At 39.4% G+C, this 57,671-nt stretch carries 61 protein-coding genes (1 of these 61 running past the window's edge); 22 read left to right on the plus strand and 39 right to left on the minus strand.

Translation table 11 applies throughout. The annotated features are described in order from the left end of the window. The first annotated feature begins 276 nt into the window (after positions 1-276). The 6 genes from I7X29_RS11330 to I7X29_RS11355 all read left to right on the plus strand — a co-directional run bounded on the left by I7X29_RS11330 (position 277) and on the right by I7X29_RS11355 (position 4,844). Positions 277-744, plus strand: a complete 468-nt coding sequence (locus tag I7X29_RS11330) for a hypothetical protein (RefSeq protein ID WP_198474796.1) — start codon at positions 277-279, stop codon at positions 742-744. 19 nt (positions 745-763) lie between these two features. Then, complete coding sequence (locus I7X29_RS11335; protein WP_198474798.1) at positions 764-1,378, plus strand: hypothetical protein; 615 nt, start codon at positions 764-766, stop codon at positions 1,376-1,378. A gap of 5 nt (positions 1,379-1,383) precedes the next feature. Beyond that, entirely contained in the window at positions 1,384-2,943 is a 1,560-nt protein-coding gene (locus I7X29_RS11340) for a DUF3137 domain-containing protein (protein WP_198474800.1), read from the plus strand. 56 nt (positions 2,944-2,999) lie between these two features. Beyond that, positions 3,000-3,557, plus strand: a complete 558-nt coding sequence (locus I7X29_RS11345; RefSeq protein ID WP_088594900.1) for a LemA family protein — start codon at positions 3,000-3,002, stop codon at positions 3,555-3,557. Between the two features lie 79 nt (positions 3,558-3,636). Then, positions 3,637-4,260, plus strand: coding sequence for a hypothetical protein (locus I7X29_RS11350; RefSeq protein WP_198474802.1), 624 nt, complete (start codon positions 3,637-3,639; stop codon positions 4,258-4,260). A 2-nt stretch (positions 4,261-4,262) separates the two neighbouring features. Continuing rightward, positions 4,263-4,844: a hypothetical protein gene (locus tag I7X29_RS11355; protein WP_198474807.1), complete on the plus strand. Its 582-nt coding sequence runs from the start codon at positions 4,263-4,265 to the stop codon at positions 4,842-4,844. Positions 4,845-4,899: 55 nt separating this feature from the next. On the opposite strand, the gene I7X29_RS11360 is transcribed toward I7X29_RS11355, so the two are convergent. The 22 genes from I7X29_RS11360 to I7X29_RS11465 all read right to left on the minus strand — a co-directional run bounded on the left by I7X29_RS11360 (position 4,900) and on the right by I7X29_RS11465 (position 22,798). Continuing rightward, positions 4,900-5,895, minus strand: coding sequence for a sensor histidine kinase (locus I7X29_RS11360; protein WP_198474809.1), 996 nt, complete (start codon positions 5,893-5,895; stop codon positions 4,900-4,902). Between the two features lie 70 nt (positions 5,896-5,965). Further along, a complete protein-coding gene (locus I7X29_RS15685) occupies positions 5,966-6,187 on the minus strand; it encodes a succinylglutamate-semialdehyde dehydrogenase (RefSeq protein WP_198474956.1) in 222 nt (73 codons plus the stop codon). A 360-nt stretch (positions 6,188-6,547) separates the two neighbouring features. Further along, positions 6,548-6,895 carry a hypothetical protein gene (locus tag I7X29_RS11370; RefSeq protein WP_198474812.1) on the minus strand — a complete coding sequence of 116 codons (348 nt, stop codon included), beginning with the start codon at positions 6,893-6,895 and terminating at the stop codon, positions 6,548-6,550. 37 nt (positions 6,896-6,932) lie between these two features. Further along, entirely contained in the window at positions 6,933-8,153 is a 1,221-nt protein-coding gene (locus I7X29_RS11375; protein ID WP_095899066.1) for an ABC transporter permease, read from the minus strand. Positions 8,154-8,203: 50 nt separating this feature from the next. Next, positions 8,204-8,917, minus strand: coding sequence for an SH3 domain-containing protein (locus I7X29_RS11380; protein ID WP_198474814.1), 714 nt, complete (start codon positions 8,915-8,917; stop codon positions 8,204-8,206). 156 nt (positions 8,918-9,073) lie between these two features. Further along, positions 9,074-9,769, minus strand: coding sequence for an SH3 domain-containing protein (locus I7X29_RS11385; protein WP_198474817.1), 696 nt, complete (start codon positions 9,767-9,769; stop codon positions 9,074-9,076). 76 nt (positions 9,770-9,845) lie between these two features. Next, positions 9,846-10,022 carry a KilA-N domain-containing protein gene (locus tag I7X29_RS11390; protein ID WP_198474819.1) on the minus strand — a complete coding sequence of 59 codons (177 nt, stop codon included), beginning with the start codon at positions 10,020-10,022 and terminating at the stop codon, positions 9,846-9,848. A 26-nt stretch (positions 10,023-10,048) separates the two neighbouring features. Beyond that, positions 10,049-10,747 (minus strand): SH3 domain-containing protein, encoded by a 699-nt coding sequence (locus tag I7X29_RS11395; protein WP_198474821.1) that lies wholly within the window; start codon positions 10,745-10,747, stop codon positions 10,049-10,051. A gap of 24 nt (positions 10,748-10,771) precedes the next feature. After that, entirely contained in the window at positions 10,772-11,662 is an 891-nt protein-coding gene (locus tag I7X29_RS11400; protein WP_198474823.1) for a KilA-N domain-containing protein, read from the minus strand. Positions 11,663-11,702: 40 nt separating this feature from the next. Beyond that, positions 11,703-12,398, minus strand: a complete 696-nt coding sequence (locus tag I7X29_RS11405; RefSeq protein ID WP_002668422.1) for a hypothetical protein — start codon at positions 12,396-12,398, stop codon at positions 11,703-11,705. Positions 12,399-12,422: 24 nt separating this feature from the next. After that, positions 12,423-13,304, minus strand: coding sequence for a KilA-N domain-containing protein (locus I7X29_RS11410; protein ID WP_198474824.1), 882 nt, complete (start codon positions 13,302-13,304; stop codon positions 12,423-12,425). Positions 13,305-13,330: 26 nt separating this feature from the next. Next, a complete protein-coding gene (locus I7X29_RS11415) occupies positions 13,331-14,011 on the minus strand; it encodes an SH3 domain-containing protein (RefSeq protein WP_198474826.1) in 681 nt (226 codons plus the stop codon). A 90-nt stretch (positions 14,012-14,101) separates the two neighbouring features. Further along, positions 14,102-14,527 carry a hypothetical protein gene (locus I7X29_RS11420; protein WP_198474828.1) on the minus strand — a complete coding sequence of 142 codons (426 nt, stop codon included), beginning with the start codon at positions 14,525-14,527 and terminating at the stop codon, positions 14,102-14,104. A 160-nt stretch (positions 14,528-14,687) separates the two neighbouring features. Further along, positions 14,688-15,113, minus strand: a complete 426-nt coding sequence (locus I7X29_RS11425; protein ID WP_009746115.1) for a hypothetical protein — start codon at positions 15,111-15,113, stop codon at positions 14,688-14,690. Between the two features lie 107 nt (positions 15,114-15,220). Then, complete coding sequence (locus I7X29_RS11430) at positions 15,221-16,027, minus strand: SMI1/KNR4 family protein (RefSeq protein WP_198474830.1); 807 nt, start codon at positions 16,025-16,027, stop codon at positions 15,221-15,223. A 42-nt stretch (positions 16,028-16,069) separates the two neighbouring features. Continuing rightward, positions 16,070-16,774 carry a YARHG domain-containing protein gene (locus I7X29_RS11435; protein WP_198474832.1) on the minus strand — a complete coding sequence of 235 codons (705 nt, stop codon included), beginning with the start codon at positions 16,772-16,774 and terminating at the stop codon, positions 16,070-16,072. Between the two features lie 128 nt (positions 16,775-16,902). Beyond that, positions 16,903-17,886: an alpha/beta hydrolase gene (locus I7X29_RS11440; protein WP_198474834.1), complete on the minus strand. Its 984-nt coding sequence runs from the start codon at positions 17,884-17,886 to the stop codon at positions 16,903-16,905. A 33-nt stretch (positions 17,887-17,919) separates the two neighbouring features. Continuing rightward, positions 17,920-18,759 carry a CPBP family glutamic-type intramembrane protease gene (locus tag I7X29_RS11445; RefSeq protein WP_198474836.1) on the minus strand — a complete coding sequence of 280 codons (840 nt, stop codon included), beginning with the start codon at positions 18,757-18,759 and terminating at the stop codon, positions 17,920-17,922. A gap of 12 nt (positions 18,760-18,771) precedes the next feature. After that, the gene (locus I7X29_RS11450) at positions 18,772-19,296 is read right to left on the minus strand and encodes a TetR/AcrR family transcriptional regulator (protein WP_198474837.1); all 525 of its coding nucleotides are present in this window, start codon (positions 19,294-19,296) and stop codon (positions 18,772-18,774) included. A gap of 116 nt (positions 19,297-19,412) precedes the next feature. Continuing rightward, a complete protein-coding gene (locus I7X29_RS11455) occupies positions 19,413-20,159 on the minus strand; it encodes an ABC transporter ATP-binding protein (protein ID WP_198474839.1) in 747 nt (248 codons plus the stop codon). Next, positions 20,160-21,389: an efflux RND transporter periplasmic adaptor subunit gene (locus tag I7X29_RS11460; protein ID WP_198474841.1), complete on the minus strand. Its 1,230-nt coding sequence runs from the start codon at positions 21,387-21,389 to the stop codon at positions 20,160-20,162. Positions 21,390-21,466: 77 nt separating this feature from the next. Next, positions 21,467-22,798 carry a TolC family protein gene (locus tag I7X29_RS11465; RefSeq protein ID WP_198474843.1) on the minus strand — a complete coding sequence of 444 codons (1,332 nt, stop codon included), beginning with the start codon at positions 22,796-22,798 and terminating at the stop codon, positions 21,467-21,469. 290 nt (positions 22,799-23,088) lie between these two features. Between I7X29_RS11465 and hemC the strand changes: the two genes are divergently transcribed. Together hemC and asnS are read left to right on the plus strand one after the other, a co-directional pair. After that, positions 23,089-23,970 (plus strand): hydroxymethylbilane synthase, encoded by an 882-nt coding sequence (gene hemC / locus I7X29_RS11470; RefSeq protein ID WP_198474845.1) that lies wholly within the window; start codon positions 23,089-23,091, stop codon positions 23,968-23,970. A 21-nt stretch (positions 23,971-23,991) separates the two neighbouring features. Continuing rightward, a complete protein-coding gene (gene asnS / locus I7X29_RS11475; RefSeq protein ID WP_198474847.1) occupies positions 23,992-25,422 on the plus strand; it encodes an asparagine--tRNA ligase in 1,431 nt (476 codons plus the stop codon). A 65-nt stretch (positions 25,423-25,487) separates the two neighbouring features. Here the strand turns inward: asnS and I7X29_RS11480 are convergent, their stop codons facing one another. Both I7X29_RS11480 and I7X29_RS11485 read right to left on the minus strand, forming a co-directional pair. Then, complete coding sequence (locus I7X29_RS11480) at positions 25,488-26,069, minus strand: hypothetical protein (RefSeq protein ID WP_198474849.1); 582 nt, start codon at positions 26,067-26,069, stop codon at positions 25,488-25,490. Positions 26,070-26,220: 151 nt separating this feature from the next. Continuing rightward, a complete protein-coding gene (locus I7X29_RS11485) occupies positions 26,221-26,589 on the minus strand; it encodes a DUF1573 domain-containing protein (protein ID WP_002681708.1) in 369 nt (122 codons plus the stop codon). Between the two features lie 168 nt (positions 26,590-26,757). Here I7X29_RS11485 and I7X29_RS11490 point away from each other — a divergent pair, with 168 nt between their 5' ends. From I7X29_RS11490 to I7X29_RS11500, 3 genes are read left to right on the plus strand one after another with little or no spacing between them, the layout of a single operon-like run. Beyond that, on the plus strand, positions 26,758-27,612 hold the full coding sequence (locus tag I7X29_RS11490; RefSeq protein WP_198474851.1) for a hypothetical protein: 855 nt from the start codon (positions 26,758-26,760) through the stop codon (positions 27,610-27,612). Then, the gene (locus I7X29_RS11495) at positions 27,605-29,893 is read left to right on the plus strand and encodes a DUF5682 family protein (protein WP_198474853.1); all 2,289 of its coding nucleotides are present in this window, start codon (positions 27,605-27,607) and stop codon (positions 29,891-29,893) included. The genes I7X29_RS11490 and I7X29_RS11495 overlap by 8 nt, the downstream gene beginning before the upstream one ends. An 8-nt stretch (positions 29,894-29,901) precedes the next feature. Then, entirely contained in the window at positions 29,902-30,378 is a 477-nt protein-coding gene (locus I7X29_RS11500; protein ID WP_198466232.1) for a DinB family protein, read from the plus strand. 82 nt (positions 30,379-30,460) lie between these two features. Here I7X29_RS11500 and hisS read toward each other — a convergent pair whose 3' ends face one another. From hisS to I7X29_RS11535, 7 genes are all read right to left on the minus strand, one after another. Beyond that, positions 30,461-31,837, minus strand: a complete 1,377-nt coding sequence (gene hisS / locus I7X29_RS11505; RefSeq protein WP_198474855.1) for a histidine--tRNA ligase — start codon at positions 31,835-31,837, stop codon at positions 30,461-30,463. Positions 31,838-31,959: 122 nt separating this feature from the next. Next, positions 31,960-32,727 (minus strand): nucleoside triphosphate pyrophosphohydrolase, encoded by a 768-nt coding sequence (mazG, locus tag I7X29_RS11510; protein WP_198474857.1) that lies wholly within the window; start codon positions 32,725-32,727, stop codon positions 31,960-31,962. Beyond that, complete coding sequence (locus I7X29_RS11515; RefSeq protein ID WP_198474859.1) at positions 32,724-33,938, minus strand: ROK family transcriptional regulator; 1,215 nt, start codon at positions 33,936-33,938, stop codon at positions 32,724-32,726. The genes mazG and I7X29_RS11515 overlap by 4 nt, the downstream gene beginning before the upstream one ends. Before the next feature lie 173 nt (positions 33,939-34,111). Next, positions 34,112-35,356, minus strand: a complete 1,245-nt coding sequence (locus I7X29_RS11520; protein WP_198474861.1) for a BaiN/RdsA family NAD(P)/FAD-dependent oxidoreductase — start codon at positions 35,354-35,356, stop codon at positions 34,112-34,114. Between the two features lie 22 nt (positions 35,357-35,378). Beyond that, positions 35,379-35,813 carry a PepSY-like domain-containing protein gene (locus tag I7X29_RS11525; protein ID WP_009750875.1) on the minus strand — a complete coding sequence of 145 codons (435 nt, stop codon included), beginning with the start codon at positions 35,811-35,813 and terminating at the stop codon, positions 35,379-35,381. A gap of 77 nt (positions 35,814-35,890) precedes the next feature. Next, a complete protein-coding gene (locus I7X29_RS11530; RefSeq protein ID WP_198474863.1) occupies positions 35,891-36,319 on the minus strand; it encodes a PepSY-like domain-containing protein in 429 nt (142 codons plus the stop codon). Between the two features lie 2 nt (positions 36,320-36,321). Further along, positions 36,322-36,768 carry a PepSY-like domain-containing protein gene (locus I7X29_RS11535; RefSeq protein ID WP_198466226.1) on the minus strand — a complete coding sequence of 149 codons (447 nt, stop codon included), beginning with the start codon at positions 36,766-36,768 and terminating at the stop codon, positions 36,322-36,324. Positions 36,769-36,902: 134 nt separating this feature from the next. On the opposite strand from I7X29_RS11535, the gene I7X29_RS11540 reads away from it, so the two are divergent. Beyond that, positions 36,903-38,285: a DUF5723 family protein gene (locus I7X29_RS11540; protein WP_198474865.1), complete on the plus strand. Its 1,383-nt coding sequence runs from the start codon at positions 36,903-36,905 to the stop codon at positions 38,283-38,285. A gap of 98 nt (positions 38,286-38,383) precedes the next feature. On the opposite strand, the gene groL is transcribed toward I7X29_RS11540, so the two are convergent. From groL to I7X29_RS11580, 8 genes are all read right to left on the minus strand, one after another. Next, the gene (gene groL, locus I7X29_RS11545) at positions 38,384-40,018 is read right to left on the minus strand and encodes a chaperonin GroEL (RefSeq protein WP_088594858.1); all 1,635 of its coding nucleotides are present in this window, start codon (positions 40,016-40,018) and stop codon (positions 38,384-38,386) included. Between the two features lie 24 nt (positions 40,019-40,042). Next, positions 40,043-40,321, minus strand: a complete 279-nt coding sequence (locus I7X29_RS11550) for a co-chaperone GroES (protein WP_009418065.1) — start codon at positions 40,319-40,321, stop codon at positions 40,043-40,045. 201 nt (positions 40,322-40,522) lie between these two features. Then, a complete protein-coding gene (gene secG / locus I7X29_RS11555) occupies positions 40,523-40,906 on the minus strand; it encodes a preprotein translocase subunit SecG (protein ID WP_009750881.1) in 384 nt (127 codons plus the stop codon). Between the two features lie 5 nt (positions 40,907-40,911). Beyond that, the gene (locus tag I7X29_RS11560) at positions 40,912-41,751 is read right to left on the minus strand and encodes a hypothetical protein (RefSeq protein ID WP_198474867.1); all 840 of its coding nucleotides are present in this window, start codon (positions 41,749-41,751) and stop codon (positions 40,912-40,914) included. Between the two features lie 41 nt (positions 41,752-41,792). After that, a complete protein-coding gene (locus I7X29_RS11565; RefSeq protein WP_198474869.1) occupies positions 41,793-42,284 on the minus strand; it encodes an LptE family protein in 492 nt (163 codons plus the stop codon). Between the two features lie 70 nt (positions 42,285-42,354). Beyond that, complete coding sequence (ruvA, locus tag I7X29_RS11570) at positions 42,355-42,939, minus strand: Holliday junction branch migration protein RuvA (protein ID WP_198474871.1); 585 nt, start codon at positions 42,937-42,939, stop codon at positions 42,355-42,357. A gap of 67 nt (positions 42,940-43,006) precedes the next feature. Next, complete coding sequence (gene pbpC, locus I7X29_RS11575; protein WP_198474873.1) at positions 43,007-45,370, minus strand: penicillin-binding protein 1C; 2,364 nt, start codon at positions 45,368-45,370, stop codon at positions 43,007-43,009. Positions 45,371-45,398: 28 nt separating this feature from the next. After that, entirely contained in the window at positions 45,399-46,013 is a 615-nt protein-coding gene (locus tag I7X29_RS11580) for an alpha/beta hydrolase (RefSeq protein WP_198474874.1), read from the minus strand. A 146-nt stretch (positions 46,014-46,159) separates the two neighbouring features. On the opposite strand from I7X29_RS11580, the gene dnaE reads away from it, so the two are divergent. The 10 genes from dnaE to I7X29_RS11630 form a co-directional block, all read left to right on the plus strand. Next, complete coding sequence (gene dnaE, locus I7X29_RS11585) at positions 46,160-50,617, plus strand: DNA polymerase III subunit alpha (RefSeq protein ID WP_198474876.1); 4,458 nt, start codon at positions 46,160-46,162, stop codon at positions 50,615-50,617. 72 nt (positions 50,618-50,689) lie between these two features. After that, positions 50,690-51,793 (plus strand): glutamine-hydrolyzing carbamoyl-phosphate synthase small subunit, encoded by a 1,104-nt coding sequence (gene carA / locus I7X29_RS11590; protein ID WP_198474878.1) that lies wholly within the window; start codon positions 50,690-50,692, stop codon positions 51,791-51,793. 2 nt (positions 51,794-51,795) lie between these two features. After that, positions 51,796-52,266 (plus strand): DinB family protein, encoded by a 471-nt coding sequence (locus I7X29_RS11595; protein ID WP_198466219.1) that lies wholly within the window; start codon positions 51,796-51,798, stop codon positions 52,264-52,266. A gap of 351 nt (positions 52,267-52,617) precedes the next feature. Next, positions 52,618-53,913 carry a phosphopyruvate hydratase gene (gene eno / locus I7X29_RS11600; protein WP_198466218.1) on the plus strand — a complete coding sequence of 432 codons (1,296 nt, stop codon included), beginning with the start codon at positions 52,618-52,620 and terminating at the stop codon, positions 53,911-53,913. A gap of 88 nt (positions 53,914-54,001) precedes the next feature. Further along, on the plus strand, positions 54,002-54,760 hold the full coding sequence (locus tag I7X29_RS11605; RefSeq protein ID WP_009413371.1) for a carboxypeptidase-like regulatory domain-containing protein: 759 nt from the start codon (positions 54,002-54,004) through the stop codon (positions 54,758-54,760). Positions 54,761-54,953: 193 nt separating this feature from the next. Next, positions 54,954-55,112 carry a 50S ribosomal protein L34 gene (gene rpmH / locus I7X29_RS11610; RefSeq protein WP_002669412.1) on the plus strand — a complete coding sequence of 53 codons (159 nt, stop codon included), beginning with the start codon at positions 54,954-54,956 and terminating at the stop codon, positions 55,110-55,112. A 95-nt stretch (positions 55,113-55,207) separates the two neighbouring features. Next, positions 55,208-55,969, plus strand: a complete 762-nt coding sequence (locus tag I7X29_RS11615; RefSeq protein WP_009413370.1) for an MBL fold hydrolase — start codon at positions 55,208-55,210, stop codon at positions 55,967-55,969. 72 nt (positions 55,970-56,041) lie between these two features. After that, positions 56,042-56,533 carry a lipocalin family protein gene (locus I7X29_RS11620; RefSeq protein WP_002680690.1) on the plus strand — a complete coding sequence of 164 codons (492 nt, stop codon included), beginning with the start codon at positions 56,042-56,044 and terminating at the stop codon, positions 56,531-56,533. A gap of 19 nt (positions 56,534-56,552) precedes the next feature. Continuing rightward, positions 56,553-57,242: an OmpA family protein gene (locus I7X29_RS11625; protein ID WP_198466217.1), complete on the plus strand. Its 690-nt coding sequence runs from the start codon at positions 56,553-56,555 to the stop codon at positions 57,240-57,242. 209 nt (positions 57,243-57,451) lie between these two features. Further along, positions 57,452-57,671, plus strand: partial view of an aspartate kinase gene (locus I7X29_RS11630; RefSeq protein WP_088594841.1) — the 5' portion only. It continues 1,031 nt past the right edge of the window; the window shows 220 of its 1,251 coding nt (coding positions 1-220); its start codon is at positions 57,452-57,454; its stop codon lies off the right edge, out of view.

The following is a 57,671-nucleotide window of genomic DNA, read 5'->3' on the forward strand; positions in this document are numbered from 1 at the left end:
TAACGAATCGGCAAATTGCCGAACTTCTTCCGCACTTATTTACCCAACTTCCGCGAATATTGAAATTCTTCTTTTTGTAACTATATATCCCATACTTTTGCCTCAAGAGAAACCTCCTCTTCCTTTATAGATTTTGGAGCTAACCTTTATCTATAAACCTTGAAATAAAAGTTTAACAAAAATTTAACTTTATTTTAACAAATGGGGGGGGTAAATTCTTAACTTTGCCGCGTGAAATTTATAAACAAATAACAAAAAATTAAAAAAGTAACATCTATGGGACTCTTAGACAAGAACATCACCATTACTTTTCTCGAAGGAAAAGTATCTTTAGAAGACTTATTTGAGCTATTAAAAGAAAAGCTCGGTAACAAGTATGAGGTAAAATTTCTCAAAAAAGGTAGTGCAGCCGCTCAATTTTTTGGAACTGGTAATGCTGAAGATCGCATTTTTGTAGCCAAAAACGCTTATCACCGTACGCTCATCACCACCAAATATGCTCCGATGACCGACGATATGAGCCGTGAGGATACTTACCTCGGTTTTGACCGCAGTACTATGAAAGGTTGGCTCAAAATGCTTTACTCTCAAGGAGGCTGGATAGGGCAATGGATTATCAGAACCATATACGGTAGCAACCAAGATTTTGATACCGATATCCTCGACGCTATCAACAGCAAATACCCTGTACAACAAAAAGACCAAAACGTAGGTATTTCAGCCTTGTGGAAGAAAAACAATTAATTTTAAATATAAATATCGTATGAAAAAAATCGTATTCGTAGTAGGGACAGTAATAGCCCTTTTGATTGCCGCTTGTGGTGGTAATAGCAGCTCTAAAAAAGAGGATAAGAAAATAACTTTTTCCGATAAAGATATTATCGGTGCATTGAAAACGGCTTTAGAGAAAAGTCCTTTAGCCGATAAAGAGTTTACTAGAGTACATTTTGGGAGTGAAGGTCCTATGAACGATGTGTTTAAGGATATTTCAGTTGGTTATTTTAACCCAGGTGACAAACAATTTTTCTCTCAACATGTAGATGCCCAAGGGGTAGCGGTGGGTGAACCTCAAGCTCGTCCAAAAGACAGAGATGATGAGTTCATTTTCAAAGCAGCGGATATACCTTATGCTCGCATTGGTACTGAAATACAAGAAGCAAAGAAATTTCTAGCAGAAAACAAAGATTTTGCTGATTTTCATAACTTTACTGTTTCCGAAATCATCATTGATAAACAAAGAAGAAGCAAATTTCCCAATCATATAGTAAATACCATCTATATTGATATGAACAAAAAGGGGGAATCAGAAAGTTATTACTACAGAGTCCATCTTCTAAAAACTGAAGAAGGTGGTAAGTTTGAAGTGTCTGAAAACTAATAAAAATGAATTTAACAGAAGCCCAAGAACTCGTACTAAAGGAATGTGAACGCGAAAAGAAAATCGCACTTCGCAACCTTATTCTCGTAATTGCATTGGTGGTGATTGTAATAACTCTACTCGCTGTTTTTGCTTTGCCTTTTATCAGCAAGGCACTTAGCAGCAGTGACAGCATTCCACCTCATATCAAGTATATCCTTCCCGTTGCTATTTTGCTCTCACTCTACTACCCTATAATGCGCACCCGCACTATCTTTACCCGCGCTAAAAAAGTAGATGAATTTTTCACTCTTTTGCAACAAGGTCAGGAGGTGCGCATCAATCGCGAATTAGAGTCTTACCTCACTACCGTACCTTTAGGAAAAGTGAAGTATCAGTTAGACCCTATTACCTATTTATATGTGTCTATAGGAACGCAAAACTTTGAGTTGCCTATTGCTAAATATGCAGCCCCCGAGCTAAAACGCGTGCTCAACCAGCCGCAAAATTTAGCTACTTACAACACTGTAATGCAGGAGCTTTACAGCGATGAAACAACTTCTTCACAAGCAACAGCTCCTCAAGAAACGATTGTGCTCAAACCTGTTGAAGAGTTCCGCACTTTTGCCGAAAACGAATTTGGTGCTGAACTCGCTGCTATGGAAAAAGGGCGTACCACTACCAAAAAAATGACTTATGTGCAATTCGTCTTTGCCTTTGGAGTAATAGGTTTGATAGGTTTCTTAGTCGCTTCAGGTAGATTGAGTTTTAGCAATCCTGTGAATATCTTTATCGTAATAGGTATCATCACCGTAGGGAGTTATGTGTGGGGTATGCTCTCCAAGCGATACGCTCAAAACCAACTCTCTGGCGCCGGTGATTATACCCAAGTGAAAAAGAAAATCTTTGGCAAATTAGTGAATTATATCAGTCCGCAGTTTGCTTATTACGAAAATGCACACATAGGTATAGCCGAATTTTTAGATTCGTTGTTGTTCAAAGCGGAACGTTATACCCTTAAAGGAGGTGACCAAATTGTAGGGCATTACAACGGAATGCCTTTCCAATCGAGCAATCTCAGTGTTACATTCCGTCCTAATTTTCGCAACGAAAAAGAAGGTGATGATGTAGTTTTCTACGGGAATTACTTTGTAGCACGTTCTCCCAAAAAGTTTGAACACCCTATTGTAATCCACCCCGTAAAAGGTTTCTTTAGTGACCTTAAAGACAATGAAATAGCTACTTACCTCAACCGTGGTGGAGAAAAAATACGCTTAGAAGACCCCGAGTTTCAAAAACAGTTTGAAGTGTATTGCGACGACCAGATTACAGCGCGTTATGTGCTTACTCCAGCCTTTATGCAACGCCTTAAAAAACTGAACGAACGTCACAAAGGACAAGTGTATATCGCTATTAATAAGTACAATATTGTGATTGCTACCAACGAAGGCAACGCCCTAATGCGCACCGATAATTCGCCTACCGCGATGCTCTTCCAAAAGATAGACCTCGCTATGGTAGAAAGTGTATACCGCGAACTTATAGAACAATTGCAAATGCTTGATACAATAGAAAATAGGGGATAGTGAATAGGAAATAAAAGCTTTATACTAACCCCTGGCCCCTAAAACCTGACTGCCCTATGATAACCTATATTTTAATCGCAGTAGGAGTACTCCTATTAATTTTTGTGATTGCAGCGTTCAACAGTTTGTCTAAACGCCGCAACCAGATAGAGAATGCCATTTCGTCATTAGACGCTTTGTTTATACAGCGTTCCGATTTGATACCCAACCTCATCGCCACTACCAAAGAGTATATGGCTTATGAGCAAGACACTCTCAGGCAAATCACCGAGTTGCGCCGCCCAGTGCAACCCACACTTGCCGAGAATCCTTATTTGCAACCCGATGAAGCGAGCACAACTATCAGGAATATTATGCTACAAGCAGAAGCCTATCCCGAACTCAGAGCCAATAGTCAGTTTGTGCAACTGCAACACGCTCTCAGTGATTGCGAAGAGCAATTGGCAGCGGGGCGTCGTTACCTCAGTGCTTCCATTACTGATTACAACGACCGCATTGTAGTATTCCCTTCCAATGTAATAGCTTCCCTCTTTGGCTTCAAAAAATACGAATGGCAATACGCCACCGAAGCCCAACGACAAAATGTGGATGTTGCTGGATTATTTTCTAATTAAAAATAGCGAATAGTTTTGTTTATTTACAAATAATTACTATTTTTGCCCATTATTAGTAACAAATAAAAATTGTAATACAATGAAAAAACTTAGTATTTTAGTAGGCACTATCGCTGCCTTAGTAATGACCTCTTGTGGAGGTTCCCTTTTTGGAGATGACCTCATCAGTAAAGAAGGAATAGACAAAGCCAAAGAGATACTCACCAAAGATCCTTTTGGCGACAAAGAGTTCAATTGGGTAGAACTCAAAACTAAAGAAGCTTTGAATAGCAAATTCGATGAAGTGGCAACCAGCTACTACGATCCAGCTGTTCAAAAAGATATGAAACAAACTTACAACAGCACTTCTAAATTGGGAGACCCTGAAGCCGACCAAACAGCAAGTATTAGAGCTAATGCAGGCTTAGACAAGGATAAAGAGCGTTTCAAAGTATCCGAAATTCCTTTCGATAAACTTCTATCCGAAGCACAAGACGCTCTCAAATTTTTTAGTGGTTTAGAAGAAACTGCTGAGTATGAAGATTTCAACATAAACGAAATCTCTATGAAAAAAGAAAACGGCAAACTTAAAACCGTCTTCAAAATTGATATGACTAAAAAAGGTGAAAGTTCTTATCGCCGAGGAAGAGAACGTATCACTAACTACTACGAAGTGAGAATTTTCCGCGGTGAAAATGGTGAGTGGGATTTAGTAACTGATTAACTATGAAAAAGATATTCACTTTACTATTTGCTTTTACACTCGTGGCTTGTATGCCAGGCGATAAAGGAGCGAACCTCAACAGCCCCGAAGGACTAAAAGTAACTCAAGAACTTTTGCAAAAAAACTTTGCTAAGTACAATAATATTACAGAAGTTTCGTTTGGAACTAACCGAGGTGTGATAGATATCATCACAGTGAGGTTCAATAAAGGTGAAAAAGACTTCTATGCAAATTATGTTACCTATAACGACCAAGTAAATGAAAGTGAAACAGGCTTGTCTTCTAAGCAAGGTCGCACTATTAGTTTGAGCGAGGTCAATTTATCAATAGTGCCTAATTTGATAAAGAAAGCTGAAAGCCTTATTCTTGAAAAAGATAATAAGTTCAATACTTTCCGTATGGATAAGTTGAATTATGAAGTTCAAGAAGATGGTACAGTAGAAGTTTCTTTTGTAATAGATGCTATACACCCCGCTACTTCCTACTACGGAGAACGCAAAGGTGATAAAGGGCATCTCAGTTTTGAATTTAAAGCCGATGCTAAAGGCGAAAATGTAAGAGCCACTAAAGGTTTGACAATTTAGTATCTAAAAAAGCTCATAAAAAAGCGACTCACCTTCACGCTGAGTCGCTTTTTTGTTAATTGTCAATTGTTAATTGAGCGATGTATTTCCCATCTCTTTCTTCAACGGTGTACTGGTGTTTTTCGGGGTAAAGCAATCTGAGTCGTTTCTTCAAATTATCAATGCCAATCCCTGAATTATACAAACTTTCATTCGTAGGGATAATCGTGTTCTCACTTCTAAATAGTACCTTATTCTCTTCCACTCTCAAACTGAACGACAATTCTGTTGCCTCAGTTGCCGATACGCCGTGTTTAAAAGCGTTTTCTACCAAGCTGATGAACAGCAAAGGCGCTATGGTGAATGGGGGTAGTTGCTTCGGAAAATCTACCCGTACCGTAGTTTTATCAGTCAGGCGCAATTGCATTAAGCTGATGTACTGTTGCAAGAAATCCACTTCCTCAGCAAGGCTAATTTGCTTTTGGTCGCTGTTTTGCATAAAGTGACGCATCAGTTTGCTAAGGCTGTGTACACTCTGTTGTGCCTTTTGAGGGTCAAAAGCAATAAGCGAATAGATATTGTTGAGCGCATTGAAAAAGAAATGCGGTTGAAGTTGGTATCTCAATTGAGTAAGGTCGGCTTGTAGCTTCTGAGCTTTTACTTCTTTTTGAGCGATTTCTAAAGAAAAGTTGCGCTGTGCATAACGTATTGCCATTGCAAAGACTACCGGCAAGAGGTTCGATAGGAAATCAAAATAGACAAAAGCGTGGAAAGGAGGCATTTTGTGTTTCCCCTTAAGAAGTTCAAAGTACAAAAACAGCTCATATTTGCTGTATGAAATACATAAAATGAGTGCCACTGCCACCAATATAAAAAGTATATATCGTTTTTTAAACCACAGTTTATCAATAAGCCAATAGAAACTGATGTAAAACAAAAACATCAAAAAGGGCAATGATATAAGCGAACGATAAAGCGCCTCCTCAAAGCGTTGGTTGCCTTCGGAGATAAAAATAAGGGCAGGCAAAATGCAAACCACTACCCAAGACGCTATGTGTGTTAAAAATTTCATTTAATTTAGGTAAGAGATAAGAGGTAAGAATCTTCCTCATCTTCAGGAATGTATAGGGTTGCTTGCAATTTCATATTCCTACTATTTTTAAATAACTTTTGGCAAAACTCTTGATAATTTCAGGGGAATAGTCTCCTCCTTTGGCATAAGAGATACCCATAACTTCTAAAGCTATGGCTTGACAGTGTTCCTCATTAATACTGATAGCTTTGCTATCTAATATTTCTCTAATAACAACCATACTTTTTCGCAAGTCCTCTGTTGTAGCACAAGGAGGTAAAGTTATTTTCATCAGAAATGGTACTTCACTGTGTCCTGTTGCTCTATAGGCTTCTTTCCAAAATGTATGGCAACATTCACATCTATAAAGGGTAACCCATTGTGTAGGATAAAAAGCTATCTCTTTATAAGCTATTTTACCTTGAAAGTTTTTGATTGATTCCCCCTCTACAATATCTGTTAACTGGTTACAAATACATTGTTTCATTGTATAATTTCAAAATTCTTATAATCCATTAATTTCATTTAGATTGAGGATAATATTATTGTGTTCTGATAGGTATTTTTGAAAACTGTCTTTTCAATAAACTCCAACCGAAAAGGGTATTTATCCTCTATATTGAAAGGAATAAAATGTACTTGTTTTTCCATATCAAAACGCTACTTCCATAAATTCATTTGTGTTTTCTTCCATTTGAAAAATAGAAGCAATAATATAACATTTTTGCTGTTCTCCTCTGAAAACAAAGATTTGGTCTTCATTAAAAGGAATATTCGCTTTGTTACACTCTTCTAAAATATCCATATCCTCATCAGCTATATACGAAGTAAGTGCCTCTGCTCGAAAAAACTGATGAAATTTTATAAGTTTTACATCAGCGAAATAAAGGTCTATGTTATTAGAAAAAAACGCGTTCTTACAGCTTCTTATTAACAACATAGAATGACTAATGGAATACTTCCAAAGCCTAAATTGTCTATTTTGTAAACTTATTTTCATCTGTTTTTATTATTTCTAATTGCCTATGCGGCTCGCACTATTCGTATCTGAGGGCGCTAATAGGTTCTAACTCGGCTGCTTTGCGGGCAGGATACCAACCGAAGAACACCCCTGTAATGGTACATACTAAGAAGGATATTACGATAGAATACAAGGTGATACTCACTGGCCAGCCTATGAACAGCGATACGCCTACAGTAGCTAATAAGCCAATAATTACCCCTAATACCCCCCCAGTAATGCTAATAAGCACCGACTCGATGAGGAACTGCGCCAAAATATCCTTACCCTTAGCCCCAATAGCCATACGCAAACCTATTTCCTTAGTGCGCTCTTTTACTGATACGTACATAATGTTCATAATGCCTATACCGCCCACGATGAGCGAAATGCTGGCAATAGCTACCAATAAAATAGTGAGCATCTCGCTGGTAGAGCTAAATGTACTGATGAGTTCTTGTTGCGAAAACACATTGAAATCATTCTCTTGTGTAGCCGAAAGATTATGCGTGCGCTCCAAAATCTTCTTTACTTGGTTTACTGCATTCTCCGACTGACTTTCATCTATTACAGAAGCCACAATACTCTGCAAGAACGTTTGCGCCAAAATACGCTTTTGTACTGTAGTATAAGGAGCGATAATCACATCGTCTTGGTCTTGACCAAAGTTGCTCTCACCTTTTTTGGTAAGTACGCCGATCACTTTAAAAGGGATATTCTTAAAGCGTATGGTTTGCCCAATAGGGTTTTCGCCATTAGTGAAGAGGTTCTTAGCCACTGTTTGCCCTATAACGGCTACTTTGGCAAAATTGGTAATCTCATCTTCACCAAACATACTCCCCTCAGCCACACTCCATTCGCGTATGGGCAAATATTCGGTATTCACTCCGTAGATAGAGGTAGGCCAGTTGTTGCCCCCTGCTATACTTTGTCCGTTGCCACTCACTACGGGCGACACATATTTTAGTAGAGTACCTTCTTTTTTAAGGGCTTCGTAATCCGTCATTTTGAGTGATTGCATATCGCTCATACTCATACGCACGCCGCCCATCATACCTGCCCCTGGACGGATATTGAGCATATTAGTACCCATTTTAGAGATATTCTCCTTGATGCTCTTTTTAGAGCCCTCGCCAATGGCAAGCATTGTTATCACTGAGCCCACCCCAATGATGATGCCTAGCATTGTAAGCATAGCCCTTGTTTTGTTAAGCAAAAGGGCGCGCCACGCTATTTTAAAAAGATTTTGTATATTCATAGTGTTAATTAGCAAATTAGAAAATTAGCAGATTGGCAAATTCTGTGAGACTAGAAAGGTTCTCCGATGATACGGGTTTTATACTCGCCTTTTACTATTTGCCAACACACTTCGTAAACATAGGCACCATCACCATTGTGTGCAATGATATAAAGGATATCGTCTTCCTTATCATAATATACCGTATTATTATACGGATATACCCATACTTCGTACAAATCATCATAGGCACTTTTAGGGATAGATACGTTTTTGCCGTTGATAGTTACAATGATACTCTTGTAGTGGTTTTCAGGTATAAAGTCCGCACCTTGAGCTCTCTTACCATCAATGATTAACTCCTCATAACCTCCCTGGTCTTTCTTAGTAATCTTGTGTTTAGTTTTATCAAATAGCTGTCTAGTAAGAGTAACGCTAATGCCCTTTTCAGCAATGGTGATACTATTCTCAGTTTCTTTCTTTTTACCTTTGCCAATAGAAGGAAATTCGTATATCTTCTTCAGGCGACTTTTATGCACATAGCCTTTATCTACAGCAATCCAATTAAAAAATATCTCTTCACCAGTTTCATCATCTGTAGTATCAAATAAAGTATATACAAGCGTGTTGTTAGGCAAAGTGCCTACAATTTTGCTTTTTACGTTTTCTTTAGCGCGAATGTTTACATAGCCGTCTTTGTCTTTTACTACCGCATAATCTCCAAAAGGACCTTGTGCAAAGGCGTTGGTCGTAAGGACGAAGAATAAAATAAGTAAGTGTTTCATATTCAATAGATAATTTATAATGAGTTTTTTTATCAAGTTATTTGTTACTTTCTATACTTATATAAGTATCGTTTGAAAGTTTTTTAATAGATTTCAGATGTACTCTCTACCCAATTTAAAATGCTAATAGTAAATGTTGGCAATCCTACTTCTTTTTTAAAGTGGTTCTCCCACTATACGGGTTTTATACTCACCTTTTACTATTTGCCAACACACTTTATAAGCATTGGCACCATCACCATTGTATGCAATGATATAAAGGATATCGTCTTCCTTATCATAATAAGCAAAATTATTATCCGTATAAAGCCCTATCTCATACAAATCATCATAAGCACTTTTAGGGATAGGTACGTTTTTGCCATTGATAGTTACAGTAATATTCTTGTAATGGTCTTGAGGTAGTGAATCGTCTCCTCCATATATTTCTTTACCATCAATGATTAATTGATCATAACCTCCCAGGTCTTTCTTAGTAATCTTGTGCTTGGTTTTATCAAATGGCTGTTTGATAAGGGTTACGCTGATGCCTTTACCAGTAATGGTGATACTATTACCCTGCTCTTTAGCCCTGCCAATAGATGGAAAGTCTTGTACCTTCTTTAGGCGACTTTTATGTACATAGCCTTTATCTACAGCAATCCAATTAGGAGGAGTAGGTTCATCTTCCCAAAAATAAACATTCATAAGGGTATTAGCAGGTAGCGTACCTACAATTTTGCTTTTTACATTTTCTTTGGCGCGAATGTTTACATAGCCGTCTTTATCTTTTACTACGGCATAATCTCCAAAAGGACCTTGGGCAAAGGCGTTGGTCGTGAGGAGGAAGAATAAAATAAGTAAGTGTTTCATATTCAATTGATAATGAGTTTTTTTATCAAGTTATTTGTTGCTTTCTATACTTATATAAGTATCGTTTGAAAGTTTTTTAATAGATTTCAGATGTACTTCTATTTCTTATCCAGTTTTTTATTATATCAGCAGCTCTTGCTTCATCATTTTTACTTTTAGCCATATCTGTTAATGAAATATAGTCCTGATTGTCTATTGTAGCTAAAGATATTTCAACATCTTGTACTTTAAGTTTATTATTTGTTGGTGTCATATATTTGGTAATTTTTAGTTACATCATTAAAGTGGTAGTCCTATAATACGGGTTTTATACTCTCCTTTTACTATTTGCCAGCACACTTCGTAAGCAAGATACCCATCGCCATTGTGTGCAATGATATAAAGTACATCATCTTCCTTATCATAATACGCAAAATTGTTAGTGTCCCAAATGCCAATCTCATACAAATCATCATAGGCACTTTTAGGGATAGGTACGTTTTTGCCGTTGATAGTTACAGTAATACTCTTGTAATGGTCTTTAGGTAGGAACTCATCATTATCTCGTCCATATATTTTCTTTCCATCAATGATATATTCACTATACTCTTTGTGTTTTTTCTTGGTAATCTTGTGTTTAGTTTTATCAAATGGCTGTTTGGTAAGGGTTACGCTAATGCCTTTACCAGCAATGGTGATACTATTGCCTTGCTCTTTACCTTTGCCAATAGAAGGAAATTCGCTTATCATCTTTAGGCGACTTTTATGTACATAACCACTATCTATATGTACCCAATTAGAAGGATTAAATTCCTCATCAAGAAATTCATATACAAGTGTGTTGTTAGGCAATGTACCTACAATTTTGCTTTTTACGTTTTCTTTGGCGCGAATGTTTACATAACCGTCTTTGTCCTTTACTACGGCATAATCTCCAAAAGGACCTTGCGCAAAGGCGTTGGTCGTAAGGAGAAAGAATAAAATAAGTAAGTGTTTCATATTTAATAGATAATTGATAATGAGCTATTTGTTAAGTTGTTTATTGCTTTCCATACTTATATAAGTATCGTTTGAAAGTTTTTTAATAGATTTCAGATAATCTACTTTGTCTAAAACAGCACGTTGTTCTTTGATGGTTTCTACTAAAATTTTAAAACGTTCTTCTTTGGTAATATTGTGTTTAATCAGAGAAGCATTAAGACTCTCTATATTGCTGAGTATAGCTAATTCATTAATACTGGCGATGTCCCTTATATTTTCACCCTTTAATGCTCTTTCAGGATTAGCTGTTTTCCATTGTTTAGCCGTACAGCCAAACATAGCGAGATTTAGCAAATCGGCTTCATCGGCATATACAAAGGCATCTTTTAGGTCAGAAAGAGTAGGAAGTATATAGTTTTTAACAGCATCTGTATGGATATGATAGTTAGCCTTGCTTAAAATCCTTTTCACATTCCATTCCAAATTGTATTGATTGCTCTCTAACTCTTTGAGACGTTGATATTCTTTTATCAGATATAGTTTAAAAACAGGACTTATAGCTGCTCCAAATTCAAAAGCAATATCTTTATGGGCATAAGTTCCTCCGTATTTTCCTTTTCGTGATAAAATTCCAATAGCATTTGTACTCTCTACCCAATTTGAAACGCTAATAGTAAATGTTGGCAATCCTGCTTCTTTTTTAAAGTGGTCGAATTCGACCACTTTAAAATTAGGGTTATAAAGTATTTCCCAAGTACCTAAAAATTCTAATGTACTTCTATTTCTTATCCAGTTTTTTATTATATCAGCAGCTCTTGCTTCATCATTTTTACTTTTAGCCATATCTGTTAATGAAATATAGTCCTGATTGTCTATTGTAGCTAAAGATATTTCAACATCTTGTACTTTAAGTTTATTATTTGTTGGTGTCATATATTTGGTAATTTTTAGTTACATCATTAAAGTGGTTGTCCTATAGTTGTTCTCCGATGATACGGGTTATGTACTCGCCTTTTACTATTTGCCAGCACACTTGGTAAGCTAAACCAGCTTCGCCATTAACTGCATAAATATAAAGTGCTTCAGCTTCCTCATCGTAATATATAAATCTGTTTAAATATCTGTCATATAAAATTCCATGCAAATCATCATAAGCACTTTTAGGGATAGGTACGTTCTTACCTTTCATAGTTACAGTAATACTTTTGTAATGGTCTTGAGTTAGTGAACCGGATTCTCCATATATTATTTCTTTACCATCAATGATTAATTGTTCATAACTTCCCTGGCCTTTCTTAGTAATCTTGTGCTTGGTTTTGTCGAACTTCTGTTTGGTAATGGTTACTTTTACGTCCTTATCATCAAAGACGAGACTATTGCCTTGCACTTTTCCTTCTATAGCACGAAAGTCAAATATTTTTTTCAAGCGACTTTGATGCACATACCCTTTATCAACTTCAATCCAGTTAGTAGGGTTAAATTCTTTATCAAAGAAACCATACACAAGTGTATTGTTAGGCAAAGTGCCTACAATTTTGCTTTTTACGTTTTCTTTAGCACGAATGTTTACATAGCCGTCTTTATCTTTTACTACGGCATAATCTCCAAGAGGAGTTTGCGCAAAGGCATTGGTCGTAAGGAGGAAAAATAAAATAAGTAAGTGTTTCATATTTAATAGATAATTGATAATGAGCTATTTGTTAAGTTGTTTATTGCTTTCCATACTTATATAAGTATCGTTTGAAAGTTTTTTAATAGATTTCAGATAATCTACTTTGTCTAAAACAGCACGTTGTTCTTTAATGGTTTCTACTAAAATTTTAAAACGTTCTTCTTTAACAACATTGTTTTTAATCAGAGAAGCATTAAGACTCTCTATATTGCTGAGTATAGCTAATTCATTAATACTGGCGATGTCCCTTATATTTTCGCCTTTTAATGCTCTTTCAGGATTAGCTGCTTTCCATTGTTTAGCCGTACAGCCAAACATAGCGAGATTTAGCAAATCGGCTTCATCGGCATATACAAAGGCTTCTTTTAGGTCAGAAAGAGTAGGAAGTATATAGTTTTTAACAGCATCGGTATGGATATGATAGTTAGCCTTGCTTAAAATCCTTTTCACATTCCATTCCAAATTGTACTGATTGCTCTCTAACTCTTTTAGACGTTGATATTCTTTTACTATGTATAGCTGAAAAATAGGGCTAATCCACATAGCAAAATGAAAAGCAATATCTTTATGTGCATAAGTACCTCCATATTTTCCAGCCTTTGAAACAATACCTATAGCATTAGTCCTCTCAATCCATCGTTTAACCGACATATAGAAGCGATTAACCCCTGCTTCATTTTTAATTCCCCCGAATTCGGGGGAATTAAAATTAGGATTGCTTAACTCCTCCCAAACACCTAAATACTCAATCGTATTCTTATTGGTAAGCCATTTCTCTATCAAACGACTTCCCTCTTCCTGATTTATAGTCATATCAGTTAAACTTATATAATCAGCTTCATTAATCACTCTGATATTTATTTCAACATTTTGTACTTTAAGTTTATTATTTGTTGGTGTCATATATTTGGTAATTTTTAGTTACATCATTAAAGTGGTTCTCCGATGATTCGGGTTTTGTACTCGCCTTTTACTATTTGCCAGCATACTTCGTAAGAAAAAGCGCCACTACCATTATGGGCAATGATATAGAGGATATCATCTTCCTTATCATAATACGCAAAATTATTATCCGTATAAAGCCCTATCTCATACAAATCATCATAGGCACTTTTAGGAATAGGCACGTCTTTGCCATTGATCGTGACCGTGATACTCTTGTAATGGTCTTCAGGCAAGAACTCATCATTATCTAGTCCATATATTTTCTTTCCGTCAATGATAAGCTCATTATACTCTTTGTGCCTTTTCTTGGTAATCTTATGTTTGGTTTTGTCAAATGGCTGTTTGGTAAAGGTTATGCTAATACCTTTTCCTGCAATAGTAAGGCTATTACCCTGCTCTTTAGCCTTGCCAATAGATGGGAAGTCTTGTACCTTCTTTAGGCGACTTTTATGTATATAGCCTTTATCTACAGCAATCCAATTCCAAAAATAAACATTCACAAGGGTATTAGCAGGTAGCGTACCTACAATTTTGCTTTTTACGCTTTCTTTAGCGCGAATGTTTACATAGCCGTCTTTGTCTTTTACTACGGCATAATCTCCAAAAGGACCTTGTGCAAAGGTGTTGGTCGTAAGGAGGAAGAATAAAATAAGTAAGTGTTTCATAAAATTTCTAATTATTCTCTACAATACAAAAATCTACACCACAAAGGAGTATTGTGGTTGTCGGTAATAAGGTCTATTAAATTCATATCACTAACTTTTTAAAATCTCCCGTAAAGTATTAAAAACTTTCAAAGAAAAATCATTTTCATCAATAGCTTCTGGAAGCACTAAGTAGTAATAATATACCTTTGAAAAAATACAATAAAAATCATTGTAAAAACTATCATAAGGCTTCTGCTCAAACTCAAAGTATTTTGCCCCACAGTTTAGATTAGTTTCCTTTAGTTCCAAACAAAAACAACCTTCTCCATTGATAAGAGTGTTATAACCTTTCTCGTCGTGTAGAATAAGCATCTTTTTATTCTTCCAAAAGAAATAACCTCTGTGGTCATATTCTTCTTGATTGAAATATTCCCATTGATACCCTATATTTTTAGCAAAATCCAACATTTTTTGTACAACTATCTCTATTGGTTTGTCCGAATAAAAGGGGTAAAACGCTCCTGTAAATTCCATAAAACTACCATTTTAAAAATTTATTGAGTTATATTTTATTTGTTATAAATGTTACCTAAAGTAATTTTACATTAATTATCTGTGTTTTACAATTTAGAAATCACTAATTTCCAAATCTTAGTTTTGCAATTCTGAATTGTGCGAACAGTGTTCGCACTTTTTAAATTGGTACAATATCATTATTTATTTTCCAAGGAAAATAACTGTCATAACTTAAAAGATGTAATTCAAAACTGTCTGCTACTATATGATATTTAATTTCTTTATTAACTCCTTCGGCAGAAAAAATAAATAAGTTTCCAACCCCATTATGATTGTCAAGGAATCTGTTTTTATAGTTCTCATTCATTTCGTCTTGAGATATAAATACTATTGGATTTTCTGAGGTTACCTCTAATTCCCACATAATAGGCATATCTATATAACAGATTTTTTTCAATATGATTTCTACTTGTTTGCCCAAAGAAACATCCATAGTGCCAAATAGTATTATTTCCTCTTCGTTAAAATCTACCATATAAATATCAAGCCAAAGGAATCTTTTAAGAATTATATTTGCCTCTGTTATCTTGTCTGTCTTAATCATTTCTCAAATGTATTGTAATAAACCTGAATTAGGATGCAATTTTTACTTTTCTACTCCTCCTCTGCTGCCCAATCATAAAAACCACTTTCTCACAATTGGGCTTCATACTACTGAATAGTTTGTTCATCGTACTTTTCTCTTTGGATAAACTTTCCTATTTCAAAATAGATGTCTATTGGGTTCAGTCCATAAAGTTGAGCGATGAGAGTTGCTAAGTTCATACCAGAATAATGCTTGTGAAGCACATAAATCATCAGTCTAAAATCTGTTTCCTCTATTTTTGGAAAAGCCTTTTTGATAAATTGAAGTGATTTCTCAAACCACACTTTTTCAGGGGCTACTACCTTATTCAGCCAGTCGGTATACCACATCTCAAAGGTGAGTTTTTTTCCTTTTTCATTAAATTCAGGCGACAGTCCGCCATAATCCTGACGGCTATCAAGCCATATAGTTCCTTTTTCTTTACCATTCACCACCAAAAGATAAGAAGCACCGTGCCCTATATGGCATATTTGCAAGCAACCACTGATGTGCTTTGTATCCATATAGGCTTCCAGTTGCTCTTGGGTAGGGCGTTCACCTCCGTCCCAATCGATACTATTAAGCCATTCCTCTTCATTCCAACGCTCGGTGTAAGGGAAAGGCGTAGAGAGGTCTATAGTCCGGTCTCTCCACATCAAATCTTCCGTTGCTTCTTTAAGGAAACGCAATCCGTAATCGGGACCCACACAGCCATTGGCGATTTGGGTAATAAAAGTGCGATAATCTGCAGGGAGAGTGATATGATTTTCTGCCTCTATTTTGGCTACCTTGGCTTCTTCCAATACGGGGTTCATATATATACCGCCAAATGGTTTTAGCTGAGGAAGTTCTAAGATGATTTGTATTTTCTTTTTGATTTCTTCTATATTCATACTATGCTGAATTGTGCGAATAGTGTTTGCAGTTTTTTCTCTTTATCCTGCTATTACAGACTCTATAAATACCAATTTTTGATTTTTCCATTTGAATCTCCAATAAGTAGCACTTTCTATAACTTCGTATTCACCAATATCGTATACTTCTTTGATTTTATCTTCAGATACTTTTTCAGAATAGCCATCTTCAAACCACACAATCTCTACCTCATTGCCTTTTATAGATATAGAATATTTGTTACTCCCCTTAAAATTATCAACCTTTACACTGTAATACCCCTGATTTTTAATCCAATGAATATCATCTATATCTATTTTAGCAATGGTTTTACTAAAATGTTCATTATAGTTGCCTTTTGGAATAGGACTATTTCCTCTCTGTACTTCTGCTTTTAAACTTCGCAATGCTTCTATGAGTTTTTCTCTATCAGCTTTTAGTATTGCTGTGCGTTCTTGAAATAGCTTTACATTTTGTTCTTCCACTGCGTTGAGTTTCACCTTACTATTGTCACTCATAGGCTTATACCACGGTTTTTCATTAAAGTAATTGCTTATTTCATAGTCTTTAAACTTATAGCCTTTGCGAGCGTAGAGGTCGTTGGTGAGGAAGCGCAATTCATCTATGCTCAATTTGCTGATTTGTTGTTCCTTAATCACTTGGGTGGCACAAGTGGCGCAATCTTTTAGCTGTGCTGTAGCGTTTAGTGAGAACAACGCTATTGATAAGAAGTATAAGTGTTTCATTGTAAAGTAATTTTTCGCAAATATACTGATTTTTTTCAACTTAGCTAAAGTTTTAAAGATGAGTTGCGAGAAATGAGTTGAAGGCTATATATCAAAGACATTAGCTTGAGACTTGTTTTTTATACATTTTATTGAAGATGCTCACTAAAAAACGCCTCCAATTTATCAAACGGAATTACTCCAGCTTGATTGTCGTAAAAATCAGTATGGCGGGCATTAGGGATAATTAGCAGTTCTTTTTTCTTACTTCCGACCAACTTATAGGCATCTTCGCTCATATAGCGAGAATGGGCTTTTTCTCCCGCAATCATAAGGGTTGGTACCTCAATTTCGTTGGCATACGACAGTAGTGGAAAATTCATAAATGAAAGCAGCGTAGTAGCTGTCCAAACGTGATTAGAAACTGAACGCTCGTGAAACCCTCGTGGCGTTTTGTAAAACTCAATATAATCATTCAAGAATTCAGGTACTTTATCCGATGGGGTATCGGGCATAGGGTAACCTGGAGTAGGGGTTCCTGCCTCGGCATCTTTCCAACGGATAGCATTGAGTGAACGCTTCATTTCCAAACGCATTTCGGGTGTATTGGCATCAAAATAACCTTTGCTAAAAACACGTGACATATCGTACATTACCATCGTTGCCACTGCCTTAATACGTGTATCGATAGCCGTAGCATTCAGTGCAAAACCACCCCAACCACAAATACCTATAATTCCTATTTTTTCTCTATCGACAAAGGGTTGAATTCCTAAGCAGTCTACCGCTGCCGAAAAGTCTTCGGTATTGATATCGGGCGATGCTACATTGCGAGGTTCTCCACCACTTTCTCCCGTATAGGAAGGGTCGAAAGCTAAAGTTACAAAGCCTCTTTCAGCCATTGTTTGGGCGTAAAAGCCCGAAGCCTGTTCTTTTACAGCTCCAAAACCACCGCAAACAGCAAGGGCAGCAAGTTTTTTATCTTCGCTGTTTTTCGGGAAATACAAGTCGCCAATAAGGGTGATACCATAGCGGTTTTTGAATGACACTTTTTTGTGTTCAACTTTATCGCTTTTAGGGAAAATCTTATCCCAAGAAGCAACATTTACAGGGTTTTCAGTGTTTGAACTCATATTATTGAAATTTTAGTTTATACGATTTATTCATTATGAATGAAGACACTCTTTACTTTTGCGTATTCTTCTTAAATACAAGCCTATAACCAAGTATATCAATGTTGGAATAAGACCAAAAAGAGGGGATACTAAAAGTGTTTTATCGGGTGAAATAACAGTAAATCCTTCTGAAATGAGAGGGTTAAGAGTGTCTTTCATTGAGTGCATCAAAACTACCAATAAAAGTGAACGCGAGAGAAAGAAAATTTCGGTGTACATTATTGTCCAAACAGCAATAACCACAAAACTCACAAAAACAAATAACACTTTGCTATAAGGGAAAAAGGTTGCCTGATAAGCATCGTCTAAGAATATGAGATTGTATGGCAGGTGCCATATTTGGCAGACGAATGCCACCACTAAATAAATCAACCATTCATTTTTGGTGAGTTGTTCCATTTTTACAGTGAGATAACCTCGAAAAGCCGTCTCTTCTAAAATATTTTTGATAAAAATGGGTAAGAAAGCAGTAGCAAAAACAGGGAGATAGGTAGCAACACTGAACTTGCTCACATCTACCCAACCTAATAGCTTGCCAACAAACACTGTTATACCAACAACCACGGGATAGACTGCAATAGCAAAGATATACCAGCGAGTGTTTTGCTTGAAATGAGGTTTTAAAGGGAAATCTTTCCAACCATCGCCACCGAAAAGGTGGAGCAAAATCATACACACAATAGGAGTAACAATAAAAATCCCTGATCCCAAAGACTCTAAATTAGAAGGCTCACCAAGTAATTGGTTTACCCCAATGCCTATCCATCCGCAAGAGATGGCTACCAAGCTAAATAGGATTACATTCCGTAGTGTTTTTTTATTGGTTCTCATATTAAGGCAGGTTTATTTTAAAATTTCTAAAATTTTATCTTCGTCGTAAACAAGCATACCCACTGCGACCAATGAGGCAATACCGTGTGCCAACATCCAACCTTTAGCAATGTCATTTTTCAGCTCTTCATCGGATAGATTTTTGCATTCCTTGCTATTTTTCATTATTTCAACCACTCGCTCACTTTCAGGAAAAATGTCAGTAAGTTTTACATTGGTAACATTATCCATATAAAAAGCCTTGAATAGGGCGGGCTCGGTGTGTGCCATCCGCACGTATCCAAGTCCTAAATCCAAAAGAGTATTGCCTGTTTTTGAGTAACTGAGTACTACACTTTGCAGGAAGGGCAGTGCCTTTTTGCAGATTTCGGCTTTAAGGTCATCCATATTTTTATAGCACCAATAGATGGGCTGAGTGGAGCAACCTATTTGCTTAGCAATATTTCGGGCAGAAAGCACAGCGAAACCCTCTTTTCGCACCATCTCAAAAGCAGTTTCTATAATTATTTCTTGGGTTATTGTTGTTGATTTCGGCATAAAACTTTGTTATAACATCTGTAATATAACATCTGTTATTTTTTGCAAAAGTAGTACAAATTTTCAAACCTGCAAATTTTTAATCAAAAAAGATTTATCCTATACGGCTTGCACCGTCATTCGTCATTCGTATTTCGTAATTGTGCCAACTGTTCTTTGGCGTTTAGCCTATCGGTTACTTCTTTATCACTGATGATATGTCCGTCTTTCAGTACAACTGTGCGTTTGCTGAATTGGGCAATATCGTCTTCGTGGGTTACGAAGCCTATAGTGCTACCTTGGTCGTTCAGGCGTTGAAAAAGCTCCATTACTTCGTAGGAAGTTTTGGTATCGAGGTTACCGGTAGCCTCATCGGCGAGAAGGATTACGGGGTGGTTTACAAGGGAGCGCGCAATGGCTACCCGTTGCTGTTGTCCACCCGATAGTTCACTGGGTAAGTGGTTCAATCGGCTTTCCAAACCTACGCTGATGAGAGCTTCAATAGCGCGCTCACGGCGTTCTTTGGCTGATACTTTAGGGTTGTACATCAGTGGGAGTTCCACATTCTCAATGGCTGAGGTACGGGCTAATAGGTTATACGACTGAAAGATAAAACCTATTTTCGTGTTGCGTATATGTGCTAAATCGTTCTTGCTCATATCTTTCACCGAGATGCCGTCCAAAATGTAATCGCCTGACGACGGACGGTCTAAACAACCTAATATGTTCAATAAGGTTGATTTACCCGACCCACTGGGTCCCATAATGGTTACGAACTCGCCTTCTCTGATGGTCAGGTTAATGCCTTTGAGAGCGTGTACCGTCTCATTCCCCATCTGGAAGTTGCGCTTCATATCGCGTATATCTATAATGGCTTTTTTCATTTATTTAGCTTTTGAATTGTTTCTATTAGGGCGTTTTGGCATAAATGGACTGCTGCTATCGCTGTTCTTACTGTCGCCTCCAGCCACTTGCGGGCGGTCGCCTTGCAGGTTAGTGGCTACTTTCTCACCAACGTTGAGTCCACTCACTACTTGTACGTTGATACCATCATTACTGCCTATGGTTATGGCTTTTTGGGCAAGACTACCATCGGTGTTCACTACCCATACGTATTTTTGTTTGCCCTTGCCGTGTTGTACTTTAGGAACTTCAGCTGTAATACCTTTTTGAGCGTAATATTGTAGTAACACATCGGTATCAGGAGTGAAGTTGATAGCTTTGGCAGGGACAATAGTTACGCCTTTCAGTTCATTAGTATAAATAGCAATGGTCGCGGTAAGTCCTGGTTTGAGCTTTTCATCCGGGTTTTCAGCCTCTACTATCACCGTATAAGTTACCACGTTTGATGAGGTGGTAGGCGATAAGCGCACTTGGGTAACACGTCCCACAAATTCTTCTTGAGGGTAAGCATCCACGGTGAAACTCACGCGTTGCCCCACTTTCACTTGTCCTATATCGGCTTCATCTACATTCACCTCCACCTGCATACGCTTGATGTCTTTAGCTATTTTAAAGAGCGTAGGCGCACTCATCGAGGCAGCTACAGTTTGCCCTTCTTCAACCTCTTTGCTGAGGATAATCCCGTCAATAGGTGAATAGATATTAGCATAGCCTAAGTTCGTTTTCGCCTGATTGAGGGTCGTAAGGCGTTGTGCTACATTGGTCTTCGCATTGTTAAACTGATACAATGCTTGCTCGTAATCCGATTTGCTAATCACTTGGGCATTGTACATTTTTTGCTGACGCTCGTAATTCTGACGGTAATAATTCAGCTCATTGAGTGCTGAATTGTAGTTAGCCGTCGCATTGATAACGTTCTCTTGTAGATTGGTCTTGTCGAGTTCTGCTAATAGCTGTCCTTTCTTTACTTGGCTGTTGTAATCCACATAGATTTTGCTCACCAACCCCGATACTTGGGTACCTACTTCCACCTCGTCTACTGGTTGCACACTACCTGTAGCGGTTACTTCGGTAGTAACATCACCTTGCGTAACTTCATCGGTTTGTAGGAGAATAAGGGCAGGTTTTTCTTTCATAAAGAAGTGATATACCCCAAAAGCCACTACCGCTAATAGCGCAATAATAATGATTTTTTTGATGTGTTTTTTCATTGTATCTAGTCGTTAGTTATTAGTTGTTATTCATTAGATAATATTCTATAGATTATTTTTCAGAAAGATGACCGTCTCTACATTCCCCCTCCTTGGGAGGGGGTTAGGGGGAGGACTCCCATATAAAACTTCAGCAACTGTACATAGAGTGCCGACATATATTTGTTTTGCAAATACGTTTGTTCGGCAGTGAGGTAGGCGTTTTGGCTCACGAGAAGTTCAGTATTAGTAAGTCCGCCGAACTCGTGTTTCTTCACTGCCAAATCGTAAGCTAATTTAGCATTATCACGAGCCGTACGCGAAGCCGCCTGTTGTGCTTGGTGTGTGGTGGCATTCTGCCAAGCGGTTTCTATCTTAGCATAAAGGTCTTTTTCAGCTTGTTGCTCTTCTAAAACGGACTGCTGCTGAGTGAGCTTTGCTAACTTCACATTATTCTTGTTTTTGTTTTGCGAAAAGATAGGAATATTCAGCGATGCCCCTATCGTCTGACCAAAATTGCTGTCTAACTGAGTAGCATAACCCAAACTATTGAGGTTAGAATATCCGGTATTTACTCCTGCTTGCAAGCTAACAGAGGGCAACACGCCTGCTTTGGCTATTTTGATGTCTTTTTCCGCTATCTTTTGTTGCGATTGATAGATTTTCAGGTTAGGAAGCGCCTGTTTAGCTTGTGCAAACACCTCGTCTTTGTTAGGGATAATCGCTACATAGTCATCTTCTTGCAGGTCGAGGGCAATAGCAAAATCGCTATTGGGGGGGAGCTCCAACAGTTGTTTGAGCGTTAGCACACGGTTGGCATATTGATTCTCTGCCTGAATGATAGCGTATTCATTGTTGGCGTGACGCGTTTCTATTTCTGCCAAACTGAGTTTAGCTATCGATCCATTGGCGAACTTAGTTTGTGCTTGCTTGAGTTCTTCAGCCGAGGAGAGCGCTGTGTTTTTGGCTACTGCAATCCCTTCATAGCTGTAAAGCGCTTGCAAGTAGGCTTCCAGCACACTCAGGGTGATGTTGTTCTTCGCTTCTTGCACATAGAGTTCGTTCTGCTCAAGCAACAGCTTGCTGCGGTCTATTTGTAGATTCTGTTTATTCCCTTGATAGAGAGGCACAGAGGCTGATATCCCAAAGTTGTTGGAGAACGTACGGCGCGATACCCGTTCGTTAGAAATTTGGTTGATTGCCGACCCGTTGTTGAGGTTTGCTGATGCCGACCCGCTCACAGTAGGCAAGCGGTTATCCTTTGCCTGATTGAGGTTGATTTCAGCCGTTTGCTGGTTGAGTTCTGTTTTCTTTACAGAGATGTTGTGCTGTACCGCATAGTTGATACAATCAGTTAGCGACCATTGTTTGGATTGTGCTATAGTCCATAAAGGGGATAGCAAGAGAGATATGTATAAAATTCTTTTCATAGTCTTTAGTTTTTTAGATGAAAGAAGAAGGTGAAAAAGATATTAGGATAGTACGATGAAAATTATCACCCTCTTCTTTACAATTTAATAACCATTTTTTATCATTTAGCTGATGCAAAGGTAGCTTGTAAAGGTAGGGTAAAACAAACTTTATCGACGAAAAGGTTAATTTTATCGACGAAAAGGAAAAATCTCTCTATCTTGAAAAAATCTCTTATGTAATTTGCTAATTATCAAATTGGCTAATTGACAAATTATTGCTACCTTTGCCCCCGATAAAGAAATATGTAATGAAAACAATTCGTATAGGTACGCGTGATAGTGACTTGGCTCTTTGGCAAGCTAAAACCGTACAACACCAATTAGAAGTTTTAGGATACTCCACTGAAATAATTAGTACTAAGTCTCACGGCGATATAGAACTCAGCAAACCACTCTACGAAATGGGAGTTACAGGTATCTTCACAAAAGCCTTGGATATTGCCCTGCTCAACGGTGAGATAGATATAGCAGTACATAGTATGAAGGATGTGCCTACCGCTTTACCCAGCGGGATTGTAGTAGGAGCAGTACTCAAGCGCGGGAACCCTCACGATGTGTTGGTCTACAAAGGTGATCTTTCGTTTTTAGATGCCGAAATAGCAACCATCGCTACCAGCAGTTTGCGACGCAAAGCACAATGGTTGTACCGCTATCCACATCACAATATAGAAAACTTGCGCGGCAATGTGAATACTCGTTTGCAAAAACTCTCCGATAATTCTTGGAATGGGGCTATCTTTGCAGCAGCAGGCTTGGAACGCATTAATAAACTACCTGAAAATCACTTGCTACTCAATTGGATGTTACCTGCACCTGCACAAGGGGCTATAATGGTAGTTGTGCACGAAGACAATATGCCATTACAAAATATACTCTTGCACATTCACGATGATGAAACCTATGTGGCAACACTCTTAGAACGCGCTTTTCTCCGCGCTTTAGAAGGTGGCTGTACAGCACCTATCGGGGCTTTTGCTCAGTTTGACGGAAAAGGAAAATTGCTTTTCAAAGGCGGTTTGTGGAGTGAAGATGGCAAAAAGGCTTCGGTGATAGAAGAAACGCTCACTCAAATAGATGAATATACAGGCGAACAACTTGCTGAAAAAGTAAAATCCAAATTTGAAAATTGACAAATCGACAAATTAATTATTATGTTATATATTAAACAATTATTACAAAACGGAAAAAGCATACACGAGGAAATTACCCTCAAAGGTTGGGTGCGCACCTTTCGCAGCAACCGATTTATAGCCCTCAACGATGGCTCTACTATCGATAACCTCCAAGTAGTAGTAGATTTTGAAAATACAAACCCCGATATACTCAAACGCATTACCACAGGGGCAGCTATTGAAGTAAAAGGGAAATTAGTAGAAAGTCAAGGTAAAGGTCAGTCGGTAGAGTTACAAGCTACCGAGGTAGTGATTTTAGGTGATAGCAACCCCGAAGAATATCCTATCCAGCCTAAAAAACACTCATTGGAATTCTTGCGCGAAAATGCTCACTTGCGTGTGCGCTCTAATACTTTTAGTGCTGTGATGCGCGTGCGTTCTACTTTGGCATTTGCTATACATAAATACTTTCAGGACAACGGCTTTTTCTATGTGAATACACCTATTATCACCGGTAGTGATGCCGAAGGTGCTGGAGAGATGTTCCGTGTAACTACTTTGGATGCTAAAAATCCACCACTTACCGAAAATGGTGAAGTAGATTATAAAAAAGATTTCTTTGGACGTGAAACAAACCTCACAGTGTCTGGTCAGTTAGAAGGTGAAACCTTTGCAATGGCACTCGGCAAGATTTATACTTTTGGTCCTACTTTCCGTGCCGAAAATTCTAATACTTCACGTCACTTAGCTGAATTCTGGATGATAGAACCCGAAATGGCGTTCTACGATCTTATCGACAATATGAATTTAGCTGAAGATTTCATCAAATACGTGCTCAAATATACTTTAGAAGTGCGTCGTGACGACCTTGAGTTTCTCGATAAACGTTTCTTAGAAGAAGAAAAAACTAAACCGCAAAACGAGCGCAGTTCTATGTCGCTTATTGAAAAACTCGAGTTTGTAATTCACAATGAGTTTAAACGTGTGAGCTATACTGAAGCAATTGATATTCTCAAAAATAGCAATTACAACAAAAAGAAGAAATTCCAATATCCTGTAAACGAATGGGGGGTAGATTTGCAAAGCGAACACGAGCGTTACTTAGTAGAAAAACACTTCGAGTGCCCCGTAATTCTCTACGATTATCCAGCAAATATCAAAGCGTTCTATATGCGATTGAATGAAGATGGTAAAACAGTACGCGCTATGGATATCCTCTTCCCTGGTATTGGTGAAATTGTTGGAGGTTCGCAACGTGAAGAGCGTTACGATGTGCTCAAACAAAAAATCGCCGACCTCAATATGGATGAGCAAACGCTCTGGTGGTATCTCGACCTTCGCAAATTTGGTACAGCTGTACACAGTGGTTTTGGTCTTGGTTTTGAACGTTTGGTACTCTTTGCTACAGGAATGACTAACATTCGCGATGTGATTCCTTACCCACGTACTCCACAAAGCGCCGAGTTTTAAGAAATGATTATAATAAAAAAGAGGGTTATCGCTGCGATAACCCTCTTTTTTTAGTAAAAAATATCTTACATAGAGTATTTGTTTACTTTTTCTTTAGCTTTGATAAGATCAAGACCAAGACTGTTGATTTTTTGCTGTTTGTCAAGCAATTTACCTTTTAGCTTAGCTTCGTCTTGAGGAGAAAGAGTACCTTTAGCTTTCTTCATATCAAATTTAGATTGCTCTTTCGCTAAATCAGTTTTAGCTTTTGCTATTTTAGTTTCTACTTTAGCAACTTCACTGTTAGCTTTGTTCAAATTTTCTTTTTTCTTTTGAGCTTCTTTTTCTGCCTTAGCTTTAGCTTTTTCAGCTTTTTCTTGTTCTCTTTTAGCTTTTTCTTGAGCTTTTTTAGCTTCTTTTTCAGCTTTTTCTTTTTCTTTAGCAGATTTTTCTTCAGCTTTTAGCGCTTTTTCTTGTTCTTTTTGTAATTTTTGTTGTGCTTTAAGCTGTTCTTTTTGAGTTTTAAGGTCTGCTTCAGAAGTTGTTTGCTCAACATTGGTTACTACTGGAATAGTAGTATCGGTCATAGTGCCCATTTCGTCTACTTGGGCTAAAGATACCTGAGCTACTAAAAGCCCAGCAAATAAAGTGATTGTACGTAATTTCATATTTGATAATATTATTTAGTTTTACAGTGCAAAAGTAAATAAAAAATATTTACAATTGTCTTTTTTACAAAAGTTTAACACAAAAAAAGTCGCCTACTAATGAGGAGTGGCAGGCGACTTAGGGAGTAATTAAAATATAAATAGTTATGGATTATTGAACATTTCCTCTGATACGCAAACCTTTTACAGGCTCTTTTTTAGCGTTAGAAGTTACAGTAATCGTTTTGCTGATTGGGCCAACACGATTAGTGTCGTATTTTACTTCAATTTTCCCTTTAGCTCCAGGTGCTACAGGTTGATTTGTCCAAGATGGAACAGTGCAACCGCAAGAAGAAGCTACGTTAGTAATTACGAGCGGTGCTTTACCAGTGTTAGTAAATTCGAACACACGCACGCCGTCGGCACCTTGTTTGATGTTACCGTAGTCAATTTCTTCAGATTTGAAAGAAATCTCAGCGTCTTGGGCATAAGCCATTACACCAAAAAATGCTAAAAATACAAATGTTAAAAACTTTTTCATAGTATAAAAATTAAAATAAATAAGTTTGTTTTACGAATAAAATAGTTACAATAACCGTGCCAAAACACTATCTTCTAAATCCTATTACCTAAATTATATCTCCTAAATCCTTATTTGCATAATAATAAATTAATTTGTACCTTTGCACAACTAAAAACTAAAAAACTGATGAAATATCTAATAACTTCTATGCTATTGGTAGCTACAGCTACTCTCTTTGCTCAACAGCAAACCCCCACCGATTGGGAACTCTCAGGGCTCAAAGCTAAGGTGAAAACGATGCGAAGTATTCCTTATTTAGTAACTGCTCAAGGGAAATCTTTTGCCAAATCTGCTATCGATGCCGATTTGGATACGGTAAACAAAATCGCTAACCTCGAAAACCTTCAAAAAGATTTTAACCCTAAAGGTTTCCTCTCCCAAACTCGTTTCTTCTTCAAGAACGGTGATCTTTATAGCCGTATGGACTACTACTATAATCCTCAAGGTCAATTGTTTGAAACTCGCTACAACTCCGATAAAACCCTTTATGTCTACAACCCTCAAGGCTACCTCATCAAAGATGCTACCTACTCTCCTGGGGGCTTCCTCAAATCGCATTACACCTATCAGGTAAATGCTGAAGGGCAAATACTCAAAGAAGAAACTTATCGCGCTAATCAGTTAGAATCTGTCGTTACATATACTTATAATAAACAAGGTGATCCTCTGGAAATGCGCTATAGCGATGCGCAAGGTAACTTGTTGCAAATAGTAAAGAATAAGTTTAACAAACAACACCAACTCTTGAGCAATCGCGTGTATGATAAAGATAATAACTTAGTGAGTACCACTACAAAAAAATACAACGCCAAAGGTGATTGTGTGAAACTACAAGCAGAAACCAAACTGCCTAAAAAACAGAAAAATGTAGCAACTTATGAGTATAAATACGATACTCAAGGTAATTGGATTGCCAAAACGACCTTCATCAATGGCGACCCCCGACAAATTATAGAACGTACCTTCACTTATTATGAATAATCTTCACTTCTTCGGTGTACGACACTTGTCGCCATCAGCTGCCTATCACCTCTTGGATTTCTTAGAAAAAAATAAACCTAAATGTATCCTTATCGAAGGTCCAGCTGATGCTACCCCTCTGATGCCTCAAATCGCTCAGAAAGGGGTAAAACCTCCCATTGCGATGTTGGGCTATACCACCGAGCTACCTATAGAAACGGTGCTTTATCCTTTTGCTACTTATTCTCCTGAGTACCAAGCGATATGCTGGGGCGTAAAAAAGAAAGTCACCCTTAGGTTTATCGACTTGCCTACCGAAAATATGCTCAAGCTCCGCCAAGAACAACCCTCCGACGAGGAAGGCGAAAAAGCACGTGAGTTCTATAAGTATCACAATACACTCTACAAACAACTCGCCGAACAGGTTGACGAAACCGATTACGAAAACTATTGGGAACGCCATTACGAACACAATCTCAATACCGATACTTTCGCCCCCGCTTTGGCATTGCAGTCGGGCGAAATGCGCCAAATGGTAGTAGATAAAGAATACGAAGAAGCACCGTTTGACTTTTCGTATAATCTTATTCGCGAGGCGTATATGAAACGCGAAATTGCCAAAGCTTGCACCGAGTTCAAACCCGAAGAAATAGTAGTGATCGTTGGAGCTTACCATTTGTTAGGTATCCAAAATAACCTACCTCCAATGACCGACGACGAGCTTAAAAAACTCCCCAAAGCTACTGCTCAACTTACTCTAATGCCTTATTCCTACCTCCGCCTCAGCAGCCGTACGGGTTACGGAGCAGGCAATATGGCGCCTTACTACTTTGAACTGATGTGGCGCGCGATGCAAACCAATACAATGGATAAACTCGCGGCAACCTACCTTACCAAGGTAGCCAAAATACTCCGCAATCAAGGACAAAATGCCTCTTCTGCCAGCGTAATTGAAGCCGTGCGACTCGCCAATGTGCTCTCCGCGATGAAAGGCGGTACTTATCCCGTACTCGAAGACCTCCACGATGCAGTTGTAACTTGCTTTGGTGGCGGTGGACTCTCTTCGGTAGCCGAAGCTATCAACAAAGTAGATATAGGTACAGCTATTGGGGCATTGCCTGAAGGGGTAAGCCAAACGCCCGTGCAGGAGGATATGAATCAGGAGCTGAAACGCTTGAAACTCACCAACTACAAATCGGCAGTAGCACAAGACCTCTCTCTTGACCTCCGCGAAAACCTCAAAGTAAAAACCAAAGAAGCTGCTTTCATCGACCTAAACCGCTCTACTTTCCTCCACCGTTTAGAAGTTTTAGGCATTCACTTTGCCACTCAGCAACGCGTACAGCAAGACAAAGCCTCGTGGGCTGAAAAATGGGTCTTGCAATGGAGTCCTGAAGTGGAAATAGAAATCGTTGAAGCTAACCTCAAAGGTGAAACGCTTGAAATTGCCGCTGCCTTTATACTCAAAGAACAACTGAGCGAAGCAACCGACCTTTCGGTAGTAGCCAAAATCATCAGGCAGGCTTGCGAATGTCAGCTTACGCATATTTTTAGCAATGCACTCAGCACTTTGCAAAGCCTTTTGGTAGATAGTAATAATTTTGCCGAAACTGCTTTTGCTGCTCACGAACTCTCAATGCTCATTCAGTATGGCGATTTGCGTCAGTTTAACCTCGAACCGCTGAAACCTATCTTGCAACAACTCTTTTTGCGCGCTTCTCTATTATTGATAGATGCTTCATCTTGTGATGATAAAGCCTCTAAACCAATCGTAGAAGCGATAAATACAATGGAGTTCATCTCCGAACAACAATACGAGCTTGTAGATACCGAAACGTGGCAAAAAGAACTTACTCACCTTGCGTGGCGCGACGATGTAAATACCAAATTATCAGGGGTAGCCTTTGCAATATTGTTAGAACACAATTTAGCAACTGAAGAAGAATGCGCACGTGAGGTATCACGCCGCCTTTCAGCAGGTGTTCCCGCCGATTTAGGTGCTTCGTGGTTTGAAGGATTTTCTGGAAGAAATAGATACGCATTGTTATCGCGTACGATTATATGGCAAGAATTAGATAATTATGTACGCCAATTAGACGAAGAACAGTTTATGCGCTCAGTAGTGTTCTTGCGACGTGCTTTCGCCGATTTTGAGCCTAACCAAAAGAATAGTATAGCTGAATTATTAGGAGACCTTTGGGGTACTGGAAAAGAAGCAACAGCCGAACTTTTGCAAGAAGTGCTTACGGAAGAAGAAAATACCAAATTAGACGAACTTAACGACTTTGATTTTGATTTTTAAATAAATATATGAAAGAAGTATTTACCTTATACCGAAAATTGCGTGAGCGACAACTCAAATTGCTCAATAGCTTTACCCCCGAAGAATTGGCAATCATTCCTGCGGGCTTTAAAAATAATATCTTGTGGAATCTCGCTCACTGCGTAGTTACCCAGCAAAATTATTGTTATGCCAATAGCGACCTGCCTACTTATCTCACCCCTGAATTTGTAGAGCGTTATCGCAAAGGCACCATCCCCGATGGGCATATCCCTACTGCTGCCGAGATAGAGGAACTACAGCAACTCCTCATCCGCACTGTAGATTTACTCGAAACGGATTATCACAAAGGAATTTTTAAGCATTATAACCATTATGTAACAGGTATAGAGTATGAACTCAATACCATTGAAGAAGCTATTTACTTCAATATTTCGCACGAAGGGGTACATTTGGGAAGCGTATTAGCTCTAAAATGCGCTATCAACGCAATAAAAAAACAATAAATACTTTGTCAAAGTCCTTAAAGCCTACCGAGCTACGGTCTTTGACAAAGTCTATAAAATTTTCTAATTGTTTGTCGTACTACTACTGAAATAAAGCATTGCTTACTTCATTGAGGCTACATTCTTTTTGAGTGCCCTCTAACATATTTTTCAGTACAAAAGTACCTTTAGCGAGTTCGCTTTCGCCTATAATCACCACATAAGGAATATTACGCTTGTTAGCATACTCCATCTGTTTCTTTATCTTGGCGGCATCGGGGTAGAGCTCTGCAGTTTTGCCAAGTTGACGCAATGCTTTGAGTAGTTTCATACTCTGTAGCGCTTCAGCATCGCCAAAGTTGATACAAAGCACCTCTACAGTACTGTTGAGCGATTCAGGGAAAAGATTCAGATCTTCCATCACCAACCCGATGCGGTCTAACCCGAAAGAAATACCTATCCCACTGATACCTTTGAGTCCAAAAATACTAGTGAGGTCGTCGTAGCGTCCACCGCCACCTATAGAACCCATTTGTACGCCTGCAGGAGCTCCAATCTCAAAGATAGCTCCCGTGTAGTAATTGAGCCCGCGAGCGAGGGTAACATCGAGGTCTAAGATAGCTGTTTGTAAACCGAGTTGGGCTATTTGTTGGGCTATAAACTCTAATTCTTCTACACCTTTCATACCTGTTTCCGAGCTTTTGAGAATCTCTTTTAGGGCAGATAGTTTTTTGGTAACTGTTCCTTTGAGAGTGAAGATAGGTTGCAATTTTGCAATAGCTTCCTCACTAATACCTCTTTCTTTCATTTCTTTGATCACACCCTCTTCGCCTATTTTATCAAGTTTGTCGAGAGCAACCGTAAAATCGGTGAGTTTATCGCTTTCACCTATCATTTCGGCAAAGCCACTAAGGATTTTTCGGTTGTTCATTTTGATAGTTACCCCTTTGAGATTGAGGGCTGTGAATACAGTGTCGTAGAGTTGTACGAACTCCACTTCCTGCCACAAACTGGTGCTACCTACCACATCGGCATCACATTGGTAGAACTCTCTAAAACGTCCTTTTTGTGGACGGTCAGCACGCCATACAGGTTGTATTTGATAGCGTTTGAAAGGGAAAGTTAGTTCGCTTTGGTGTTGTACTACATAGCGAGCAAAAGGAACTGTAAGATCATAGCGAAGGGCTTTTTCGGAGAGTTGAGGAGTGAGTTTTTGAGGGTTTTTAGCTTCCCAATCTTCTTGTTTTACTCCTTGTGTAAAGTCACCTGAATTGAGTATCTTGAAGATAAGACGGTCACCTTCTTCGCCATATTTGCCCATTAGGGTATTGTAGTTTTCAAAACTTGGGGTTTCTATAGGTTGAAAACCAAAGGTGTTGAAAGCATTTTTTATAGTGTTGATAATGAAGTTGCGTTTAGCTACTTCGGTAGGTGAAAAGTCGCGAGTACCTTTTGGTATACTTGGTTTTTGTATTGCCATTGTTTTTTAGGTGTTTTTTATATTAAAATATATGCATCTATACATTCCTATATGACCAGATTGGATTTTGTTTTGAACTCTTTGTCTAAGGTGTCTAAATCTGTGGTCATAGTTTTGTTGTTTTATAGGTTTTTAGCTTCTTGCCAATAGGTCTCCATTTCTTGTAAGGTCATATCTTTGAGCGATTTGCCTTGTGCCGTAGCTTTTTCTTCTAAGTACTGAAAACGTGCAATAAACTTGCGATTGGTGCGCTCTAAGGCATCTTCGGGGTTTACCTTTAAAAAACGGGCATAGTTGATGAGACTAAACAGCACATCGCCAAACTCACTTTCTATATTGCTTTGCTTTTGAGCTTTTACTTCGGCGTGTAGCTCATCTATTTCTTCTTTTATCTTTGCAAAAACATCATCGATATTATCCCAATCAAAACCTACACCAGCAGCTTTATCTTGTATGCGAGTGGCTTTTACTAAGGCAGGCAGACTCTTGGGAACACCACCCAAAACACTCTTGTTGCCTTCTTTGAGTTTTATTTTTTCCCAATTGCGCTTTACATCCTCCTCGTTGTTTACTTGCACATCGCCGTAGATGTGGGGGTGTCGCTCAATGAGTTTTTCGCATACGCCATTAGCTACATCGGCGATGTTGAAACTGTTGGTTTCACTGCCTATTTTGGCATAGAAAACGATATGCAAGAGCAAGTCGCCTAATTCTTTTTTTACTTCTTGGAGGTCGTTGCTAAGGATAGCATCGCCTAATTCGTAAGTTTCCTCAATAGTGAGATGGCGCAAACTCTGCATTGTTTGCTTTTTGTCCCACGGACATTTAGCGCGTAGGTCGTCCATTATGTTGAGGAGTCGCTCTAAAGCTACTAATCGTTCGTCTTTCATATCAATCCGATGAATTTACTTCGGGCGAGGAGGCTGGCGCCTAAAAGTCCTGCTTTTTCACCCAATTTAGATACTTTAATAGTGGAATCTTGACTTACTAAGTTTAATGAATATTTTCTAATGGCACTTCGCAAGGGTAGCATTAGGTAGTCGCCGGCGTAGGCGAGTGTTCCTCCAATAACAACCAATTCGGGGTTGAAAAGGTTGATGAGCCCCGCGATATGTTTGCCTAAAGAGTTTCCTATTTCTTCAATCAGCTCAATGGCGAGCATATCTTCTTGTAGAGCAACCTCTATGATGTCGTTCAAACTTACGGGTGCTTTGGGGTCGTATCCGTTTTTTTGAGTAAGCAAAGAGGAGTGTCCGCTGTGCAGTTTTTCCAAGAACTTGCGGTGTAAGGCTAAGCCAGAAGCTTCTGTTTCTAAACAACCTTTTTTGCCACAATGGCAGAGTATTTCGTTGCCAAAGGCTGGAATATGTCCAAACTCTCCTGAAAATCCTGACTTTCCATAGTATAGCTGTCCGCCTACGATAATGCCGAGCCCTAAGCCCCAACTAACGTTTACATACAAGATGTTTTTCTCGCCGTTTACACATCCTTTGATATATTCACCGTAAGTCATTGCACGAGAATCATTATCGATAGAAACATTGATATTCAGTTCGTTCTCAAACATTTCGGTAAGAGGGCGTTCATCGAAATAGAAACTGCTATAACTATGCCCCGTGAGGGTGTTTACACGTCCGGAAATATTGATACCCATACTGAGGATTTTGTGTTTGGGTACTTTTGATTTGTGAATAAATTGATTGATGATTTCACAGAGTCTTTGAAATCGTTCTTGAGGCTGAGATTCGGTGAAAGGAATAGAGAGTTCTTCACTGATGAGTTCACCTTTGAAGTCGGTGACACCTATATTTACGTGAGAATGGCATATATCTATCCCGATGAAGTAGCCAGAGCTTTGGTTGAGCCCATAGATATTGGGACGACGCCCTCCAGAGGTTTCTATTTTACCAAAATCCATTACGATGCCGTCGTCAATGAGTTCACCTACCATTTTGGTAACGGTGGGCACGCTGAGATCTAATTCTTTGCCAAGGTCGGCAAGAGTGTTGTCGCCATTGTTGATGTAGTAGCAAATGATATCCTTTTTAAGGGAAGCACTGCGAATGCCTGCTTTTATATCATCTAAAAATTTAAGTCCCATAATTTGCTATTTTATTATATATTAATTACGATGGCAAAGTTAAGGATATTTTTTTGAATTGAAGCAAGAATTAGAGATTATTTTTTTGTGTTGAGAATTGATTATAAGTTAATTTTACTTTGCAAAAGTCTTTAAACTTTGATAAAGTTTGTGATACAAAGATGATTTTGAGTCTATTTACTGTTTTTTACTACAAAATTTTCAGCGATGATATAGCCTCCCGTCCAAGCGTTTTGAAAGTTGAAGCCTCCTGTAATAGCATCGATATCGAGTACTTCGCCAGCTAAGTAGAGATGAGGGTGCAGCTTGCTCTCATAGGTTTTGAAGTTGATTTCGGAGAGTTTTACCCCTCCAGCTGTTACAAATTCTTCTTTGAAAGTAGCTTTACCTTCTATAGGAAAACGGCATTGGGTAAGTATTTTGGCAAGATGGCGCAGTTGAGATTTGTTGAGCTCTGCCCATAGTTGTGCAGGAGCAATACCAGCGCTATCTAAAAGGGAATTCCACAAGCGTTTAGGGAGTTCAAACAATGTGAAATTTTGCATCGTTTTGCGTCCGTTTTGTTGTTTGCAATCTTGTAAAAAGAGAAGCGTTTCGTCGTAAGTAAGTGTTTCGCTGTTGTGAGCAGTGAAGTTCACTTCCATCAGGCATTGGTAGTTACATTCTGCTAATATGCGAGCTCCCCAAGCTGAGGCGCGCAACACCGCAGGGCCACTAAAACCATTGTGTGTGAAGAGTAGTGGAGCGGTTTCGGTGATTTTGAGCGATTTACCTCCTTGGCTAAACAAGCGTACTGTAGCATTTACTGCAATTCCTGAGAGCTCTTTTGCCCATTGGGTAGAAGTGTTAAAAGTGAAAAGTGAGGGAACAGGGGGGATAATAGTATGCCCTAAAGAAGCTAACAGTTGCCATATTTTAGGGTTGCTGCCCGTACTAATTACCAAATTACGAGCCTTATAGGTTGAGTTAGATGTAGTGATTTCCCAACTTTCGGAAGTAGGGGAAAGGGCTTGTACGTTCTGTTGAGTGAAGACTTGAATGTGGTGTTTTTTGATTGCGTTGAGAAAGCAGTTTACAACGCTTTCCGAAGAATTAGATGCGGGAAATACACGACCGTCGGGTTCTGTTTTGAGAGAAACACCGTGTGCTTCAAACCATTCCATAGTATCACCGCACATAAAGCGGTGAAACGGACTAAGGAGTTCCTTACTACCTCGCGGATAGTTTTTTACGAGTTCTTGAGGGGTAAAAATAGCATTGGTGAGATTGCAACGCCCCCCACCCGAAATTTGCACTTTGTGGAGCACATTTTTACTTTTTTCGAGGATAGCAATTTTAAAATCAGGACGGTTTTCGGCGGTATTAATAGCGGTGAAGAAGCCTGCAGCTCCTCCACCGATAATGATTAGGTCATACATTCAATTAACAATTAATGGGAGATTATTTTACTCCAATAAAATTGAATTTATCGTCGAATTTGAGTTCTTGATCGTCAGTAAGTTCGGCTTCGTATCTCTTTTTGGTGAGATTGCGGGATACTTCTTTGATAGATTCAAAAGGGAAGGTGGCGCGTACGTGAGCCAATATTTTTTCGGGTACTACGTGATCAGGTACTTTGCCGTGACGCGCTTTGAGTTCTTTCCAATCGCCGTTGCCATTGAACTCTATTTCAAGTCCGTCGCGGAAGATAACAGTGTACTCCTCGTCGTTGTAATCAGTATCTTTCCAAACAGAAGCGATATGGTCTACCAGAAAATGTTCACGCACGAAGTTGATAGCATCGGCAGGAAGGTCATTAAAAGTTACTTTAGAGTCTTGAGCAGATGCAGCGCTAAAGCTAAGTGTAGCAGCGATGAGTAATAAAAAACGTTTCATTTGAGTTGTCTATTTTTTAAGAGTTTAACTGTTTAGTTTTAAGAAAGTCAATAGGGATTGAACAATCAATAGAGAAATTATCTTGCTTTAACAAAATTGAAATTTTCGTCAAAATTAAGTTCTTTTTTATTAGAAAGTTCAGTTTTGTACCCTTTTTTATCGAGATTACGCGATACTTTTCTGACAGACACAAGAGGGTAATTAGCTTGTATATAGCCTAATACTTTTTCAGGAACTAAGAATACTGAAAATTTTTCATTGTTTATTTTAGCTTCTTTCCATTCGCCGTTGTTATTAAACTCGATTTCAGTTCCATCATTAAAAATAACAGTGTATATGTTGTCATTGGTATTTTTCCATACTGAAGTAATATCATTAGCTAAGGAGCGATTATCTATATAGTTGATAGCTTCAGACGGAAGATCGTTAAAAGTTATTTTTTTGTTTTGAGCAGAGGCTGCACTAAAAGTAAGTGTAGCAACGATGAGTAATAAAAAGTATTTCATATTTAGTCGTCAATTTTTAAGAAATTACCATTTAAGTTAAAGAGAAGTTCTACGTTGTTAGTAAGGTCGATTTCGTATTTGGTACGTCCTTTTTTGATTTCTTTAATCATTGCTTTAGGGAACTTTTTGTGTACGTATTTAGCTATTTTAGCAGGAACGATTTTAGGTGATACTTGTCCGTTACGGGCTTTTACTTCTTTCCAGTTGCCATCAGCGTGAAATTCTACTTCAGTGCCGTCGGCAAAAAGTACAGTATATTCTTCTACTTTACCTTTTTCAGTATCTTGCCATACCGAAACGATATCGTTAGCAGAAAAATATTGATTTACAAAAGTTTGTGCGTTGGCAGGCAAGGCGCTGGCAGGCACAAGTCCTTCGTCCTGAGCAGTAGCTATTCCAAAAACTAATAATGAAAAAGCTATTGTTGATAGTGTTTTAAGTGTATTCATCTTTTTAGAATTAAAATGTTTATGGCGACAAAAGTAGATAAAAATATTAAGAGAGCAAAATGAATTACATTTTTTATTTTTTATTTGATAAAAAGTTGTACATTTGCACGCAAATTTATAATGTTTTTTACACAATGAAAAAAGTAATTTTATCAGCTTTGTTTTTAACAACAATGGCAATGGAAGCTCAGCAATCGTTTGCAGGGCTTAGAGAGAGTTATTACTCTGGAGTGATACAAACCACAGCAAATCCTGCTTATATGATTAGCAGCAAGCGCCCTTGGGATGCTAGTTTGTTTTTGGTAAATTTTGGTTTGGCGAATAATGCTATCAAAATGAATACCGACATTACTAAAAGTTTTAATGACTTTACACGTAATGATGCAAATAATCCTTTGCTTAGAGAGCGTATTGATGCTAAAGTAAATGTAGATGTGATGGGGCCTTCACTTTACGTGAAAATCAACGACCAACACACTGTGGGAGTTTTTTCTCGTGTACGTGCATTAGGTAACGTGAGAAACTTTGATGCTAAACTCTTGCAGTCAATTTTTACTGATGCTGAAAAATTAGACCTAGATCAGTCTTATCAGTTAAATTTGAACAACCAAGAAATAGCAGCGCATATTTTTTCAGAAATAGGATTTTCTTGGGCAGGTGAGCTCTATTTTGATGGGCATAATGCTATCAAAGCAGGAGCAAGTTTAAAAATAATACAAGGCTCAGGTAATGTGTATGCAGGTTTTAGAAACTTTGAAGGGGCTACGGCTTCACTTACAGTGGATAGATCTACTAAAAGTACCATACTTAATATCCAGTCTCACAATGGGGTAGTAGAAATACTTAATGGAGGAACAAGTTTAGTAGATACTGATAATATCAATGCGAGCGATTTGTACTTTAAGTCTAAAGCGTCTACTGTAGGATTTGATTTAGGGGCTACTTATGAGTATAAAAAGGATGGATGTCCTCGTTGTCATAACAATTCTCACGATTTGAGAGTAGGGGTTTCTATAATGGATATTGGAAGATTGCAATATACACCTACTAAAGATTCACAACGTTATCGTATGCCAGCTTCTGGTGTAGCTAGCCTCACAATGGATGACTTATCAGAAGAAAAACTAAAAAATACCTTTGGAGATAACGCTGCAGTTACCGAGAAGATAAAAGTATCTTTACCTACTTCTTTGAACTTGAGTGTAGATTACCGTATAGCGCAACCTTTCTTTGTGAATTTAGCTACCCGTTTCAATCTTACTAATAAAAGCAATGCTTATACAGCGGCTTATGCTAATGAAGTTTCGCTTACACCACGTGTAGAAACAGAGTACTTAGGGGCTTATTTACCTCTTTCGTATAACCAAATTTCAAAAACAAATATCGGTCTTGCTTTGCGTTTAGGTCCTTTTGTAATAGGTTCTAACACTATATTGAGTAATCTTACTAAATCAGCTAAAGATTTGAATTTCTTCTTTGGAGTGAGATTTGGACACAGAGCTTATCAAAGTATTTAATCATTTGATATGAATTATAAAATCGGGGAGAGTTTCACAAGAAACTCTCCCCGATTTTCGTGTTAATAAAATATGATAATAATGCTATGAATTTATAATTACATCATTCCTGGCATTCCGCCGCCCATTGGAGGCATAGCCATTGCTTTATCGTCTTTGATATCAACTAAAGCGCATTCGGTAGTGAGAATCATACCAGCTACTGAGGCAGCGTTTTCAAGGGCAACACGAGTTACCTTTTTAGGGTCGATGATACCAGCTTTGAACATATCGGTATAAGTACCTGTTTTGGCATTGTATCCGTAAGCATCTCTTGAAGCATCGAGTACGCGAGCTACGATTACAGAACCTTCAACACCAGCGTTTTCTACGATAGTGCGCAAAGGAGCTTCCAATGCTTTGAGGATGATTTTAATACCAGTTTCTTCATCGGCGTTAGCAGGTTTAAGTTTTGCTAAAGCGTTTTTAGCACGGAGAAGAGCAATACCACCCCCTGCTACGATACCTTCTTCAACAGCGGCACGAGTAGCGTGAAGCGCATCGTCTACGCGGTCTTTTTTCTCTTTCATTTCTACTTCTGAAGCAGCACCTATATATAATACAGCTACTCCGCCAGAAAGTTTAGCCAAACGTTCTTGTAGTTTTTCGCGATCGTAATCGGAAGTAGTATTTTCGATTTGTGCTTTGATTTGTGCTGCACGTGCTTTGATATCTTCAGATTTACCTGCACCATTTACAATGGTAGTGTTATCTTTGTCGATGCTTACTCTTTCGGCAGTACCAAGCATATCAATAGTAGCATTTTCGAGAGTAAATCCTCTTTCTTCAGCGATTACAGTACCCCCCGTAAGGATAGCGATATCTTCGAGCATAGCTTTGCGACGGTCGCCAAAACCAGGAGCTTTTACAGCAGCGATGCGAAGAGTACCGCGCAATTTGTTCACTACTAAGGTAGCCAAAGCTTCCCCATCGATATCTTCAGCGATAATCAAAAGTGGTTTGCCAGATTGTGCTACAGGCTCTAATACAGGAAGCAAATCCTTCATAGTGGAGATTTTCTTGTCATACAACAAGATGTAAGGGCGATCGAGTTCAGCTACCATCTTTTCAGAATCGGTAACGAAGTAAGGAGAGAGGTAACCGCGATCAAACTGCATACCTTCTACTACGTCTACATAAGTATCAGTACCTTTAGCTTCTTCTACGGTGATAACCCCTTCTTTACCAACTTTCTCGAATGCTTGAGCGATAAGTTCTCCGATAGTATCATCGTTGTTAGCTGAGATAGAAGCTACTTGTCTAATTTTTTCAGAAGAAGAACCTACTTCTTTAGCTTGTTTAGCCAAGTGTTCTACGATTTTTACAACAGCTTTGTCGATACCGCGTTTCAAATCCATTGGGTTAGCGCCAGAAGCTACGTTTTTGAGTCCTTCTTTTACGATGGCTTGAGCCAAAACAGTAGCGGTAGTAGTACCATCACCAGCGAGGTCGTTAGTTTTAGAAGCTACTTCTTTTACCATTTGAGCGCCCATATTTTCGAGAGCGTCTTCTAATTCAATTTCTTTAGCAACGCTCACCCCATCTTTAGTTACTTGAGGAGAACCGAATGATTTGCTAATAATTACGTTACGTCCTTTAGGACCTAAGGTTACTTTTACTGCATTAGCTAATGCATCAACGCCGCGTTTAAGACCTTCGCGAGCGTCTATATCAAATTTAATGTCTTTTGCCATTTTTTTTAATTTTTAATGTTTAGATTAGATAACTGCTAATACGTCGTTTTCACGCATAATGAGGTAGTCTTTACCTTCTAATTTGAGTTCAGTACCAGCATATTTGCCATAGAGTACAGTATCGCCTATTTTTAGGGTAACAGGGTTATCTTTAGTACCTGCACCTACGGCTACAACGGTACCTTTTTGAGGTTTTTCTTTTGCAGTATCAGGGATGATAATACCTGATGCAGTAGTAGTTTCGGCCACTGCGGGCTCAATCACTACTCTATCAGCTAAAGGTTTGATATTCAATTTTGCCATTATTGTTTAGTTTTTAATTATTTGTTTACTTAGAAAGTTAGGGATAAGAAGTTAGGTGTTAGAAAACTTTGACAAAGTTTTAAAAACCTTGTCAAAGTTCTGTTTTCAACCTTTTGTTTAGTATTTTAATTCCCTTTATAAAAAATCGAAGAGGATATTTCAGAAAGTGTGCCAATCTGAAATAACTGACTTTTTGTCAGTTTAGTTTCCTGTATTAGAAGATGTGGCAGGAGTAGCAGGCACTTGTTGAGTAGCGTTGTTGTTAGCGGGTGCTTGCTGATTGAGTTGGTTTACTGGAGCAGCGGGGGTGCTACCATCTAATAATTTAGAGTCGCCAGTCACACCATTATTATTGTTAGCTATTAAGGTGTTAGCAATAAGGATAAGCACAGCTAAAGCAGTAGCAAAAGTCCAAGTACTGCGTTCGAGGAAGTCGCCTGTTTTCTTTACGCCTCCTACTACTTGGGTGTTACCTCCAAAAGTAGAAGAGAGTCCGCCTCCTTTAGGGTTTTGTACCATAATAACCAAAGCGAGTAGTAAACATACTATCACGATGAGCACTAAAAAGATGTTAAATGTTGTCATTTTTCTTATAAATTATTTTGCTGTAATTTTTTAATATTTTCTATTTGGGCTGCAAAGTAAGCACTTTTTTTTGGATTTTTCAAAATTAATATTTCATAAGCCTGAATAGCTTGTTTGAATTTGCGCTGATTTACATATACTTGCGCCAATGTTTCGGTCATTAATTGTTTAGGGTCAGACTTTACTTCATCGGCTAAATTCACGTTGGATACATAATCTCTTGAGGCTTCGATTTTGGGGTTGCTTTCTAAGAACTTATCAATGAGTTTAAATTTCTCGGCTACTTTGTCGTTTTTGTAGGCAACTTCATTATGTTCTTCAGAGATGTTTTCTAACCATTGAGAAATGTTATCAGCATCGGTTTTTGTTTTTTCTTCAGGTTCTTTAGCGATGAAAACATCGGCTAATTCTTGGTGATTTACCAAATCTTCAGGGAAGATAGGTTCTTCAAAAATAGATTTGTTAGGTAAGTCGGGGCGGTAGGATCGCGGTTCGTGGTCAATATAACTTACTTTAGGTGGGGTATTTTCAGCTTCTTCAGCTTCTTTGCGTTCACGAGCTTTGCGAATGCGCTCAAAATCACGGCGCAATGCTGAAAAATCAGGAATAATAGTTTTAGAGTTGATAAAATCAAACAATACTGAGCGGTCGGTTACGTGTACAGCAGCGAGTTTTAGAGCTTTGTTGTATTTGTAATTTCCTTCAGAATGCAATATTTTGAGTTGTAGCACCCTTGCCGCTTGAAAATAAGGATATTCCTTCACTATTTCATCGAGTTCATATACTTGATCATCGTTGATAGTGTAGGGATGTCTAATAATCTCTATGAATTCCTTTACAGTCAATGTGCTAATTTGTCGATTTATCAATATGCCGATTTGTTGATTTACCAATCGGCGAGTGAGGCATTGAAAATATCTTGGGTGATACGTTCGAATATCTGTGGAATAGCCTCTCCTTTTACTGAACTCAACTGACTTGCAGCAGGGTAATCGTAGTAAAAAGAAAAGCGTTTTTCAAAGTCTTTTTTATCTTCTTTGTGATTGGTGAAGCGTACGTTTACGCTGATAGTAAGACGGTTTTGGGCGGCAGTTTGTCCTGAGGTAGCTGTCATAGGGGTAATATTGAACTCTACAATTTCGCCTTCGTATACAAGGTCGCCATTGCGGTCGGTAAGGCTGAGGTTGGTTTGGTTGTTAATCAAATCTTGTAGGGCTATGGTAAAATCGCGGTCAAGCCCAGGTTCTACTAAAGGAGCATCGTTACGGAAGAAGTTCACTTGAAAGGTTTTAGCATCGCCTGTACTTCCTCCTGTGAAGTTGTAGGTACCACAACTTACAGCAGTGAAAGCCAAGAGTATATATAAGAGATATTTCATTCTATGAATCAATTAGCGGGCAAAGATACGAAAATAATTACGAATGACAAATTACGAATGATGAATTTTTTTACAAGCGTTTGAGGGCTTGCTTGATGATTTCTTCTACTGAAAGCTCTTCGCTACTTGATTTGATAATGATATCGACTACTTTTTCGACTTGTTTGCGCATAAAGCCCAATACTTCTAAGGCGGCAAGCGCTTCTTCTTTATGGGTACTTACAGCGTTCATAGGCACCTCTTCAAAGTCTTGGAGCTTGAGCATTTTATCTTTTAAGTCTAATATTACCCGTTGGGCTGTTTTAGCACCTATACCTTTTACTGCTTGAATGGTAGCAACCTCCCCATTGATGATAGCACTGCGCACTTGTGCAGCGGTAAGTGCTGAGAGCATCGTACGGGCAGTGCTAGCACCTACTCCCGATACCGAAAGAAGCAATACAAACACTTCGCGTTCGGCTTTGGTGAGGAAACCATAGAGTGTATGGGCTTCTTCTTTTATTTGCAGATAAGTGTATAGCTTAATGGCTTCGCCTTCGGGTAGCGCTGAATAAGTATTCAGACTGATATTTACAAAATAACCTACTCCGTGGCAATCAATCACTACGTGAGTAGGGTTCTTTTCTACGAGTTTTCCTTGTAATTGTGTAATCATTAGTTTAATTTGCTAATTTGTCGATTTGCAAAAGTACAAATAATTAGAAAATTAGCAAGTTTTATGACTACCTGCACATCACACTAATGGCTCTTTCTTCGCCTTTTTCGTTGATGATACGCAGGGTGTGATTACCTTTGGGGGCAAAGATATTCATCTCGTGAAAGGTTTCAGTAGTGCCGAGAAAAGCATCGTCTAAATACCAAAAAACCTTGCCTTCGCGATTGGCAGCCTTCGCTGTAAAGGGTTGTTGCTCGCCTCCAAAAGTTTTAGTGGTGTAGAGTACGCTTTGGTGTTTGGGGTAAACGAAATCCAATCCCCTTTGCAGATTGCCTTGCACGCAATCGGGACGTAGGGGGGGAAGCGGCTTGTAGTGAATGTGTTGCTGTTTGTAATACCATTCCATTACGGGAGGTAACACGAACCACGCTTTGTTTACAATGTTTTGTGGAGACTCACACGAGGTGTTTACTTGGTACTGCTCGTCACGGTCGAGGTGTACGAGCTTATGATAAGGACATTGCCCCACTTCCTTAGGAGCGAGATTGCTGAGTACTGTTTGCTTAGGGCATTCGGGTTTGGCAAGAAAACCAGAATTGGCACAGACGGAAACCTCCCGCAGGTCGTCTAAGGGCTGTGAAAACCACGAAGTAGGAGGGAGGGCATTAAAGATGCTGAACATCACCGGAGCCGCGTAGGTAGCTCCTGTGAGAGAGGGGCGTCCTTCACCTGTGGCATTACCTACCCACACCGCCACCACATATTGAGGCGTAGCACCAATCGCCCACGCATCTTTATTGCCAAAGCTAGTACCCGTTTTCCACGCTATCTTGCGCGACGACTCGTAGTAGCGCCACGCTATATCATCGGTAGGGCGGTTCACTTCCTTCATTGCACTAAACATCTTGTAGAGCGCTCCCGCCCTGAGTGTAGGTAGTTCACGAGTGTTTTTTCCGAAATCTAAGGGGGCAGTATCGGTATAACGCAAGTGCTGAAATTCCTTAGTACGATAGTGCTGAGTGCGCGCAAAGACTTCTGTTTCCGAAGCCAGATTGGTATACGCCTGAGCCAAATCCCACAGATTGCTCTCGGCACCTCCGAGGATAATGGAAAGACCATAATGGTCGGGGTGGCGGTTGATGTTTTTCAGTTGCAAGTGTTGTAACACATCATAGAAACGATAGGTAGTAAACTGCTTTAAGAGCCATACAAACGGAATGTTTAGCGATTTGGCTAAAGCCATATCGGCAGAGACAGCACCTTCAAAACTATTGCTAAAATTCTGAGGTGAATAGCCTCCTATTTGAGTAGGGACATCGGGTACTAACTGGGTGGGGAGGAGTTCTCCCTCGTGCAACATCGCTGCATAGAGAAAAGGTTTGAGCACACTGCCTGTACTGCGAGGTGCGTGTACGATATCCACATCTTTTTGATGGTCGGTATCGGTAGGGGTATTGCCTACATAGGCGAGCACTTTTCGTGTTTTCACTTCTACCACCAAAGCTGCCATATTATAGATTTCGGATTGCGAGTAGTGGGTGTAATACCCTGCTACAAGGCTGTTTACCTTCTCTTGCAAGTTTAACGACACCGTAGAGCTAATGCGCTCGCCTTCTTGGGTTTTAGAAGCAAAAATAAGCAGGTGAGGTGCGAGTTGAGGAATAGGGTGAGGTTCAGCAGGAAGAGGCTCGAGGAGCGCCAAATCGTATGTTTCCTTATCGATGATATTTTTAAGGAGGAGTTTGTAAAGCAACGCATTGCGTTTCTGCAAGAGGCGTTCTTGGTTCTTACCAGGGAAGATAAGGCTGGGTGCATTAGGGAGGACTGCCAATGTAGCCGATTGTGCCCACGAGAGTTGGTAAGGAGCGACACCAAAGTAACGCCAGGCTGCCATATCGAGTCCCACAACATTGCCACCAAAGGGTGCGTGAGAAGCGTAGAGTTTGAGGATGCTCTCCTTAGAATAACGGAACTCCAAGCGGGTAGCCCATATCATTTCGATGAGTTTCTCGAAATAAGTGCGCTGTTGGTGCTCACGAGCAATGCGTATCACCTGTTGGGTGAGCGTGCTGCCCCCGCGCTGTACTTTACCACTACTCACATTGCGATAGAGAGCCTTGACTACCGATATGGGATTTACCCCCCAATGGTAATAAAAATGAGCATCTTCGAACTGCAATACCGACATTTTAAAGCGGTAGGGCACACTGTCTACTTCGGGGAAGCGCCATTGTCCGTCGTCCGCAATCTTAGCCCCAAGTAATTTACCCTCGCTACTTTCCAACACCGTGGCATAAGGTTGTGGGAAGAGTACGCTTGGCAAACAGAATATATACCACACGAGGCAGCATACCAATATTGCTGTTTTGATAGGGTGCTTGCGGACTTTTTGTTTTAGGAAATGAAAGGTATGTAAAAGACGTTTTTTCATAAAATCGCGCAAATATAAGGAAAAGTTTTTATATTTTGCCTAAAGAGAGCACCATTGAGTGTCCGCCACCCACCACTCGCTGTGCATTTTTGATATATCTAAAAGGAAGTATATGGTCGTTATCGCCGTGGTAGTGAACAAAATTCGTAGGGATTGCTGTGTTTTGCCACCCTATGATGGCGCTTATCGCCCAACGCAAAAAAGGAGTAGGTGTCTCTTCTAAAATGCTTTTTAGCAGGGCTTTATCTTCAGGAGTGTCTATTCCAAACAGCCAATAAGTGAAAGCATTAGCTCTCTTCATTAGTGAATAAGGCAAAAATTTGTGTAAGTGCAGTTTTCCTAAAAAACGATACGATAGTGGCAGTTCATTACGTGTTTTTGCTGAGGAAATCAAAATCACCTTTTTCACGGTTAATATTTTAGCGATTTCTACAGCCACCATCCCCCCAAAAGAAAGTCCCACAAGCACAGGATGAGGAGTCGTAATTCGCTGAGCGATGCGCTGGGCGTATTGAGCAAGTGTTTCAGTAGCCAAAGGCGGTATCCAGTGGATATGTTCTACTTCAGCATCGCTAAATAATAGGTTTTTAAAAACCCTTTCATCAGCACCCAAACCACTGAAAACATAATATTTTTGAGCCATAGAAAAATGATTTAGATAGGCAAAGGTAAAGAAAAGTTTAGTAATATGCAGCCATTTATATAGATGTTTTTTGTTAATTCCCCATTATTCCCTATCTTTGCCCTCACAAAATGAACTCTTATCTCTTACCTCTTATCTAAACGAAAATGTATTTAATATTCGATACTGAAACCACGGGTTTACCCCGCCGTTGGGATGCCCCCCTTACCGATAGTGACAACTGGCCTCGTGCCGTGCAGATTGCTTGGCAATTGCACGACCAGTGGGGCGCACTCATAGAACATCAGGACTTTTTGATAAAGCCCGATGGTTTCGATGTGCCTTATGATGCCGAAAAAGTACACGGTATCTCTACCCAATTAGCAGAAGCACAAGGGGTACCTATCGCTGAGGTGTTCAAAGCGTTCAACGAGGCACTCAGCAAAGCGCAATATGTGGTGGGACAAAACATAGGCTTCGATATCAATATTATGGGGGCTGAGTTTCACCGTTATGGGGTGGAGAGTCCGCTTACGCAGATGTCCGTAATCGACACTTGTACTGAGGCAACTGCCAACCTCTGTCAGATAGCTGGCGGAAAAGGAGGTCGTTATAAGTTGCCTACCCTCACCGAGTTGCACTCTTTCCTATTTGGCGTACCCTTTGCCGAGGCGCACAATGCCACTGCCGACGTGGAAGCAACTACCCGTTGTTTCTTTGAATTGATACGGCGTGGTGAAGGCTTTCAAGAAGGTACTTTTAGCAACGACTATATCAAAGAATTTCAAGGGCATCACACCTCGCCTATAGCTCTTATCGGACTCAAGCACGTGAACCTCAAAGAGGCTTCCGAAGCCTTGCGAAAAAGCAGTAGCACTGCGCAATCTTCCGAGCCTCACGCCGATGCTTCACTATTAGAAGATGCAGTGTTTGCCCATCTCCATAACCATACGCAACACTCTATATTACAATCTACTACATCTATAAAAGACCTCGTAAAAATCACTGCCAAAGAGAAGATGCCTGCTGTGGCACTTACCGATAGCGGAAATATGATGGCTGCTTTCCACTTTGTGCAAGCCGTACAAGGGCATAACAAAGAAGCGGAAGCTAAAAACAAGGAGGCTCAAGAAAAGGGTGAACCCCCTACCGAAACGCTTATCAAGCCTATTATAGGTTGTGAGTTCAATATCTGTGAAAATCACTTAGATAAAACCCGACAAGACAACGGCTACCAAGTAGTGATTTTAGCTAAAAACAAACAAGGCTATCACAATCTTACCAAAATGGCTTCTATCGCTTCTACCAAAGGTTTTTACTATGTGCCTCGCATAGATAAGGCGATTGTAGAGCAGTACAAAAGCGACTTAATGGTGCTCTCAGGAGGTATGAATGGTGAAATTCCCTCCAAAATACTGAATATCGGTACCAAGCAAGCTGAAGAGGCGCTTTTGTGGTGGAAAGAGCAGTTCGGCGATGACTTCTATCTGGAAGTGATGCGCCATAACCAAGAAGATGAAAACCGCGTAAACGAAACCCTTGTAGAGTTTTCTAAGAAATATGGGGTGAAACTCATCGCCACTAACAATACCTTTTATCTACATAAAAAAGATGCCAATGCCCACGATATTTTGTTGTGTGTGAAAGATGGCGAAAAGCAAAAAACACCTATCGGGCGCGGTCGTGGCTATCGTTTCGGGATGCCTAACAACGAGTATTATTTCAAAACTTCAGCCGAAATGAAGGCGCTTTTTAGGGATATCCCCGAAGCAATTCTCAATATTCAAGAAATTATCGATAAGGTAGAACCCTACGGGTTGGCACGTGATATTCTCTTGCCTAAATTTGATATCCCCGAAGAATTTCAGGTGGAAGACGACCCTACAGGCAAAAAAGGTGAAAACAACTATTTGCGTCATCTCACTTATGAAGGGGCTAAACGCAAATATTCTGAAATTACCGATGAGGTGCGAGAGCGTTTGGACTTCGAGCTTTCCATTATCGAAAAAACGGGGTACCCAGGGTACTTCCTTATTGTACAAGACTTTATCGCAGCAGCGCGGAAGATGGGCGTGTCAGTAGGCCCTGGTCGTGGGTCGGCTGCAGGATCGGCAGTGGCCTTCTGTTTGGATATTACCAATATGGATCCTATTAAGTACGACCTCCTCTTCGAGCGTTTCCTCAACCCCGACCGTGTGTCTATGCCCGATATCGATATCGACTTCGAGGACTCGGGTCGCCAAGATGTCATCAACTATGTGATTGATAAGTATGGCGAGAGTCAGGTCGCACGGATTATCACCTATGGTAAAATGGCTGCTAAATCGGCTATCAAGGATACAGCTCGTGTGCTGGATGTACCTCTGCAAGAGTCAAATAGATTAGCAGGATTGGTACCTAATGGGGTGTCGTCTTTAGGGAAGATGTTCGGTTGGGACGATAAAACCCTCAAAGAAAAAGTGCGCAGTGAAGAACTGCCCAAAGTAGATGAACTGAAACGTCTTTTAGCAGGAGAAGGGGAGGAGGAGAGTACCCAAACCATTCAGCAGGCAAATATTATTGAAGGTTCGGTGCGCAACACGGGTATCCACGCTTGCGGGGTGATTATTACCCCCGACGATATCACCAACTTTGTGCCGGTAGCTTTAGCCAAAGACTCCGACTTATTTGTGACTCAGTTCGATAACTCGGTAGTAGAGAGCGCAGGGTTGCTGAAAATGGACTTCTTGGGGCTCAGTACCCTTACACTTATCAAAGACACTATTGAAAATATCAAACAAACACATAATATAGAGCTGGATGCAGAGGCTTTTCCGCTCGACGATAAAAAGACTTATGAACTCTTCCAGCGCGGTGAAACGGTCGGGATTTTCCAATACGAGTCCACTGGTATGCAGAAATATATGCGAGAGCTTAAACCTACCGTCTTTGCCGACCTTATCGCGATGAATGCACTCTACCGTCCAGGCCCATTGGAATATATACCGAGCTTTATCAAGCGCAAACACGGTATTGAGCCCATTGAGTACGACCTCCCCGATATGGAGGAATACCTCAAAGAAACTTATGGAATTACCGTATATCAAGAACAGGTGATGTTGCTATCGCAGAAATTGGCAGGTTTTACCAAAGGTGAAGCCGACGTGCTCCGTAAGGCAATGGGTAAGAAACAAATAGCCGTGCTAGCCAAGATGAAACCCAAGTTCATTACCCAAGCCTCCGAAAAAGGTCACGATGCTCAAAAACTCGAAAAGATATGGGCAGACTGGGAGAAGTTTGCTGCTTATGCGTTCAACAAATCGCACTCCACCTGTTATGCGTGGGTGGGGTATCAAACTGCCTACCTAAAAGCCAATTATCCTGCCGAGTATATGGCAGCGGTATTGTCTAACAATATGAACGACATCAAAACGATTACTTTCTTCCTCGAAGAGTGCCACCGTATGGGTATCAAGGTGTTACCTCCTGATGTAAATGAATCGTTGTACAAATTTACCGTAAATAAAAATGGTGATATACGCTTCGGGATGGGGGCTGTAAAAGGGGTAGGAAAAGCTGCTGTCGATACAATTGTAGAACAACGCCAAGAGCGTCCTTATACCTCTATTTTCGATTTGGCAAAACGTGTAGATTATAAGAGTATCAACAAAAAAGCCTTTGAAAGTATCGCTTTGGCAGGAGGTTTTGACTCGTTCACCAATGTACACCGCGCACAGTACTTCCACGCCGAAGCCGATGGTATTCCATTCCTCGAAAAAGCCATTCGTTTTGGTACCAAATACCAAGAGAGTAAGAACTCCGCCCAAATGAGTCTCTTTGGGGGTGAGAGTGAAGTAGATATTCCCGAACCTGCGGTACCTAAGTGTGAAACGTGGGGCAACCTCGAGCAGTTGCGCCGTGAAAAGGAGGTGGTAGGTATCTATATCTCAGGACATCCGCTCGACGATTTCAAACACGAATTACACAATTTCTGCAATATCAGTCTATCGGAATTGCAAGACTTACAACCTTTTATCAATCGCGAACTTACAGTAGCAGGTATGGTAGCCGATCTGCAACATCGTACGGCTAAGAACGGAAAAGGGTACGGCTTTCTCACCCTTGAGGATTACGACGGCTCTTACGAGTTTAAACTCTTTGGAGATGATTATTTAAACTATCAGAAGTATATGGTATCTGGAGCGTTTTTGTATGTCAAATTCAAAGTAGTAGAAGGATTCCTCAATAGAGAAACCAACCAAAGAGGCGAACCTCGTATACAGTTTATGCAAATGATGCAGTTACAAGATGTAATGGAAAGTCTTGCTAAGAAACTTACTTTGCACGTAAATATTAAGGATATTACCCCAAAATTCATTACCGATTACAGAGATTTACTGCAAAAACACAAAGGTAACCAGCCTATTTATTTTGTGGTACATCATCAAACAGAGAATATCCATCTCAATATGGAAAATGGCAATTTAAAAGTAGCAATTACCAAATCTTTCTTAGACGATTTAGACAATTTATTAGCTCAATACAATCTCAACGATCGCCGTATCGAGAAAATTGTAGCTAAAAAAGCTGAAGAAACTCACGATGATGAAGAAATGGCAATAGAAGATTTAGGACTTTCTGATTAAAAAAATCTTCCTCATTCCTTGCTATTTGTTAATTATTTTGTACCTTTGCGCTCAAATTAAGGAAATAGCACAATGAAGTATCAACAAAAGAAAAAAGCAGTATTACTCCTTGCCGATGGCACTGCCTTTTATGGCAAAAGTGTTGGTTATGAAGGCACTGCTTTTGGCGAAGTGTGTTTCAATACAGGTATGACGGGCTATCAAGAAATTTTTACTGATCCCTCATACTTTGGTCAGATTATGGTTACTGCCAATGCTCATATTGGTAATTATGGCATTGCCGCCGATGATTACGAATCAAGTGGTATGAAAATTGCAGGGCTGGTTTGCAGAAATTTTAGTTATGATGCCTCCCGCCCCCTTGCTGAGGAAACCTTAAAAGATTTTTTAGACCGTAACCACTTAGTAGCTATTTGCGAAGTTGATACTCGTGCTTTAGTCAGCTACATTCGCGACAATGGCTCAATGAATGCTGTTATTTCCACTGAAACTGATGATTTAGCACTACTCAAAGCTCGTTTACAAGAGGTTCCTAATATGAAAGGTTTAGAATTGGCATCAAAAGTGTCAGTTACTGAACCTTATTTTTTTGGCAATCCGGAAGCGAAGTATAAAGTAGCAGCACTCGATTTTGGCATCAAGCGAAATATCTTGCGCAACTTGGCAGCTCGTGATATGTACATCAAAGTATTCCCGTACAACACGCCTTTAGCTGAGCTCAAAGCGTGGAATCCCGATGGCTATTTCTTGTCTAATGGGCCTGGTGACCCCGAACCGCTTACCGAGGTGATTGCTCAAGTAAAACAAATGATTGATGAGGATTTACCTATCTTTGGCATTTGCTTAGGGCATCAAATTATTGCATTAGCCAATGGTATTAGTACTTATAAAATGCACAACGGTCACCGTGGCATCAACCACCCCGTGAAAAATTTGCTAACCGGTAAGGACGAGATTACCTCACAAAACCACGGTTTTGCAGTGAATAGGGCAGAGGCAGAAGCTAATCCTAATGTCGAAATCACCCATACCCACCTAAACGACAATACCGTGATGGGTTTGCGCGTAAAAGGTAAGAAATGTTTCAGTGTGCAGTATCACCCCGAAGCCGCTCCAGGCCCCAACGATGCTACCTATTTGTTCGACCAATTTGTAGAAATGATAACTAAAAAATAATAATGAAAGAATTACTTACACCACAAGCACTGCTCACTAATCTAAAAGATGTGCGTGCCCTCACCCGCAAAGTAATTGAGGCTTTCCCCGAGAAAGACCTCTTTGAGTTCAATATTGCAAACCTACGTCCGTTTTCAGAAATGGTAGAAGAGTTTTTGAGAGTTATGGACTATCTTTTTAAAGAAAGATTTCAGGAGCAACACACGCTTTTCTTAGAAGGAGACTTTCCTACTACCAAAGCGGAAGTATTGGCTTTGTGGGACAGAGCTACTGAAATTCTCGACCGTGAATGGCAAAAAGTAGGTGATTATACCCAACCGTTTACTATTTATCAAATGACTTTTAGTTTTGTCCAATGGATATTATACTTCATTGAAAACGAGAGTCACCATCGCGGACAAGGCTACACCTACCTCCGCGCTTTAGGTATTCAACCGCCTTTCTTTTGGGGAAGAGAGAGCTTTAGTAATTAGCAAATAAGAAAATTAGTAAATTAACATCAGTTCGATATAACAGAATATTGATTTACAGTTTTGTAACATAATATATTCACAAAATAATTCACCGTCAGGTGAAAATTCGTGAGATAATAAAAAAATAAAGACTTTTATGCACTCCCAAATTCGTGAAAATTCGTGTTCACATACCCAGCTGTGAGCCCTCGCTGGCTTTGTGGGAAATTAAAAAAAATGGCTGATTGTTAAATAATTACTTATGCCGAACTCACGTTAAATTAGCAAGTAGCTTTTGTGTTACAAAATTTGCTAATTATCACATTCACTAATTTTCTAATTAAATTCGTAAATAATTAAATAACAAAATATATGAGTATTATTGTAAGCGTGCACGCACGTCAGATTTTGGATTCAAGAGGAAATCCAACCGTAGAAGTAGATGTAGAAACTGAAAATGGTTTCCTTGGTAGAGCTGCTGTTCCTTCAGGAGCTTCAACAGGTGAATACGAAGCTGTTGAATTGCGCGACGGCGGTAAAGATTATATGGGTAAAGGCGTACTTAAAGCCGTTGCCAATGTAAACGATATCATCGCTGAAGAAATCGTAGGTATGGACGTTTTCGAACAAAACCTTATCGACAAAACAATGATCGAGCTCGACGGTACTCCTAACAAATCTAAATTAGGAGCTAACGCTATTCTTGGCGTATCATTAGCGGTTGCTCGCGCTGCTGCCGAAGAACTCGGTTTGCCTTTGTATCGTTATGTAGGTGGGGTAAGTGCTCACACTTTGCCTGTACCAATGATGAACATCATCAACGCTGGTGCTCACTCCGATGCACCTATCGCTTTCCAAGAGTTTATGATTATGCCTGTGAACGCTAAGGATTTTTCACACGCTATCCAAATGGGTTCAGAAGTATTCCACAACCTTAAAAAAGTATTACACGACAAAGGTCTCGGTACTGCTGTAGGTGATGAAGGTGGCTTTGCTCCTAACTTCAAAGACATCGAAGATGCACTCGATTCTATCAAAGAAGCTGTAAACAAAGCTGGTTACAAATGGGGTGAAGATATCAAAATCGCCTTAGACTGTGCTTCTTCTGAGTTCTACAAAGATGGTAAATACGACTATACTATCTTTGAAGGCGCTAAAGGTAAAGTGCGTACTTCAGCTGAACAAGCTGACTACTTGGCTGAATTGGTAGCTAAATACCCTATCATCTCTATTGAAGACGGTATGGATCAAAACGACTGGGATGGTTGGAAACTCCTTACTGACAAATTGGGCAAAAAAGTACAATTAGTAGGTGACGACTTGTTCGTTACTAACGTATCTATCCTTGAAAGAGGTATTGCTAAAGGTATTGCAAACTCTATCCTTATCAAAGTAAACCAAATCGGTACTTTGTCCGAAACTATCGCAGCCGTAGATATGGCTAACCGCGCTGGTTATACTGCCGTAATGTCTCACCGTTCAGGTGAAACTGAAGACAATACTATTGCCGACTTGGCCGTAGCTTTGAACACCGGACAAATCAAAACTGGTTCTGCTTCACGTTCCGACCGTATGGCGAAGTACAACCAATTACTCCGCATCGAAGAATCTTTAGGTTCAGTAGCTTACTATCCTAAAGAAAAAGCCTTCAATGTGAAGAACAAATAATTGAAATTAATTAAGGTGTTCTGTGGGAGTGTGACCTATACACTCCCACTCTACACCTCTTTTTTTTTACCCTTAAAAAGAATTAATTATGATGAAGAAGATATTGTGGTTTTGTATGTTGTTGTTTGTAAGTACGCTGGCAGCTCAAGAAACTGAGTTGCACGGGCACGTGTATAGTGTGCAGAACAACAAACCAATGGCTAATGTACATATTTTGAATCTCAACAAAGTACGAGGAACCACAACCAATGAAAAAGGAGATTTTACCATTAGAGTAACAGCTAATGATACGCTTTATATATCTTTTTTGGGGTATAAATCTACTAAAATAAGGATTACCAATGATATGATAAAATTCCAAGGGCTTAAAATAGGTATGACCGAACTCGCCTACGCCTTGGAAGAAGTCGTCGTTACCCCTTATAAACTCACCGGATACTTAGATATCGATGCTAAAAATGCTCCTATCAACAACAATACACGCTATAGCGTTTCGGGCTTAGAAATAGGTTATGAAAGCCGTGCTAATGCTAGTGCTGTAGGGCGCGTACTCAGTGCCGTAATGAACCCCGCCGACCTGCTGAGCCGCTCTTTCAGTGCCAAAGGAAAGGAAATGCGAAAACTGAGAGAGATGCGCAAAGATAATCAATTGAGTGATGCCCTTTCTACCCGTTACGACCGCGAAACTCTATTAGAACTCTTGCAAGTAGACCGCTCTGAACTCGAAGAAATCATCCGTTCTTGCAATTATTCTAACGACTTTATAATGACCGCTAACGACCTCCAAGTACTCGAAGCCATCAGCCAGTGTTACGAAGAGTACAGAGTCTTACACAAGAAAAAATAAAGAGGTGTAATAACAATTTTATTTCAATTAAATCATTGTAAAATAAAGATTTAACAGTTTCTTACCTCTTACCCTTTACCTTTTACCTATAAAAAATTTTGTCATTCCAAAAAAAAGATGTACTTTTGCCCCGCTATTGATAAAATAGAGAGACAAAGTATCATTTTTAATAAGATTTTAAGATTAACAAGCAATGAAAAGAACATTTCAACCTTCAAAAAGAAAAAGAAGAAATAAACACGGTTTCAGAGAACGTATGGCTACTGCCAATGGTAGAAAAGTATTAGCACGCCGTCGCGCTAAAGGACGTAAAAAACTAACTGTATCCTCAGAACCACGTCATAAAAAATAAACCTTTTTATAAGGTAAAAAGTAAGAGGTAAGAAGTAAGAGCCAAAGTTCTTATTTCTTACCTCTTATCTAATACCTGATACCTGACACCTGAAAATGAAGATTACTTTCCTCGGTACAGCCACTTCTCAAGGAGTCCCTGTAATAGCAAGCGACCACCCCGTTGGTAAAAGTACAAATCCTAAAGACAAACGCTTGCGCACTTCGGCTCTCATCAGTTGGGAGCATACCAATATAGCCATAGACTGTAGCCCCGATTTTAGACAGCAAATGCTCACTAACAACGTGCAGCACTTAGAGGCTATCCTCTTTACTCACGAACACGCCGATCATACCGCTGGTATGGACGACATACGCCCTTTTGTGCGCCTCCAAGGTGATATGCCTATCTATGCTCTCAAACGCGTAATCAACGAGTTGAGACTCCGTTTCGCCTATATCTTTGCTACCGAAAATAGATATGAAGGAGCTCCCTCAGTAATTGCTCACGAAATAGATAGTACACCCTTTAGTTTACACGGAAAAATAGTGCAACCTATACACGTAATGCACGGCAATTTGCCCATTATAGGCTACCGAATTGAAAATTTCGCTTACATCACCGATGCTAAATATATAGAAAACAGCGAAATAGAAAAACTGAAAGGGGTAGATACCTTAGTGTTAAATTGTTTGAGAGAACAAGCGCACCCTACCCACCTCAATCTATCGGAAGCATTAGAAATTATAGCACAAGTACAACCCCGCCGTACTTTCCTCACTCACGTGAGCCAAACATTTGGTTTTCACGATGAGATTCAAAAAAAACTACCCAAAAACGTATTTTTAGCTTATGACAATTTAGTGATAGAATGTTAATATTTAGTTAATTGTTATGGAAGTTATCAATAAAAACTGTATTTTTGCCCCCAAAACAAAATATTTATCAAGATGAGAAAAATTGCACTTCTATTTGTAATGGCAGCATTGGTAATGGCTTGTAAGAGCTCTAACTCTATGACTGCTAAACCTAAAGAAACTAATGTAGCCGACAAAGCTATCAAAGGTGAATGGACACTACAGTCTATTACTTATAGCGAACAAGGTAAGTTTGATGTTACCTTATTGAACGATACCTCAAAAGAATGTTTTGAAGGTAGTACTTGGAAATTTGTTCCTAACAACAACCGCGGGCACTATACTATCAATGCAGGTGGTTGCTCTACAGGACAAAGAAACTTCATTTTCGTAGTACAACAAATCGATAAATCTACCGGATATTACGATTTCTTGTTGAAACCTACTAATGAAAAATACAAATCCGAAACCAATGCAGGTATTCGTTTGCACTTAGCAAGCATATCAGAAAATGCTATGGTATGGGAACAAACCGTAAGAGTAGATGGCAAACCTTTTGTGATCTCAATGAACTTTGTAAAATAATTAAAAACCATAAGAAAAAATGAAAAAATTCGTAGTTTTAGCCTTGTCAGCAGCCGTATTGCTTACCGGTTGTGAGGCATACAATAATACAAACAAAGCACAACGTGGAGCCGTAATCGGTGCTGCAGGGGGTGCTCTGTTAGGAGCTATCTTAGGTAACAACGTCGGTAACGGTCAAAATAGCGAACTCGGCGCAGTACTTGGTACTGTAGTAGGAGGTGCAGCTGGGGCTGTTATTGGTCACCAAATGGATAAACAAGCTAAAAAAATTGAAGAAGAAATCCCTGGTGCCGATGTAAAACGCGTAGACGATGGTATCGTGGTTACTTTTGACGAAAACAACGGAGGTGTTTACTTCGATACTAACAAGTACAACATCAACGAAAAATCAAAGCAAACCTTAGATAAGTTAGCAGCTATCCTTAAAGAATACCCTGATACTAATGTGTTAGTAGCAGGTCACACTGATAACGTAGGTAAAGATGAGTATAACTTGGGTCTTTCACAACGCCGCGCACAAGCGGTTACTAACTATTTTAAAAGTAAAGGTTTAGCAGGCAGTCGTTTTACTACCAAATGGTACGGTGAAAAAAATCCTGTAGCAAGCAACGATACTCCTGAAGGTCGTGCTAAAAACCGCCGTGTGAATGTGGTAATCGTTCCTAACGAAAAAATGAAAGCCGAAGCTAAAAAACAAGCTGGACAATAAAAACATAACACTTCAATAGAATAAGCGTTGAGTATCCCTCAGCGCTTATTTTTTAGTTATAAATATAACAACAAATTGTCTAATTGACTTTTTTCGCTTTTCTCTTTTCTCCTTTCATTAAAATACACTACTTTTGCCTTGTCAATTTCGGTAAAAGGCTTTAGGTACATAACTCTTACCTCTTACCTCTTACCTCTTACCTAATTAAAATGCAGATATTCAAATTTGGAGGTGCCTCAGTGAAAGATGCTGCAGGCGTGCGCAATGTCGCTAAAATATTAGAAAATGTAGGCTATGCCAATACCCTCATCGTCATTTCGGCTATGGGGAAGACTACCAATGCTTTGGAAGTGGTAGTGAACAGTTATTTCAAAGAACAAGAAAAACTCGCCGAAAGTATCCAAGTGATAAAGGATTTTCACTATCATA

The sequence above is a fragment of the Capnocytophaga periodontitidis genome, from assembly GCF_016126015.1.
Taxonomy (GTDB): Bacteria; Bacteroidota; Bacteroidia; order Flavobacteriales; family Flavobacteriaceae; genus Capnocytophaga; species Capnocytophaga periodontitidis.

Coding starts and splice junctions, on each gene's coding strand:
- I7X29_RS11330 (WP_198474796.1), top strand. CDS start 277: ATGGGACTCTTAGACAAGAACATCACCATTACTTTTCTCGAAGGAAAA.
- I7X29_RS11335 (WP_198474798.1), top strand. CDS start 764: ATGAAAAAAATCGTATTCGTAGTAGGGACAGTAATAGCCCTTTTGATT.
- I7X29_RS11340 (WP_198474800.1), top strand. CDS start 1,384: ATGAATTTAACAGAAGCCCAAGAACTCGTACTAAAGGAATGTGAACGC.
- I7X29_RS11345 (WP_088594900.1), top strand. CDS start 3,000: ATGATAACCTATATTTTAATCGCAGTAGGAGTACTCCTATTAATTTTT.
- I7X29_RS11350 (WP_198474802.1), top strand. CDS start 3,637: ATGAAAAAACTTAGTATTTTAGTAGGCACTATCGCTGCCTTAGTAATG.
- I7X29_RS11355 (WP_198474807.1), top strand. CDS start 4,263: ATGAAAAAGATATTCACTTTACTATTTGCTTTTACACTCGTGGCTTGT.
- I7X29_RS11360 (WP_198474809.1), bottom strand. CDS start 5,895: ATGAAATTTTTAACACACATAGCGTCTTGGGTAGTGGTTTGCATTTTG.
- I7X29_RS15685 (WP_198474956.1), bottom strand. CDS start 6,187: ATGAAAATAACTTTACCTCCTTGTGCTACAACAGAGGACTTGCGAAAA.
- I7X29_RS11370 (WP_198474812.1), bottom strand. CDS start 6,895: ATGAAAATAAGTTTACAAAATAGACAATTTAGGCTTTGGAAGTATTCC.
- I7X29_RS11375 (WP_095899066.1), bottom strand. CDS start 8,153: ATGAATATACAAAATCTTTTTAAAATAGCGTGGCGCGCCCTTTTGCTT.
- I7X29_RS11380 (WP_198474814.1), bottom strand. CDS start 8,917: ATGAAACACTTACTTATTTTATTCTTCGTCCTTACGACCAACGCCTTT.
- I7X29_RS11385 (WP_198474817.1), bottom strand. CDS start 9,769: ATGAAACACTTACTTATTTTATTCTTCCTCCTCACGACCAACGCCTTT.
- I7X29_RS11390 (WP_198474819.1), bottom strand. CDS start 10,022: ATGACACCAACAAATAATAAACTTAAAGTACAAGATGTTGAAATATCT.
- I7X29_RS11395 (WP_198474821.1), bottom strand. CDS start 10,747: ATGAAACACTTACTTATTTTATTCTTTCTCCTTACGACCAACGCCTTT.
- I7X29_RS11400 (WP_198474823.1), bottom strand. CDS start 11,662: ATGACACCAACAAATAATAAACTTAAAGTACAAGATGTTGAAATATCT.
- I7X29_RS11405 (WP_002668422.1), bottom strand. CDS start 12,398: ATGAAACACTTACTTATTTTATTTTTCCTCCTTACGACCAATGCCTTT.
- I7X29_RS11410 (WP_198474824.1), bottom strand. CDS start 13,304: ATGACACCAACAAATAATAAACTTAAAGTACAAAATGTTGAAATAAAT.
- I7X29_RS11415 (WP_198474826.1), bottom strand. CDS start 14,011: ATGAAACACTTACTTATTTTATTCTTCCTCCTTACGACCAACACCTTT.
- I7X29_RS11420 (WP_198474828.1), bottom strand. CDS start 14,527: ATGGAATTTACAGGAGCGTTTTACCCCTTTTATTCGGACAAACCAATA.
- I7X29_RS11425 (WP_009746115.1), bottom strand. CDS start 15,113: ATGATTAAGACAGACAAGATAACAGAGGCAAATATAATTCTTAAAAGA.
- I7X29_RS11430 (WP_198474830.1), bottom strand. CDS start 16,027: ATGAATATAGAAGAAATCAAAAAGAAAATACAAATCATCTTAGAACTT.
- I7X29_RS11435 (WP_198474832.1), bottom strand. CDS start 16,774: ATGAAACACTTATACTTCTTATCAATAGCGTTGTTCTCACTAAACGCT.
- I7X29_RS11440 (WP_198474834.1), bottom strand. CDS start 17,886: ATGAGTTCAAACACTGAAAACCCTGTAAATGTTGCTTCTTGGGATAAG.
- I7X29_RS11445 (WP_198474836.1), bottom strand. CDS start 18,759: ATGAGAACCAATAAAAAAACACTACGGAATGTAATCCTATTTAGCTTG.
- I7X29_RS11450 (WP_198474837.1), bottom strand. CDS start 19,296: ATGCCGAAATCAACAACAATAACCCAAGAAATAATTATAGAAACTGCT.
- I7X29_RS11455 (WP_198474839.1), bottom strand. CDS start 20,159: ATGAAAAAAGCCATTATAGATATACGCGATATGAAGCGCAACTTCCAG.
- I7X29_RS11460 (WP_198474841.1), bottom strand. CDS start 21,389: ATGAAAAAACACATCAAAAAAATCATTATTATTGCGCTATTAGCGGTA.
- I7X29_RS11465 (WP_198474843.1), bottom strand. CDS start 22,798: ATGAAAAGAATTTTATACATATCTCTCTTGCTATCCCCTTTATGGACT.
- hemC (WP_198474845.1), top strand. CDS start 23,089: ATGAAAACAATTCGTATAGGTACGCGTGATAGTGACTTGGCTCTTTGG.
- asnS (WP_198474847.1), top strand. CDS start 23,992: ATGTTATATATTAAACAATTATTACAAAACGGAAAAAGCATACACGAG.
- I7X29_RS11480 (WP_198474849.1), bottom strand. CDS start 26,069: ATGAAATTACGTACAATCACTTTATTTGCTGGGCTTTTAGTAGCTCAG.
- I7X29_RS11485 (WP_002681708.1), bottom strand. CDS start 26,589: ATGAAAAAGTTTTTAACATTTGTATTTTTAGCATTTTTTGGTGTAATG.
- I7X29_RS11490 (WP_198474851.1), top strand. CDS start 26,758: ATGAAATATCTAATAACTTCTATGCTATTGGTAGCTACAGCTACTCTC.
- I7X29_RS11495 (WP_198474853.1), top strand. CDS start 27,605: ATGAATAATCTTCACTTCTTCGGTGTACGACACTTGTCGCCATCAGCT.
- I7X29_RS11500 (WP_198466232.1), top strand. CDS start 29,902: ATGAAAGAAGTATTTACCTTATACCGAAAATTGCGTGAGCGACAACTC.
- hisS (WP_198474855.1), bottom strand. CDS start 31,837: ATGGCAATACAAAAACCAAGTATACCAAAAGGTACTCGCGACTTTTCA.
- mazG (WP_198474857.1), bottom strand. CDS start 32,727: ATGAAAGACGAACGATTAGTAGCTTTAGAGCGACTCCTCAACATAATG.
- I7X29_RS11515 (WP_198474859.1), bottom strand. CDS start 33,938: ATGGGACTTAAATTTTTAGATGATATAAAAGCAGGCATTCGCAGTGCT.
- I7X29_RS11520 (WP_198474861.1), bottom strand. CDS start 35,356: ATGTATGACCTAATCATTATCGGTGGAGGAGCTGCAGGCTTCTTCACC.
- I7X29_RS11525 (WP_009750875.1), bottom strand. CDS start 35,813: ATGAAACGTTTTTTATTACTCATCGCTGCTACACTTAGCTTTAGCGCT.
- I7X29_RS11530 (WP_198474863.1), bottom strand. CDS start 36,319: ATGAAATACTTTTTATTACTCATCGTTGCTACACTTACTTTTAGTGCA.
- I7X29_RS11535 (WP_198466226.1), bottom strand. CDS start 36,768: ATGAATACACTTAAAACACTATCAACAATAGCTTTTTCATTATTAGTT.
- I7X29_RS11540 (WP_198474865.1), top strand. CDS start 36,903: ATGAAAAAAGTAATTTTATCAGCTTTGTTTTTAACAACAATGGCAATG.
- groL (WP_088594858.1), bottom strand. CDS start 40,018: ATGGCAAAAGACATTAAATTTGATATAGACGCTCGCGAAGGTCTTAAA.
- I7X29_RS11550 (WP_009418065.1), bottom strand. CDS start 40,321: ATGGCAAAATTGAATATCAAACCTTTAGCTGATAGAGTAGTGATTGAG.
- secG (WP_009750881.1), bottom strand. CDS start 40,906: ATGACAACATTTAACATCTTTTTAGTGCTCATCGTGATAGTATGTTTA.
- I7X29_RS11565 (WP_198474869.1), bottom strand. CDS start 42,284: ATGAAATATCTCTTATATATACTCTTGGCTTTCACTGCTGTAAGTTGT.
- ruvA (WP_198474871.1), bottom strand. CDS start 42,939: ATGATTACACAATTACAAGGAAAACTCGTAGAAAAGAACCCTACTCAC.
- pbpC (WP_198474873.1), bottom strand. CDS start 45,370: ATGAAAAAACGTCTTTTACATACCTTTCATTTCCTAAAACAAAAAGTC.
- I7X29_RS11580 (WP_198474874.1), bottom strand. CDS start 46,013: ATGGCTCAAAAATATTATGTTTTCAGTGGTTTGGGTGCTGATGAAAGG.
- dnaE (WP_198474876.1), top strand. CDS start 46,160: ATGTATTTAATATTCGATACTGAAACCACGGGTTTACCCCGCCGTTGG.
- carA (WP_198474878.1), top strand. CDS start 50,690: ATGAAGTATCAACAAAAGAAAAAAGCAGTATTACTCCTTGCCGATGGC.
- I7X29_RS11595 (WP_198466219.1), top strand. CDS start 51,796: ATGAAAGAATTACTTACACCACAAGCACTGCTCACTAATCTAAAAGAT.
- eno (WP_198466218.1), top strand. CDS start 52,618: ATGAGTATTATTGTAAGCGTGCACGCACGTCAGATTTTGGATTCAAGA.
- I7X29_RS11605 (WP_009413371.1), top strand. CDS start 54,002: ATGATGAAGAAGATATTGTGGTTTTGTATGTTGTTGTTTGTAAGTACG.
- rpmH (WP_002669412.1), top strand. CDS start 54,954: ATGAAAAGAACATTTCAACCTTCAAAAAGAAAAAGAAGAAATAAACAC.
- I7X29_RS11615 (WP_009413370.1), top strand. CDS start 55,208: ATGAAGATTACTTTCCTCGGTACAGCCACTTCTCAAGGAGTCCCTGTA.
- I7X29_RS11620 (WP_002680690.1), top strand. CDS start 56,042: ATGAGAAAAATTGCACTTCTATTTGTAATGGCAGCATTGGTAATGGCT.
- I7X29_RS11625 (WP_198466217.1), top strand. CDS start 56,553: ATGAAAAAATTCGTAGTTTTAGCCTTGTCAGCAGCCGTATTGCTTACC.